This is a genomic window from Burkholderia anthinoferrum, from assembly GCF_002925705.1.
Taxonomy (GTDB): Bacteria; Pseudomonadota; Gammaproteobacteria; order Burkholderiales; family Burkholderiaceae; genus Burkholderia; species Burkholderia semiarida.
The window spans coordinates 1-56347 of the sequence record NZ_LFZP01000047.1 but is presented as its reverse complement, the minus strand read 5'-3'; the positions used below and the strand labels follow the sequence as shown (position 1 = coordinate 56347).

General features: G+C 67.7%; 53 protein-coding genes and 1 pseudogene (1 of these 54 cut by a window edge). 13 read left to right on the top strand and 41 right to left on the bottom strand.

What is annotated here, in order from left to right:
- The 7 genes from C5F75_RS18610 to C5F75_RS18580 form a co-directional block, all read right to left on the bottom strand.
- Positions 1-1097, bottom strand: partial view of a type VI secretion system Vgr family protein gene (locus tag C5F75_RS18610; RefSeq protein ID WP_104012565.1) — the 5' portion only. Its footprint begins 1024 nt before the window's first position; 1097 of the gene's 2121 nt are visible here — the first part of the coding sequence; its start codon is at positions 1095-1097; the stop codon falls past the left edge of the window.
- A gap of 133 nt (positions 1098-1230) precedes the next feature.
- Positions 1231-3111: a type VI secretion system baseplate subunit TssF gene (gene tssF / locus C5F75_RS18605; RefSeq protein ID WP_104012564.1), complete on the bottom strand. Its 1881-nt coding sequence runs from the start codon at positions 3109-3111 to the stop codon at positions 1231-1233.
- Positions 3112-3399: 288 nt separating this feature from the next.
- The gene (locus C5F75_RS18600) at positions 3400-3912 is read right to left on the bottom strand and encodes an OmpA family protein (RefSeq protein WP_059584428.1); all 513 of its coding nucleotides are present in this window, start codon (positions 3910-3912) and stop codon (positions 3400-3402) included.
- Positions 3913-3998: 86 nt separating this feature from the next.
- The gene (locus C5F75_RS18595) at positions 3999-5267 is read right to left on the bottom strand and encodes a diguanylate cyclase domain-containing protein (protein WP_059584426.1); all 1269 of its coding nucleotides are present in this window, start codon (positions 5265-5267) and stop codon (positions 3999-4001) included.
- On the bottom strand, positions 5264-5962 hold the full coding sequence (locus C5F75_RS18590; protein ID WP_104012568.1) for a YfiR family protein: 699 nt from the start codon (positions 5960-5962) through the stop codon (positions 5264-5266). Before C5F75_RS18590 ends, C5F75_RS18595 begins: the two co-directional genes overlap by 4 nt.
- Before the next feature lie 429 nt (positions 5963-6391).
- A complete protein-coding gene (locus C5F75_RS18585; RefSeq protein ID WP_059584425.1) occupies positions 6392-7117 on the bottom strand; it encodes an SMI1/KNR4 family protein in 726 nt (241 codons plus the stop codon).
- A gap of 6 nt (positions 7118-7123) precedes the next feature.
- The gene (locus C5F75_RS18580) at positions 7124-7402 is read right to left on the bottom strand and encodes a hypothetical protein (RefSeq protein WP_146075215.1); all 279 of its coding nucleotides are present in this window, start codon (positions 7400-7402) and stop codon (positions 7124-7126) included.
- A 718-nt stretch (positions 7403-8120) separates the two neighbouring features.
- Between C5F75_RS18580 and C5F75_RS18575 the strand changes: the two genes are divergently transcribed.
- Positions 8121-9362 carry an NAD(P)/FAD-dependent oxidoreductase gene (locus tag C5F75_RS18575; protein ID WP_104012562.1) on the top strand — a complete coding sequence of 414 codons (1242 nt, stop codon included), beginning with the start codon at positions 8121-8123 and terminating at the stop codon, positions 9360-9362.
- Positions 9363-9413: 51 nt separating this feature from the next.
- On the opposite strand, the gene C5F75_RS18570 is transcribed toward C5F75_RS18575, so the two are convergent.
- The 10 genes from C5F75_RS18570 to C5F75_RS18525 all read right to left on the bottom strand — a co-directional run bounded on the left by C5F75_RS18570 (position 9414) and on the right by C5F75_RS18525 (position 20053).
- Positions 9414-10559 carry an alpha-hydroxy acid oxidase gene (locus C5F75_RS18570; RefSeq protein WP_104012561.1) on the bottom strand — a complete coding sequence of 382 codons (1146 nt, stop codon included), beginning with the start codon at positions 10557-10559 and terminating at the stop codon, positions 9414-9416.
- 178 nt (positions 10560-10737) lie between these two features.
- Positions 10738-11505, bottom strand: a complete 768-nt coding sequence (locus tag C5F75_RS18565) for a FadR/GntR family transcriptional regulator (RefSeq protein ID WP_060314314.1) — start codon at positions 11503-11505, stop codon at positions 10738-10740.
- A gap of 68 nt (positions 11506-11573) precedes the next feature.
- Positions 11574-12464: an L-fucono-1,5-lactonase gene (locus C5F75_RS18560; RefSeq protein WP_104012567.1), complete on the bottom strand. Its 891-nt coding sequence runs from the start codon at positions 12462-12464 to the stop codon at positions 11574-11576.
- Between the two features lie 70 nt (positions 12465-12534).
- The gene (locus tag C5F75_RS18555) at positions 12535-13476 is read right to left on the bottom strand and encodes an ABC transporter substrate-binding protein (RefSeq protein WP_059502372.1); all 942 of its coding nucleotides are present in this window, start codon (positions 13474-13476) and stop codon (positions 12535-12537) included.
- A gap of 94 nt (positions 13477-13570) precedes the next feature.
- Entirely contained in the window at positions 13571-14608 is a 1038-nt protein-coding gene (locus C5F75_RS18550; RefSeq protein ID WP_006480700.1) for an ABC transporter permease, read from the bottom strand.
- 26 nt (positions 14609-14634) lie between these two features.
- A complete protein-coding gene (locus tag C5F75_RS18545; protein ID WP_059584414.1) occupies positions 14635-16173 on the bottom strand; it encodes a sugar ABC transporter ATP-binding protein in 1539 nt (512 codons plus the stop codon).
- Positions 16174-16185: 12 nt separating this feature from the next.
- Positions 16186-16962 (bottom strand): SDR family oxidoreductase, encoded by a 777-nt coding sequence (locus C5F75_RS18540; protein ID WP_104012560.1) that lies wholly within the window; start codon positions 16960-16962, stop codon positions 16186-16188.
- Between the two features lie 89 nt (positions 16963-17051).
- Positions 17052-18329 carry an L-fuconate dehydratase gene (locus C5F75_RS18535; RefSeq protein WP_089465730.1) on the bottom strand — a complete coding sequence of 426 codons (1278 nt, stop codon included), beginning with the start codon at positions 18327-18329 and terminating at the stop codon, positions 17052-17054.
- Between the two features lie 23 nt (positions 18330-18352).
- Positions 18353-19195: an ureidoglycolate lyase gene (locus C5F75_RS18530; RefSeq protein WP_060968457.1), complete on the bottom strand. Its 843-nt coding sequence runs from the start codon at positions 19193-19195 to the stop codon at positions 18353-18355.
- Between the two features lie 93 nt (positions 19196-19288).
- On the bottom strand, positions 19289-20053 hold the full coding sequence (locus C5F75_RS18525; protein ID WP_089465806.1) for an SDR family oxidoreductase: 765 nt from the start codon (positions 20051-20053) through the stop codon (positions 19289-19291).
- 664 nt (positions 20054-20717) lie between these two features.
- On the opposite strand from C5F75_RS18525, the gene C5F75_RS18520 reads away from it, so the two are divergent.
- The 3 genes from C5F75_RS18520 to C5F75_RS18510 all read left to right on the top strand — a co-directional run bounded on the left by C5F75_RS18520 (position 20718) and on the right by C5F75_RS18510 (position 22675).
- Complete coding sequence (locus tag C5F75_RS18520) at positions 20718-21008, top strand: DUF3331 domain-containing protein (protein ID WP_006484717.1); 291 nt, start codon at positions 20718-20720, stop codon at positions 21006-21008.
- A 166-nt stretch (positions 21009-21174) separates the two neighbouring features.
- Positions 21175-22161: an oxidoreductase gene (locus tag C5F75_RS18515; RefSeq protein WP_104012566.1), complete on the top strand. Its 987-nt coding sequence runs from the start codon at positions 21175-21177 to the stop codon at positions 22159-22161.
- A 214-nt stretch (positions 22162-22375) separates the two neighbouring features.
- A complete protein-coding gene (locus C5F75_RS18510; RefSeq protein ID WP_050012329.1) occupies positions 22376-22675 on the top strand; it encodes a DUF4148 domain-containing protein in 300 nt (99 codons plus the stop codon).
- A 193-nt stretch (positions 22676-22868) separates the two neighbouring features.
- Here the strand turns inward: C5F75_RS18510 and C5F75_RS18505 are convergent, their stop codons facing one another.
- From C5F75_RS18505 to C5F75_RS18480, 6 genes are all read right to left on the bottom strand, one after another.
- Complete coding sequence (locus tag C5F75_RS18505; RefSeq protein ID WP_104012559.1) at positions 22869-24062, bottom strand: TauD/TfdA family dioxygenase; 1194 nt, start codon at positions 24060-24062, stop codon at positions 22869-22871.
- Between the two features lie 23 nt (positions 24063-24085).
- On the bottom strand, positions 24086-25042 hold the full coding sequence (locus C5F75_RS18500) for an alpha/beta hydrolase (protein WP_104012558.1): 957 nt from the start codon (positions 25040-25042) through the stop codon (positions 24086-24088).
- Between the two features lie 56 nt (positions 25043-25098).
- Positions 25099-25587 (bottom strand): thioesterase family protein, encoded by a 489-nt coding sequence (locus C5F75_RS18495; protein ID WP_104012557.1) that lies wholly within the window; start codon positions 25585-25587, stop codon positions 25099-25101.
- 10 nt (positions 25588-25597) lie between these two features.
- Positions 25598-26563: an L-carnitine dehydrogenase gene (locus C5F75_RS18490; protein ID WP_059643173.1), complete on the bottom strand. Its 966-nt coding sequence runs from the start codon at positions 26561-26563 to the stop codon at positions 25598-25600.
- Between the two features lie 89 nt (positions 26564-26652).
- Positions 26653-27582: a BKACE family enzyme gene (locus C5F75_RS18485; protein WP_059584402.1), complete on the bottom strand. Its 930-nt coding sequence runs from the start codon at positions 27580-27582 to the stop codon at positions 26653-26655.
- A gap of 61 nt (positions 27583-27643) precedes the next feature.
- The gene (locus C5F75_RS18480; RefSeq protein ID WP_060968452.1) at positions 27644-28597 is read right to left on the bottom strand and encodes a choline ABC transporter substrate-binding protein; all 954 of its coding nucleotides are present in this window, start codon (positions 28595-28597) and stop codon (positions 27644-27646) included.
- Positions 28598-29042: 445 nt separating this feature from the next.
- Between C5F75_RS18480 and C5F75_RS36805 the strand changes: the two genes are divergently transcribed.
- Positions 29043-29210, top strand: coding sequence for a hypothetical protein (locus C5F75_RS36805; protein WP_155634553.1), 168 nt, complete (start codon positions 29043-29045; stop codon positions 29208-29210).
- Between the two features lie 146 nt (positions 29211-29356).
- On the opposite strand, the gene C5F75_RS18475 is transcribed toward C5F75_RS36805, so the two are convergent.
- Genes C5F75_RS18475 through C5F75_RS18445 form a run of 7 tightly spaced genes read right to left on the bottom strand, consistent with a single transcriptional unit; the run spans position 29357 to position 34856 of the window.
- The gene (locus tag C5F75_RS18475; protein ID WP_104012556.1) at positions 29357-30862 is read right to left on the bottom strand and encodes an aldehyde dehydrogenase family protein; all 1506 of its coding nucleotides are present in this window, start codon (positions 30860-30862) and stop codon (positions 29357-29359) included.
- Positions 30863-30895: 33 nt separating this feature from the next.
- Entirely contained in the window at positions 30896-31405 is a 510-nt protein-coding gene (locus C5F75_RS18470) for a c-type cytochrome (protein ID WP_258048568.1), read from the bottom strand.
- A gap of 17 nt (positions 31406-31422) precedes the next feature.
- Complete coding sequence (locus C5F75_RS18465) at positions 31423-31923, bottom strand: c-type cytochrome (RefSeq protein ID WP_104012554.1); 501 nt, start codon at positions 31921-31923, stop codon at positions 31423-31425.
- A complete protein-coding gene (locus tag C5F75_RS18460; protein WP_059643247.1) occupies positions 31920-32465 on the bottom strand; it encodes a methylamine dehydrogenase light chain in 546 nt (181 codons plus the stop codon). The genes C5F75_RS18465 and C5F75_RS18460 overlap by 4 nt, the downstream gene beginning before the upstream one ends.
- 39 nt (positions 32466-32504) lie before the next feature.
- Positions 32505-33140 carry a methylamine dehydrogenase accessory protein MauD gene (gene mauD / locus C5F75_RS18455; protein ID WP_104012553.1) on the bottom strand — a complete coding sequence of 212 codons (636 nt, stop codon included), beginning with the start codon at positions 33138-33140 and terminating at the stop codon, positions 32505-32507.
- The gene (locus C5F75_RS18450) at positions 33137-33691 is read right to left on the bottom strand and encodes a MauE/DoxX family redox-associated membrane protein (RefSeq protein WP_104012552.1); all 555 of its coding nucleotides are present in this window, start codon (positions 33689-33691) and stop codon (positions 33137-33139) included. Before C5F75_RS18450 ends, mauD begins: the two co-directional genes overlap by 4 nt.
- Positions 33692-33698: 7 nt before the next feature.
- Positions 33699-34856 (bottom strand): amine dehydrogenase large subunit, encoded by a 1158-nt coding sequence (locus C5F75_RS18445; RefSeq protein WP_104012551.1) that lies wholly within the window; start codon positions 34854-34856, stop codon positions 33699-33701.
- A gap of 241 nt (positions 34857-35097) precedes the next feature.
- Here C5F75_RS18445 and C5F75_RS18440 point away from each other — a divergent pair, with 241 nt between their 5' ends.
- From C5F75_RS18440 to C5F75_RS18420, 5 genes are all read left to right on the top strand, one after another.
- Positions 35098-36060 (top strand): helix-turn-helix domain-containing protein, encoded by a 963-nt coding sequence (locus C5F75_RS18440; RefSeq protein ID WP_060968446.1) that lies wholly within the window; start codon positions 35098-35100, stop codon positions 36058-36060.
- Between the two features lie 114 nt (positions 36061-36174).
- A complete protein-coding gene (locus tag C5F75_RS18435) occupies positions 36175-37119 on the top strand; it encodes a GlxA family transcriptional regulator (RefSeq protein ID WP_104012550.1) in 945 nt (314 codons plus the stop codon).
- Positions 37120-37599: 480 nt separating this feature from the next.
- Complete coding sequence (locus tag C5F75_RS18430) at positions 37600-39312, top strand: M36 family metallopeptidase (protein ID WP_104012549.1); 1713 nt, start codon at positions 37600-37602, stop codon at positions 39310-39312.
- 79 nt (positions 39313-39391) lie between these two features.
- Positions 39392-40645 (top strand): M20/M25/M40 family metallo-hydrolase, encoded by a 1254-nt coding sequence (locus C5F75_RS18425; protein WP_104012548.1) that lies wholly within the window; start codon positions 39392-39394, stop codon positions 40643-40645.
- Positions 40646-40777: 132 nt separating this feature from the next.
- Positions 40778-41140, top strand: a complete 363-nt coding sequence (locus C5F75_RS18420) for a YbjQ family protein (RefSeq protein WP_104012547.1) — start codon at positions 40778-40780, stop codon at positions 41138-41140.
- 19 nt (positions 41141-41159) lie between these two features.
- On the opposite strand, the gene C5F75_RS18415 is transcribed toward C5F75_RS18420, so the two are convergent.
- The 4 genes from C5F75_RS18415 to betC form a co-directional block, all read right to left on the bottom strand.
- Positions 41160-42410: an MFS transporter gene (locus C5F75_RS18415; protein ID WP_104012546.1), complete on the bottom strand. Its 1251-nt coding sequence runs from the start codon at positions 42408-42410 to the stop codon at positions 41160-41162.
- Between the two features lie 248 nt (positions 42411-42658).
- Complete coding sequence (locus C5F75_RS18410; protein ID WP_059584379.1) at positions 42659-43798, bottom strand: porin; 1140 nt, start codon at positions 43796-43798, stop codon at positions 42659-42661.
- A gap of 260 nt (positions 43799-44058) precedes the next feature.
- Positions 44059-45027, bottom strand: a complete 969-nt coding sequence (choX, locus tag C5F75_RS18405) for a choline ABC transporter substrate-binding protein (protein ID WP_059584378.1) — start codon at positions 45025-45027, stop codon at positions 44059-44061.
- A gap of 45 nt (positions 45028-45072) precedes the next feature.
- Positions 45073-46608 (bottom strand): choline-sulfatase, encoded by a 1536-nt coding sequence (betC, locus tag C5F75_RS18400; protein WP_059584376.1) that lies wholly within the window; start codon positions 46606-46608, stop codon positions 45073-45075.
- A gap of 240 nt (positions 46609-46848) precedes the next feature.
- Here betC and C5F75_RS18390 point away from each other — a divergent pair, with 240 nt between their 5' ends.
- Positions 46849-47754, top strand: coding sequence for a choline sulfate utilization transcriptional regulator (locus C5F75_RS18390; RefSeq protein WP_059584374.1), 906 nt, complete (start codon positions 46849-46851; stop codon positions 47752-47754).
- 180 nt (positions 47755-47934) lie between these two features.
- Positions 47935-48819, top strand: coding sequence for a formyltetrahydrofolate deformylase (purU, locus tag C5F75_RS18385; protein WP_059584373.1), 885 nt, complete (start codon positions 47935-47937; stop codon positions 48817-48819).
- 23 nt (positions 48820-48842) lie between these two features.
- Here the strand turns inward: purU and C5F75_RS36800 are convergent, their stop codons facing one another.
- The 6 genes from C5F75_RS36800 to C5F75_RS18355 all read right to left on the bottom strand — a co-directional run bounded on the left by C5F75_RS36800 (position 48843) and on the right by C5F75_RS18355 (position 54580).
- Positions 48843-48995: a hypothetical protein gene (locus C5F75_RS36800; protein WP_179231788.1), complete on the bottom strand. Its 153-nt coding sequence runs from the start codon at positions 48993-48995 to the stop codon at positions 48843-48845.
- The gene (locus C5F75_RS18375; RefSeq protein WP_059585084.1) at positions 48992-49885 is read right to left on the bottom strand and encodes a sugar phosphate isomerase/epimerase family protein; all 894 of its coding nucleotides are present in this window, start codon (positions 49883-49885) and stop codon (positions 48992-48994) included. Before C5F75_RS18375 ends, C5F75_RS36800 begins: the two co-directional genes overlap by 4 nt.
- Positions 49882-50940, bottom strand: a complete 1059-nt coding sequence (locus tag C5F75_RS18370) for an ABC transporter permease (protein WP_179231789.1) — start codon at positions 50938-50940, stop codon at positions 49882-49884. Before C5F75_RS18370 ends, C5F75_RS18375 begins: the two co-directional genes overlap by 4 nt.
- Before the next feature lie 2 nt (positions 50941-50942).
- The gene (locus C5F75_RS18365; RefSeq protein ID WP_059584371.1) at positions 50943-51950 is read right to left on the bottom strand and encodes an ABC transporter permease; all 1008 of its coding nucleotides are present in this window, start codon (positions 51948-51950) and stop codon (positions 50943-50945) included.
- Positions 51943-53502: a sugar ABC transporter ATP-binding protein gene (locus C5F75_RS18360; protein WP_059584370.1), complete on the bottom strand. Its 1560-nt coding sequence runs from the start codon at positions 53500-53502 to the stop codon at positions 51943-51945. The genes C5F75_RS18365 and C5F75_RS18360 overlap by 8 nt, the downstream gene beginning before the upstream one ends.
- Before the next feature lie 85 nt (positions 53503-53587).
- On the bottom strand, positions 53588-54580 hold the full coding sequence (locus C5F75_RS18355; protein ID WP_059584368.1) for a substrate-binding domain-containing protein: 993 nt from the start codon (positions 54578-54580) through the stop codon (positions 53588-53590).
- A gap of 212 nt (positions 54581-54792) precedes the next feature.
- Between C5F75_RS18355 and C5F75_RS18350 the strand changes: the two genes are divergently transcribed.
- Entirely contained in the window at positions 54793-55866 is a 1074-nt protein-coding gene (locus C5F75_RS18350) for a LacI family DNA-binding transcriptional regulator (protein WP_059584365.1), read from the top strand.
- 136 nt (positions 55867-56002) lie between these two features.
- Here the strand turns inward: C5F75_RS18350 and C5F75_RS18345 are convergent.
- Positions 56003-56347, bottom strand: a pseudogene (locus C5F75_RS18345) (amino acid permease); the annotation flags it as partial.

The following is a 56347-nucleotide window of genomic DNA, read 5'->3' as shown; positions in this document are numbered from 1 at the left end:
CCGTGGTCGTACAGCGACTGGTGCTCGAACCGCTCGGTCGCGTCGAGCCGTGCGTGCTTGAGGTTCTGCGGGCCCGCCTCCACCAGCATCAGCGGCGACGACGGATTCTGGTGATTGAAGTCGCGGAACGTGATCTTGCCGACGCCGAAACGCCGGCCTTCGTGCAATTGATCGATGCCGCTGTCCTCGCTCGCCTCGGTCGCCGCGAACGGCACGGTGGCGAGCCCGTCGATCGGGCGGAACAGCAGGTTCGTGTCGCCGATCACGAGAAAATGCTTGTCCTTCTCGTAGCGGTGCGTCCACACGAGCCCCTCTTGCTCCATCAGCCGCGCGCAGAAGTTGTAGTAGCTCTCCTGGTACATCACGACGTATTCGAGCGGCTTCTGGCTCGTCCGGATGTCGAACACGAAATCGGAAAAACCGTGTTCCTGGAAGATTTCGGTGAGGATGTCCTGCGCGGTCTTGTTCTGGAAGATCCGGCAGTCGGTGGAACGCGTGAGGAACCAGAACCACGGCACGGCCGTCAGGTGGTATTGCGTGACGTTCCCGGGGTTGCCGGCGCGGTCGAACGACGCGACGTAGCCGTCGAAGTAGCGGTCGTTGTCGCCGGTGCCCGACGCCACGACGCGTTCGAGGGTCGACAGGCGCGCCTGCTGGTCGAAGCGGATCTTGACCTGCTGGCCGATCAGATCGTCCGGGCGCAGGTCGTGGCGATGCGACAGCAGGTCGAGGTGGATCTCCGGCAACCGGTTCACATGCTCGTCGATGACAGCCGCGCTGACGAGCAGCACATCCGGGCCGAGCGGCGTATCGAGCGTCACGTAGCGGTTGAGCTGGGTCAGGCGCGCGGGGTTGGCGGCGCCGTTGATCGCCTCGGCAATCGCGCCGGGCGTCTTCTCCATCAGCGAGAAGCCGGTCTGTGCGAGTTGCAGCGCGCGCTGGACGGTGTCGACGTGCCCGGCCAGCCCTGCGAGCGGCCCGAGACTGCCGGCCACACTCGACGCGACCGGGCCGGCGAGGCCCCCGAGCGCGCTCAACGAGCCGAGCGCACCACCGCCCAATCCATTGGGAATACCCCCGTTCGGAGCGAAACTCATTGTTGTTCCTTGCGTGTGATCTCAGGTTCCGTTAGCCGGCTCGCCGGCCCGAAGCCTCGATAATGTAGGGTAAAACCCGGCGGCTTGAAAGACGTCCGCAAACGTTTTCGTTCGGGCCCTGAAAATCGGGAAACTAGACCAGTGGCTGGGTGCCCGGACGCGGCGCCCCACGCCGAAGCACCGCACCGGTAGCGGCCGAAAACAGCACGACCTGCACGAAGCTCGTGACCGGCACGTAGGGCGCGAAAAACCGGTCCATCACGTGCGCGAATCCGCTCAGGCTGAACGCGGCGAAACGCTGCTCGTCCACGACCAGCCGCACCTCCAGCCCGTGCACGAACGCCGATGCCGGCTTGCCGGGCAGCCAGCCCCGCACGCGCACGGTCGACAACGACACGATCGCATCGAAGCGCCGGCCGGCGTCCATCGAGTTCTCCGCCCAGCGCGCGCAAAGCCGCCTGAGCTGGGTCAGGCCGCCCTTGTCCAGCCGGACCGCCTGCGGCACGAGAAGCGACAGCAGATCCCACAGCTCCCCATGGCGGAAAGCGGTCGGCCGGCTCGCGGTCGGCCGGTTCAGCAACATGACCGTTCCCGCCGGATCGCCCGCGGGCAACGCCAGTTCGCGCTCGCGCATCGCGGACAGATCGCCCTGCGTGCAGGACAGCCGGATCTCCAGCTTGCGATGGCCGGGGTCGGCAGGTCGCCCGTCCTGGTCAACGAGTTCCAGTTCGACACCGCGGAGCGATTCGGCAGCGTCGGCCGGGGACGGCGCCGGGCGCGCGTCCGTCTCCTTGGCGCGCGGATCGGCGGGTTCCTTCGGTGCCCGCCTTGCCTCGTCGTGCAACACCGTCCAGAACAACCCGGCACGCCTGTCCGTGCCATGGCTTAGCGACCGAAACGGCGCCAGCGTCGACGTTCCCGAGTCGCAAACATGACGCACGGCATCGATCGACCAGATAGCGGTGCGCGGCGCGCCCGCCTGCGCGAGCGCCCTCACCGCATAGTGCGCGCAACCCGCGCGCGTCTCGATCGGCTGGGCCTCGTCCTGAAACAGGTTGACGATCGGCGTACAAAACAACCGGACGTGGTCGGCCGTGGCGGCGGCCAGGCGCCGGGCGCGGTGCGAATCCGGATGCACGCCCGCGATCGCGAGGTGAAGCGCGACGCGACGGCTGCCGCCGGCGATTCGCTTGATCTTCCGCATGTCCACGTCGACAAAGTCGAAACGCTCCGGCATCGCGCAATACGCCATCAGCAAATGGAGCGGCCAAAGCGCCTCGTCCGGCCGCACGTCGAGCAGCGCATCGGCAGGATCGAAGCCGGCGGCCGTGAACGTTGCCTCCGGCAGACGCTTCCAGCGCGTCGAATCGCCTGCTTCGGCAAAGCTTCGGCCAGCAAGGAGCAACGCGGCGTCGGTGAGCGCCGCGACGATTTCGCGCGCGCCGGTGAAATGCACGCGCACGGTGTCCGGCACGATGGCGAAGGTGGCGTTCGGCGTGGTGAGCTCGAACGTGAAAGTCAGCAAGCCGGTAGCTTCCGCAGGCCACGCGACGTCGCGTGGCGCGATCGACGATGTCGTGTAACGCACCGACGACACCGTGAGCGGCACGACCGCGACGTCGTCCGCGACGCGGAATACTTCCTTGCCGATGGGCGCGATCAGCTTGTCGCCGCGCGACACGACGCGCGGCGCAGTCAGGTCGCTGCTGCGGTCGCCCAGAAATTGCGCAATCGCGCATGAAGGAAACGGGCGCAGGAAAACACCGTGCAGCGTGTCGAGAAAACCGTGCGTAAACGCCGGCACGTCATCTTCGATGCGCATGTCGTGGCTCGCCGCCATCAATGCGAACGACTGCAACAGGCGTTCGACGTGCGGATCGTCCGAATGCTCGCCGTTGATCGCCAGCCGGGCGGCAATTTTGGGGAAGCGCTGGGCAAACGTCTGCACTGAACGGCGCAGCAGCGTCAGTTCACGCTCGAAGTGCGGCAGCAGATCCTTGGGTTCGATGGCCATCCTCGTTCCGTCCGTCGCCGCATGTGCGTATGACGATGCGGCGTTCAAAAAGGCGGAACGATTTTATTGGGACCACCTATTGTTTCATTCGCGACGCATCGACCGGGCGTCATTTCTGCGATGACGAATACTGCCGATGCCGCGCCTGAATGCCGCGAACATCAAGGCTCGCCGCTTGCAAACGGCCGCTCGGGCACTTTCGCGTCAATGGTGGCGAACCGTTACAGCGGACGGCACGGCGTGCGTGTCGGCGCGTCTACACACACCACCCATGCGCGGCGTGCCACCTCACCGCGGCGAGACCACAATCGCCGCCCGCCGATTCTGCGCGCGCCCTGCGGGCGTCCTGTTATCGCCCACCGGATCGCGCTTCCCTTTGCCGGCAATCGCGATCTGCTTCGCGTCGAGCCCGACGTCGACCAGTTCGATCGCCACCGCCTCCGCCCGCCGCCTCGACAATTCGATGTCGTACTTCTCCGTGCCCTCGTTATCCGAATACCCATAAACCCGCACGCCGTTGATGCCCGCCGACCGCAACGTTCGCCCGATCCGTTCGACGATCCGTCTGACATCCGGCTTGAGGTTGTATCGATCGAAATCGAACAGAATCGGCCCGGTCGAACCGAACTCGAACCCCTGCCCGGTCTCCTGGAACCCGGCCGACTTCAGCGCCGTCACCTGCGTCTGCGTCAGCCCCCGATGAAGCGGCGGCGGCGTGTTGCAGCCCCCCAGCAGCATGCACAGCAGCAGCGCACTCCCGACGCACATCCGCCCCGTGCTCACAGGAAACGAGTGGTTCATTTCGCATCCCCTTCCATCGCGCCCGCTCTGCAAGCGCTTCTTTTAACCGCCGCCGCGGCCTCGCCCGCGGCGCGAGTCGATCGACATCACACCGGCCCTGCCACGCTCTCCGCCAGTTGCCACGATCCCGGCCGCGCGCGCTTGGCGCGGTACATCGCGATATCCGCCGCGCGCAGCAGGCCGCTCGCGTCGGATGCGTGATCGGGAAACAGCGCAACGCCGGCACTCATCATGGTGGCCACCACGCGGCCGTCGGACAGCTCGATCGACGGCGCCATGCCGGACAGAATCTCGTCGGCGATCCGGCACACGCTGCCCGCTTCAGGCACCGCCGCCAGCATCACCGCAAATTCGTCGCCGCCCAGGCGCGCGACGAGATCGGCCTCGCGCACCCGCGTGCGCAGCCGCGACGCGATGCCGATCAGCACCGCGTCGCCCGCATCGTGACCGAGACCATCGTTGATCTCCTTGAAGCGGTCGCAGTCGAGATAGAGAACCGCGACCCGCTGCCCCGTCAACGTGGCGTCGCACAGCGCCAGCGCGAGACGCGATTCGAACTGCACGCGGTTGGGCAACCCGGTGAGCGCATCGTGCGTCGCCTTGTGTTCGAGCGACGCGTTCTCGTCGCGCAGCGTGTTCTGCCAGTCTTCGAATTCGTCGAGCAATGCGTTGAAGTCGTCGCCGAGCTGGTTCAGTTCGGCGATCGCCGCCGGCTCGACGCGCCGCGCGAACGCACGCTCGCGCCGCACCGCGTGCGCGACGCCCGCCAGCGCGCGCAGCGGCGAAACGATGTTGCGCAGCAGGCGCTTCGAACTGACGTACGCACCGAACACGCTGACGGCCAGGCAGCCGAGAATGCCGCCGACGCCGCCGAGCAGGAAGCCGAAGAACTGGTGCCCGCGGCCGCGCACGACGACGTGGCCGACGATGATGCCGTCGTGCATCACCGGGACGGTCACCGGCCCGGGCAGCGCCACGTCGGCGACCGCGCGCTCGAGCCGCGCGATCCCGCTTCCGGCCGGCAGCTGCCACGTGGCGAACAGTTGCCCGTTGCTGTCGGTGACGACCACCTGCGCGACGTCCTCGTCGCCGGCGATCATGCCGATCGCCTCGTTCGCCGCGACGCGATCGCCGAACACGAGCGCCGCCTCGACCGTGTAACCGAGCGAGCGCGCGAGCAGGTTCAGGTTGTTGCCGGCATACGCGCGCAACGCGATCACGGCGACGACGATCAACGACACGGCGGCCATCGTCACGGCGACGAACGCGAGCCGCAAGTGTGCGCGACGCAGCACGCTTTGCAACGTCGGACGCGGCACGGGCGAAGCGGGAACGGGAAGCGAGGGCCGTGTCATGGCGTCACCGGCCGTCGTGCGAGATTGAGGACGTTCGGATGCACGCGCACGCCGCTGCGCGCGACGGCATCGAGGTTGATGTCGAACGACACGCGATCGCCGTCGACGTCGAGGCAGAACATGCCGCCCGCGGTGCAGGACGGATCGCGTTCCGCGATCGTCAGCACCGGATGGCCGGCCAATGCGGCTCTCACCCGCGCGCGCTCGTCGTTGTTCAAGGCGCCGAGATAGACGACGTCGCATGCGATGCCGAGCGACGGATCGTCGAAGCGGACGCGTTGCACGTCGAGCAGCGTCGAGCCGGCCTGCAGCGTGTCGGTCAGGCCGCGCGCGTAGTCGGGGCGCCCGGTGATGCACAGATGCAGGCGCACGGGCGTCGTCGGCCAGCGCGTGAAGCTGATGATGCCGAGTACGACGTGGCGCACGGCCGCGTCATGTGACGAAATGGCGGGATCGGCCGGGCTCGCGGCGGCGGCGGCGATGAGCCCATTGTCGGCCGGGCCGTCCGTATCGGCGAACGCTCCGGCGAGCACGGCAGGCGCGGCGCCCAACACGCAAACGATTGCGAACAACGCGTGGCGCAGCGAAGTGATCCGGCCGGGCCGGCGCGTCGTCCGTGCGGCGCCCTGCGCCGCGCCCGTCGGCGTCGCTGCCGTCGCAAGACAGGCAGCAGCCGCACACACTTTCGCTTCCATGATCGCAACATCCGCCGGCATCGCTCTGGCGCTGCCTCCTGCCTCCCTCCATGCGCGCAAGCACCGAACGACGCGCACGATTTCTTCATCTTAGGTAAAAATTCGGATCACCAAGCAGTGGGAAACACCCGCGAAAAACACCCTGAATGGTATGGATCCGGTGCCGCGGCACGACGAGGCTGGCAATCGCGTCGACCGAAGCCGATCGGGTGTCGACGCGTGCAGATTGATCAGTGGATTGGACGCCCGTGCGCGGAAAACCTCATACGTTCCCACGCGTCAGGTGAGCGCCGGCAAATCGAATGACATCTCGCAACGGCTTTCGGGTCGGCCGGAACACTGCATTCGCAACCGGAGAAGTCGCGCGTGCGGCACGCGGCATGGACCTACGGTTGTATGCGCACCGGCCCGAAACGACGCACCAGGTCGTCATCGCTTGTCGGCTTCCTCGACGAAAATCTCGAACCACGCGTTCATCACGGCCCAGAAATCCACCGGTTCGAGTTCGGTCGGGTTCTCGTGCCACCAGATCCGCCCTGCGTCGCTCCCGTCGCCGGCGCTGTTGCGCAGGTCGAGGCACAGATAGTCGCCGCCGCCATTCTGGAACACCGTCCACACGAGATCGGGATTCACGCCGAGCTGGCGCGTCTCGTCGGGCGTCAGGTCGAGCTTGTCGGTCAACGCGGTCTGGTCGCCAATCGGCAACGGGCCCATCGAGTTGGCCGGGAAGAACGTCCAGCCGTTGTGCGTGAACTGGTAGAAGCTGCGCAGATCGTCGGGTAACGCGCGCCACAGCGGCATGTCGTCCGATACGAGCTCGCCGAGCGGCGGATGGCCGATGAAGAAGTTCAGGTCGTCCTGTTCGACCGTGTACGGATACAGCAGGCACAGATCGCCGCTCTCCTTCTGGAACACGGCGGGGCGCCGCAGCTTCTCCGCGAAGAACTGCTCGACCGCCGGCAGGCGGCCGGCGACGCCCGCCCACATCTTCGCGAGCCAGTTGCCGAGCGCGGCGTCGGGCGTATCCAGCAGCACGCGCCACGCGGTCGGCACCTGCACGTCGGCGGGAATCTCGTTCGCTGCAAGCCAGACCTGGCCGCGCAGCTTGAAGCGCTTCAGTTCGGTCGTGTAAGTCGTTGCGGAAAGCTCGATCATTGCCACTCACACCGCCGTCTTCGCCGTGTGCTGGATGTGTTCGTCCTGCGACTGCACCGAAATCGCCTTGCGCACGATGCTCGCGTGCTGGCCCTGCGTGACGATGTTCGTCTGGTTCGGGCCGTTCACGACCGTCACATGATTGTTCTGGACCGTCGGTGCGATCTTGCCGACGGCGGGATTCGCCGCCGCGGCCAATTGCATCGCGCCCGACTGCAGCGCGCCGGCAAGCGGGGACGATCCCGCGGACTCGACCAATCCGGCGATTCCTGGCAACTCTTTCATGGGCCCTCTCGCTTTCTTTTTCGATTGCCGCGGCGCATGCGACGCGGCATTACTACATGTCGGTGTCCGAAATATTAATTTCGGAATGCGTCTCCGACGAAACGCGATTCGCGGCTTTCAGGCCATCAACGCAATCGCATTCGCCAGCAGACGGACATTCGAGAAAATCGCCATCTTCTCCCACGTTTATGTCTTTTTCTTGGCGCGGTCGGCTGTCTCTCAGGGCAAGCGGCGCCATCATAACGGCCCGCCTCGGGCGAGTCCATACCTTTCAATTAAGCAGTCCCTCGAATTACGCCGGTAAGCCGGCGGTGCAGGGGGACCTGGATCTTCCGGAATGACGCAACGGGTAAATTTGGCAATTCCGCGATGCAGCATCGTACGATTTACCGATACCCCGGATCAAATGATCAACACGATCGGCGGCTTATGACAGGGTGTCGACACGTGGTGTGCAACGCATCGAGAATCGCGGGCGCCGGCGCGCGCATGCCGTCGCCATCGACGAATGTCAGTCCCGCCCGCGCCTGGCGCCCGGTTAGAATCCGGAATATCGCGAATCGTAAGTACGCATCCGGCAAGCCGAATCGGTTTTTGCGAATCGCATGACATCGCGGGTATCCTGACGGCAAGCTGTCCGTCGGCAGCCCTCCTCCGGAATTCGCCCCGACTGCAACGTCGGTTTCCAACCTGTCTCGACCGTTGTTCATTCATACCGATGGATTTCGACGTCATCGTTCTCGGCGCCGGCATCGTCGGCGTCTGCGCCGCGCTGCACCTGCAGGATCGCGGCCGCAAGGTCGCCCTCGTCGATCGCGGCGCGCCCGGCGAAGGCACGAGCTTCGGCAATGCCGGGCTGATCGAGCGCTCGTCGGTCGAACCGTACCCGTTCCCGCGCAGCCCGTTCACGCTGATGCGCTATGCGCTGAACCGCTCGACCGACCTCTACTGGCACAGCGCGTCGCTGCCCGCGTTCGCACCGTGGCTCGCGCGGTTCTGGTGGGAATCGGCGCCGCTGCGTCACGCGGCGGCCTCGCGCGACATGCTGCCGCTGATCGAGCGCTGCATCGTCGAACACGACGCGCTGATCGCGCGGGCCGGCGCCGGTGAACTGGTCCGCGCCAGCGGCTGGCTGGAAGCGTTCCGCACGCCGGCCGCATTCGAGCGCGGCGTGGCCGACGCCGGCCTCACCGCGCGCCGCCACGGGCTCGGCATCGCGCCGCTCGACGCGGCCGCGCTGCGCGCGCACGAACCGAGCCTCGCACCGGGCTTCTGCGGCGCGCTGCACTGGCTCGACCCGAAAAGCGTCGTCGATCCGGCCGCGCTCGTCAAAGCGTATGCGCAACTGTTCGTGCAGGGCGGCGGCACGCTGCTGACCGGCGACGCCGCGAGCCTCGACGCGCTGTCGCCCGGCTGGCAGGTCCGGACCGACGACGGCCCCGCGGCCGCGCCGGCCGTCGTCGTCGCGCTCGGCCCGTGGTCCGACACGGTGTTCGGCAAGTTCGGCTACAAGATCCCGCTGCGCGAGAAACGCGGCTATCACATGCACTATGCGCCGTCCGCGCGCGGCGTGCCGTCGGCGCCGATCGTCGATCGCGAATACGGCTACGTGATCGCGCCGATGCGGCGCGGGTTGCGGCTGACGACCGGCGTCGAGATCGCGCGGCGCCGCGTGCCGCCCACCGGCGTGCAGCTCGAACGCGCGGAACGCGTCGCGCGGCCGGTGTTCGGTTTCGGCGAGCGGCTCGACCCGCATCCGTGGCTCGGCTTCCGGCCGTGCACGCCCGACATGCGCCCGGTGATCGGCCCCGCGCCCGCGCATCGCGGGCTGTGGTTCGCGTTCGGGCACAACCATCACGGGCTGACGCTCGGCCCCGTCACCGGCCGCCTGCTCGCCGAGATGATGACCGGGGAAGCGCCGTTCACCGATCCGGCGCCGTATCGCGCGGATCGCTTCTGAGCGCGCGATGCCGGCCGGCGCGCAGGCCTGACGGCGTCGTGCCCGCCGCCGTCAGCGAAAACGAAGCTGGCCCCGCCCGAGCTGAGAAACGGACGCGCAGCCCATCAGCCGCATGTCCCGCTCGATCTCCGTGCGCATCAGTTGCAACGCGCGCTCGACGCCGGGCTGCCCGGCGGCGGCGAGCGGGAACAGGTAATAGCGCCCCAGCCCGACGGCCTTCGCACCGAGCGCCAGCGCCTTGAGCACGTGCGAACCCCGTTGCACGCCGCCGTCCATCATCACGTCGATCCGGTCGCCCACCGCATCGACCACCTCGGCAAGCTGGTCGAACGCGGCGCGCGAGCCATCCAGTTGCCGTCCGCCGTGGTTCGACAACACGATGCCGGTGCAGCCGATGTCCACCGCCCTGCGCGCGTCGTCGACCGACATCACGCCTTTCAGGCAAAACTGCCCGTTCCATTCCCGCACCATCGCGGCGACGTCGTCCCACGACATCGACGGATCGAGCATGTCCGTGAAGTAGCGGCTGATCGACATCGCGCCGCCGCCCATGTCGACATGCCGGTCGAGTTGCGGCAAACGGAATCGCTCGTGGGTCAGGTAGTTGATCGCCCAGGCCGGCTTCAACGCGAATTCGGTGAGCCCCGCGAGCGTCAGCCGGAACGGAATCGAGAAGCCGGTGCGCTTGTCGCGCTCGCGGTTGCCGCCGGTGATGCTGTCCACCGTCAGCATCATCACGTTCACGCCGGCTTGCCTGGAACGGTTCATCATCTCGCGGTTGAGGCCGCGGTCCTTGTGAAAATAGAACTGGTAGACCTGCGGGCCCGGGCTGATCGCACGGGCTTCTTCCAGGCTCACGGTGCCGAGCGACGACACGCCGAACATCGTGTCGAATTTCGCGGCGGCGGCGGCGACCGCGCGCTCGCCGTCATGGTGAAACAGGCGTTGCAGCGCGGTCGGCGAACAGTACACCGGCATGCCGAGCTTTTGCCCCATCACCGTCACCGACAGATCGACGTCGCGCACGCCGCGCAACACGTTCGGCACGAGATCGCAGCTTTCGAACGCGCTCGTGTTGCGTCGATACGTGGTTTCATCGTCGGCCGCGCCGTCGATGTAATTGAAGATCGGCCCCGGCAACCGTCGCCTGGCCAGCTCGCGGAAGTCGTGGAAATTGTGGCAATCGTTCACGCGCATTCGTCACACTCCATTCGGCGCGCGAGCGGCATGCCGATCGACCGGCGCGCATCGCTCGCATCGCAGCGTTCGTTCTGTCCCGGCGGCCGATACCCTCGTGCGATGCGCACGCCGCATCGGCACGCGAAAATCCGCATCGCGTCGGCCGCGGCCGACCATGCGGCGAATCGGCTCGCGCTCAGTCGAGCGCACGGCCAAAGATGCGGATCACTTCATCGAGATGCTCGGCCATCGCGCGACGCGCGGCGTCGGGGTCGCGCGCGCGGATCGCGTCGAGGATCGCGCGGTGTTCCAGCTCCGAGCGGTGCGGCATGTCGTTCGGCATGTACAGCGACTGCAGCCGCTGGAACATCGGGTCGTACTTGTGCGCCAGCAGTTGCTTGATCATCAGCGCATACGCGGCGTTGTCGCTCGCTTCCGCGATGCGGATATGGAACAGCCGGTCGCCCGGGTGCGTGAGCGAGCCGCTGCGGTTGTCGTCCTGGTTGCGCAGGAACGCTTCGTGGATACCTTCGATCTGCGCGTCCGAGCCGTGCCGCGCGGCCAGCGAAGCGGCTTCCGGCTCGATCAGCCGGCGCGCCTGCAGCAGCGCGAACGGCGGGATTTCGGTATCGAGATCGAGTGCGATGCCGAGCTCCGGATCGATCTCGACGATCGAGAACGGCGCGACCGTCCCGACCGGTGCCGGCGCGGGTTCGGGCGCGGCCGCCGTTTCAGGAAGGCGCACCTTCACGCCGTCGCCGACGCGCACGCTGACGAGCCCGCTCACCTCGAGCGCGATCAGCGCCTCGCGCACCGACGTGCGCGACACGCCGAACTGTTCGGCGAGCTCGCGCTCGGGCGGCAGATAGCTGCCCGGCGGGAAATCGCCCGACTCGATCATCGCGCTGAGCTTGTCGGCGATCTGCTGGTAGAGGCGGCGGTTCTGAATCGGCTGGATGGACATACGTTGACGCTGGTAATCGGTTTCGTTGCGGACGGCCCGACGCATCGCACAGACCGCTCGCGCCTATTCTATATGCCGCGCTTCACATCGCCCGGCACCGCGTAGCAACGCGCGGCCGTGCCGCCCCACAACGCGCCGCGCTCGGCCGCCGACAGCCGCGATTCGGCCCAGCGCTCGACGAGCGACGCCACCTCGTCATACGACGCCGCGAGCAGGCACACGGGCCAGTCCGATCCGAACATCAGCCGCTGCGGGCCGAATGCGTCGAGCGCCGCGTCGAGGCACTGCTCGATATGCCGGATGTCCTGCGCGCGCAGGCCGCGCCGCCAGTCGGCCTCGGTCACGAGCCCCGACAGCTTGCATGCGACGTGCGGCAGCGCGCCGAGCTCGCGCAGCGACGCGCGCCAGCGTGCGAACGCCGTGTCGTCGCGCCCGAACTCGGCGAGCGCCGGCTTGCCGCAATGATCGAGCACGAGCCAGTGCACATCGTGCCGCGCGCAGAACGCACGGACCGCCGGCAACTGGCGTTCGAACACGAGCACGTCGTACACGTAGCCGTTCGCCTGCAGCCACGCCACACCGCGGTTGAAGCCGGGATCGGCGACGAACGCGCCGACGTCGGCTTCGTCCTGCACCTGATGACGAAAGCCGCGCAGCTTCGGGCTGCGCCACTCGGCGACGCGGTCGGCCAGCGCGGGCGCACCGAGATCCTCCCAGCCGACCACCGCCGCGATGCGCGCGTCGTCGCGCGCGAGGTCGAGCAGGAACGCCGTCTCGTCGCGCCCGGCGCGCGCCTGCACCGCGATCGACGCGCCGAGCGCCTGCGCATGCAGTTGCGGCCAGAGCATATCGGGCAGGTAGTCGCGCGCGAGCACGCCCATGCCGGGGCCGATCCACGGATAGTCGGCCGCGCGATAACGCCAGAAGTGCTGATGCGAATCGATACGCACTGCGCCCATGATCCCCTCGTGTTCAATCGACTCGGCGGCGGCGGCGCGCATCGTCGCGATCGCCGCCGGCACGCCACGGTCAGTCGTACAACACCGCCGCGATCTTCGGATCGTCGATATTGGTCTTGTCGTACCAGTAGAAGCCGGTATCGATGACCTTCGGCAGCTTCTCGCCCTTGATCGCCTTCACGGCCGCCTCGACCGTCTTGTAGCCGATCCCGATCGGGTTCTGCGTGATCGCGCCGGCCATCAGCCCGCTGCGGATTGCATCCTTCTGCTGCTTGCCGGAGTCGTAGCCGACGATCACGACCTTGCGCTTCATCTCGCGCACGCCGTTGACCACGCCGATCGCCGAGCCCTCGTTGGTGCCGAACAGCCCCTTGAGCTTCGGATACGCCTGCAGGATCGACTTCGTTACTTCGGTCGATTTCAGCTGATCGCCTTCGCCGTACTGCACGGTCACGACCTGCACCTTCGGGTGCGCGGATTTCATCCGTTCGAGGAAGCCGTCGCGGCGGTCGATGCCGGTGCGGCTCGTCTGGTCGTGCGCGACCACGGCCACCTGCCCTTCGTCGCCGATCAGCGCGGCGAGCTTGTCGGCGGCGAGCGCGGCGGCCGCCTTGTTGTTGGTCGCGGCCGTCGTCACCGGAATGTCGCTGTCCACGCCCGAATCGAACGCGATCACCGGGATCTTCTCGGCCTGCGCCTTCTTCAGCAACGGCAGCGCGGCCTTGCTGTCGAGCGCCGCGAAGCCGAGCGCGGCCGGCTTCTTCGCAATCGCGGCCGACAGCATGTCGATCTGCTTGTCGACCATCGCCTCGGTTTCCGGCCCTTCGAACGTCACCTTCACCTTGTAGTCCTTCGCGGCCTGCGTCGCGCCCGATTTCACGGCCTGCCAGAACTGATGCTGGAAGCCTTTCGAGATCAGCGGGATGTACGTCTCCTGCGCCTGCGCGCCGGCCGTGACGCCGACGGCGAACGTCAGCCCGACGATCGCGTTCAACACCTTGCTCCTGATCACTTCGCGTCTCCTTGGTTGGTATCGACTGAAATGCCGGCCCGGCCGGCGGTGCAGCGCCTGGGTGCCCGTGTTCGTTTCTTCCTGCGCGCGTGCATCAGCGGCGGCGCCGGCGCAGAATGTCCACATAGACGGCGAGGATGATGATCACGCCCGTCACGACCGTCTGCCATTCCTGCGCGACCGACATGATGCGCAACCCGTTGGTCAGCACGCTCATGATGAACGCGCCGATGATGGTGCCGACGATGCTGCCCGCACCGCCCGACAGCGACGTGCCGCCGATCACGACGGCCGCGATCGCATCGAGCTCGTAGCCCTGCCCGAGCGCCGGCTGCGCGGAATTGAGCCGCGACGCGATCAGCAGGCCGGCGATCCCGCACACCGCGCCGCTGAACGTGTACACGGCGATCTTCCACGCGTCGACGTTCACGCCGGACAACCGCAGCGCTTCCTCGTTGCTGCCGAGCGCGAACGTGTAGCGGCCGAAGATCGTCCGATTCAGCACGATCGATGCGCCGATCGCGACGAGGAACAGGATCAGCACCGCGTTCGGGATCGGCAGCGCGGGGATCAGGTTGCCGATCAGCGAATCCTGCGCGATCGACGTGAAGCCCGGCGTATCGTTGAAGTAGATCGGCCGCGTGCCCGAGATCACGAGCGACAGCCCCTTGAGCAGCATCATCATGCCGAGCGTCGCGATGAACGGCGGCACCTTCATCTTCGCGATCACGAAGCCCGACACGCACCCCGACAGCGCGCCGAAGCACAGCGCGGCCAGGATCCCGAGCGGCAGCGGCATCCCCCACTTCGTCAACACGACGCCGGCCATCACCGCGCAGAACGTCATCAGCGTGCCGACCGACAGGTCGATGCCGGACGTGATGATCACGTACGTACACGCGACGGCCAGCACGCCGTTCACGGCGGTGGCCTGCAGGATCGACACGAGGTTGTCGACTTCGAGGAAGTTCGACGACGCGAAGCTGAAGAACACGATCAGCAGCACGAGGCTCGCGAACGCGAGCAGCTTCTGCCGCGCGGCCGGGTTGAAGAAGCGCGACTTCAGGCTCGATGCGGCGGCCGGCGTGTCGCCGGTGGCCAGGGGCGGAACGGGATGCGTATCGTTGGACATGATCGTTAGGCGTCTGAGCGTCTGATTCAGGACAACACGGTCGACTCGCGCTGCGTCGCGAGCTGCATGATCTTTTCCTGCGTGGCGTCGGCCGCGCGCAATTCGCCGGTCACGCGGCCTTCGCACATCACGAGAATCCGGTGGCTCATGCGCAGCACCTCGGGCAACTCCGACGAGATCATCACGATCGCCTTGCCGTCGGCGGCCAGCGCGTCGAGCAGCTTGTAGATCTCGCTTTTCGCGCCGACGTCGATGCCGCGCGTCGGCTCGTCGAAGAACAGGATGTCGCAGTCGCGCAGCAGCCACTTCGCGATCACGATCTTCTGCTGGTTGCCGCCCGACAGCAGTCGCGCGGGCTGCGCGACCGACGGCGTGCGGATTGCGAGCCGCCGTACGTACGACTGCGCGGCGTCGCGCATCGCGCGCGCATCGAGGAACAGGCCGCGGCGCACGAAGCGGCGCATGCTCGACAGCGCGATGTTGTTCTGCACGTCCATCCCGACCGCGAGCCCGAAGTGCTTGCGATCCTCGGACAGGTAGCCGATGCCATATTTCACCGCATCGGCGGGCGTGCGGATCGTCACGGCCCGGCCGTGCACGCGGATCTCGCCCGCGTCCACCGGATCCGCGCCGAACACCGCGCGCGCGACCTCGGTGCGGCCCGCGCCCATCAGCCCGGCGAAGCCGAGGATCTCGCCGCGCCGCAGCGTGAAGCCGACGTCGCGGATCGCGCGGCCGCGCGACAGCCCGCGCACCTCGAGCGCAATCTCGTTCGCGGACGTATCGGGCGGCGTGCGGCTTTCCGTATCGAGCTGGCGGCCGACCATCATCGAGATGATCGATTCCATCGACGTGCCCGCCATCGGCACGGTCGCGACATACTTGCCGTCGCGCATCACGGTCACGCGATCGGCGATCTGGCGCAGCTCGTCCATCTTGTGCGAGATGTACACGATGCCGACCCCGTTCGCGCGCAGGTCGCGGATGATGCGGAACAGTTCGGCGATCTCCGCGTTGTTCAGCGCGGCGGTCGGCTCGTCCATGATCAGCGCGCGCGAGTCGAACGACAGCGCCTTCGCGATCTCGACCATCTGCTGCTTCGCGACCGTCAGCCGGCCGACCGGCGTGCGCGGGTCGAGATCGAGCCGCATCCGCCGGAAGATCGCGGCCGCGTCGCGGTTGAGTTTCTCTTCGTCGACGAACACGCCGAAGCGGCCGCGCGGCTCGCGGCCGATGAAGATGTTCTGCGCGACGCTCAGGTGATTCATCAGGTTCAGCTCCTGATGGATGATGCCGATGCCGAGCGCCTGGGCGGTGCGCGGATCGGCGATCTCCACCGGGCGGCCGTCCATCCGGATCTCGCCTTCGTCCTTCTGGTACACGCCCGCGAGAATCTTCATCAGCGTCGACTTGCCGGCGCCGTTCTCGCCCATCAGCGCATGCACTTCGCCGGCACGCAAATCGAAACGGCAATCGTCGAGCGCCTGCACGCCCGGAAAGCGCTTGCCGATGCCGGTCAGCGCGATCAGCGGCGGGGCGGTGTTCGGGTTCAGGTCGGGTTGCATCGCGCGCGGCCCTCAGCTGATCGCACGATCGAGATGCGTATAGCCGCCATCGACGAACAGCCACTGGCCCGTCGTGTGCGATGCGCGCTCCGACAGCAGGAACACCGCCGTGTCGGCAATTTCGTCGGCCGTCGTGAAACGCCGGCCGAGCGGCACCTTGCCGGCAATCTCCGCGACCTTCGCTTGCGGGTCGTCGAAGCCGGCGATCCAGTTCTGGTAGAGCGGCGTCATCACTTCGGCCGGGATCACCGCGTTCACGCGCACGCCGTCGTCGCGCAACGCGACCGCCCATTCGCGCGTCAGCGCGAGCTGCGCGCCCTTCGACGCGCAATAGCCGCTCGTGTTGCCCTGCCCGGTCACGGCCGTCTTCGACGAGATGTTGACGATCGCGCCGCGCGCCGCCTTCAGATGCGGCACGCAGTAATGCGCCATCACGTAGTAGTGGATCAGGTTGCGTTCGAGCGATGCGACGAACGCGTCGCGCCCGGCGTCGAGCCCGATGCTGTCGTTGATGCCCGCGTTGTTGACGAGCCCGTCGATGCGGCCGAAGCGCGCGATGGTTTGCGCGACGCCGTCGCGGCACTGCGCGTCGTCCTGCAGTTCGACCGTGACGCACGCGGCGCGCGGCTGTTTCCGCGTGAGTTCGCGCCAGAAGCCGTCGTCCGGTGCGTGGCGCGCGAACACCACCGGTATCGCGCCTTCGCCTGCCAGCCGCATCGAGATCGCGGCGCCGATGCCCGACGCGCCGCCGGTCACGATCACGACCTTGTCTTGCAGATTCAAATCCACTTCGCGTCTCCGTCGTTCATGTTGTCGCCGTGCACGGCGCGCGGGGTGCGCCCGACGCGCACAGCGCGCGCCGTCGTGCGTCGCCCGCGTCAGCCGCGGAACCGGTACTGCTCCAGCGATTCGGGCTTCATCTCGATCGAGAAACCGGGCGCGGTCGGCGGCATGTATGCCGCGTTGCGCACCACGCACGGCTCGACGAAATGCTCGTGCAGGTGATCGACGTACTCGGTCACGCGCCCTTCCTTCGTGCCGGAGATGCACACGTAATCGATCATCGACAGATGCTGCACGTATTCGCACAGCCCGACGCCGCCCGCATGCGGGCACACCGGCAGCCCGTATTTCGCGGCCATCAGCATCACCGCGAGAATCTCGTTCACGCCGCCGAGCCGGCACGCATCGATCTGCACGACGTCGATCGCGCCGCGCGCGATGAACTGCTTGAACAGCACGCGGTTCTGGCACATCTCGCCGGTCGCGACCTGCACCGGCGCGATCGCCTCGCGGATCTTGCGATGCCCTTCGACGTCGTCGGGGCTCGTCGGCTCCTCGATGAACCACGGCCGCGCGAACGCGAGCTCGCGCACCCAGTCGATCGCCGCGTCCACTTCCCACACCTGGTTCGCGTCGATCATCAGCTTGCGCTCGGGGCCGATCACCTCGCGCGCGATCGTCACGCGGCGAATGTCGTCCTCGAGGTTCGCGCCGACTTTCAGCTTCACGTAGTCGAAACCCTCGTCCACCGCCTCGCGGCACAGCCGGCGCAGCTTGTCGTCGCTGTAGCCGAGCCAGCCGGCCGACGTCGTGTAGCACGGGTAGCCGTCGCGCTCCAGCGCGGCGATCCGCGCGGCCTTGCCGGGCGCCTGCCGGCGCAGCAGGTCGAGCGCTTCGTCCGGGCGCAGGCAGTCGGTCAGGTAGCGGAAGTCGATCGCCCGCACCAGCTCCTCCGGGCTCATGTCGGCGACGAGCCGCCACAGCGGCTTGCCGGCGGCCTTCGCCCACAAATCCCATACCGCATTGACGACGGCGCCCGTCGCCAGATGGATCGCGCCCTTGTCGGGGCCGATCCAGCGCAACTGGCTGTCCGACGTGACGTGCCGCCAGAAGCGGCCCATGTCCTCGCGAATCCAGTCGAGGTCGAGGCCGACGACGAGGTGACGCATCGCATCGATCGCCGCGCAGCAGATTTCGTTGCCGCGGCCGATGGTGAACGTGAGCCCGTGACCTTCGAGCCCGCCGCGGTCGGTTTCGAGCACGACGTAGGCCGCCGAATAATCGGGGTCCGGATTCATCGCGTCGGACCCGTCGAGCTGGCGCGAGGTCGGAAAGCGCACGTCGAGGACGCGCATCGATCGAATGATAGGCATGACGAACCGTCCGTTGAAGGGAATCAGGCCTGCACGGTGCGCTGGCGTTGCTCGCCGAGCCCGTCGATGCCGAGCGTGATCACCTGTCCGGCGCGCAGGTAGACGGGCGGCTTCTGCCCGAGGCCGACGCCCGGCGGCGTGCCGGTCGAGATCACGTCGCCCGGCTGCAGGCTCATGAAGCGGCTCAGGTAGCTGATCAGGTACGGCACGCGGAACACCATCGTCGCGGTCGTGCCGTTCTGGTAGCGGTGGCCGTCCACCTCCAGCCACAATCGCAACGCGTGCGGATCGGGCACTTCGTCGGCCGTCACGAGCCACGGGCCGATGGGGCCGAACGTGTCGTTGCCCTTGCCCTTGTCCCACGTGCCGCCGCGCTCGAGCTGGTATTCGCGCTCCGACACGTCGTTGACGACGCAGTAGCCGGCGACGTGCGACAGCGCATCGGCTTCGTCGATATAGCGGCCGCCCTGGCCGATCACCACGCCGAGCTCGACTTCCCAGTCGGTTTTCTCCGAGCCGCGCGGGATCTCGACGTCGTCGTTCGGGCCCGAGATCGCGCTCGTCCACTTGCCGAACACGACGGGCTCCTTCGGCACCTCCATCCCCGATTCGGCCGCGTGATCCGAGTAGTTGAGCCCGATGCAGATGAACTTGCCGACGCGGCCGACGCACGCGCCGAGCCGCGGCGTGCCGTCGACGCGCGGCAGCGTCGACGGGTCGAGATCGCGCAGCCGCGCGAGCGACGCGGGGGTCAGCGCGTCGCCGGCGATATCGTCGATCACGCCGGACAGGTCGCGAATGTGGCCCTGCGCATCCAGCAGGCCCGGCTTTTCATGGTGTTTGTCGCCAAATCTCAGCAGTTTCATGTCGTTGTCTGAACGGAAAGTGAATGGGAAGGCGTGGTCGGCTAGACGCGGTCGGCTAGACGCGGTCGGCCAGACGCGGTCGGCCAGACGCGGTCAGTTCGACCAACCGCCGTCGATCAGGTGAATCGTGCCGGTGGTGAACGACGCTTCGTCGGACGCCAGATACAGCGCGAGCGCGGCCACTTCGTCCGCGGTGCCGATGCGGCCGATCGGCTGGCGCGCAACGAATGCCTGGCGTACCTCGTCGGCGGACACGTGGCGCGTGCGCGCCTGGTCGGCGATGCGCTGCTCGAGCGACGGAGATTCGATCGTGCCCGGGCAGATCGCGTTGCAGCGGATGCCGCGCTCGACGAAATCGGCGGCCACCGCCTTGGTCAGCCCGATCACGGCCGCCTTGGTGGTGCCGTACACGAAGCGGTTCGGCACGCCCTTCACGCTCGACGCGGCCGACGCCATGTTGACGATCGACGCGCCGCCGGCTTCGAGCATCGCGGGCAACAGCGCGCGGATCAGCCGGTACATCGACGTGACGTTCAGGTTCAGCGAGAACGCCCACGCGTCTTCGTCGCACTCGAGGATCGAGCCGTGGTGCACGTAGCCCGCGCAGTTGAACAGCACGTCGAACACGCGTTCGCTCGCGGCGAGCGCGGTGATGTCGCCCGCGTCGGTGACGTCGAGCCGCCGCGTGACCAGCCGGCCGCCCGCACGCTCGGCGTCGGCCTCGAGCCGCACCAGCGCGGCTTCGTTGACGTCCGTCGCCAGCACGTCGGCGCCCTCGCTCGCGAACCGCAGCGCGGTCGCGCGGCCAATGCCCTGCCCGGCCGCCGTCACCAGCGCGCGTTTGCCCTGCAATCTCATGAGCATGTCTCCGAAAAAGCCGGCCGCCAGTCGGCCGATTGGCACAAAGGACTAAAGGTCCAACCAATCATAGGAAGGGACGGCGTGTTTGTCACGAACTTGGGATTCAGTATTTACCCAGGGCTGCTCAATCCGTCGGGCGCAGGAATTCGGCGGGCGAGCGGCGTTGAAGCACCACCCCGCGGTCCGCTCAAACCCAATACCAGCGGGCCTTCCAGCCGCACACCGGGCAACGCCCGGCGCGGCGGACAACGTAAACTGACAAAAAAGTCATGTTCGCGTCAGGGTGTCAACGGGTGGCGCACGTCATCATGGTGCTGCCGGACCGCGCTTCCGGTACATCGCCCCCCTGCCCGCGCCGGATCCCTGCGGGCACCTCCGTCCCCCGGCGATGTATCCCGTGACTGGGCGAGCAGACACGGCGCGCGGCCCGATTTTCCGCCCCGGACTTTCCGTCCGGGGCTTTTTGTTCATGGTTTTTCACGAAAATAAGCGCGGATTGTTTCTAAATCGGCAAAAGGTAATTCGAGCCGGACAGGATGTTTTTTCCGGTCACAGACGCTTACATTTAGCGCACCACTCATGGAAACCGCTACGGATTCGCCATCGGGTAGTGACATCCACTGCCACGGCCGAAACCGCACGAGCTTTAGGAAACGGCAAAATGAAGGCCTCCAAATCCCTGCCTGCGCTCGATCCCGCCGACGTCCACGTCGAAATTCTGGAACGTTCCGATACGCTGCTCGTCGTGCGCTGGGTCGAACCCGGCCGCTGTCACTACGGCGAACAACGCTGGCGCCGCCGCTTCGCGCAGCGCACCGGTACCTGCGCGCTGTCGCGCCAGGTCATCCACCGCGGCGACGAAGTGTTCCGCCCGGCCGAGCGCCCGGCCCCCGCGAACGCCGCCGCCATGATCTCCGCCGCCGAGGTGCTCGCGCTGGCCGGCAGCAGGTAACGCCTGCCGGCCGTGCGCCGGGCTGGCGATGCCACGCCATATGCCAGCCCTAGAAGCGCCGGTCTAATTCTCCTGCTTGTCTGCGACGTCCGTCCGCACTATCGTTACATCAATCGATGTAACGATTACGTGTCGCGGCCGGCCGGCCGCGCCGATGGAGGCAGACATGCATGCATGGAGCGCGCGCCACGTGCCGGCGCAAGGCGGCAAGGTCGCGGTCGTGACGGGCGCCAACAGCGGCCTCGGCTGGCAGCTCGCGGAGACGCTGGCCGCGAAAGGCGCGACGGTCGTGATGGGCTGCCGCGACGCCGCACGCGGCGCGCAGGCGGCCGACGCGATCCGCCGGCTTCATCCTCATGCACGCGTCGAAGTCGATCCGCTCGACCTCGCCGATCTCGCGTCGATCGCGCGCTTCGCGGCCGACGTCGGCGAACGCCACGGCCGCGTCGACATCCTGTGCAACAACGCCGGCGTGATGTTCCTGCCGCTGCGGCACACGCGCGACGGCTTCGAGATGCAGTTCGGCACCAACCACCTCGGCCATTTCGCGCTGACCGGTCATTTGCTGCCGGCGCTGGGCGCCGCGCGCCGGCCGCGCGTCGTCACGATGTCGAGCGGCTTCAACCGCGGCGGCCGGATTCGCGTGGACGACCTGCGCGCCGCGCAGCGCTACAACCGTTATCTCGCTTACTGCGACAGCAAGCTCGCGAACCTCGTGTTCGCGATCGAGTTGCAGCGCCGCTTCGAACGCGCGGCGTTCGCCGGCATCAGCGTGGCCGCGCACCCCGGCTACGCGGCAACCAATCTGCAGTTCGCCGGCCCGTCAATGGACCGCTCGCCCGCTCGCGCCGCGCTGATGCGTGCCGCGAACCGTTATCTCGCCCAGCCGGCCGACCAGGGCGCGCTGCCGGCGATTCATGCGGCGACGTCGCCCGTTCTGGCCGGCGGCGCGTACATCGGTCCGTCCGGCTGGTTCGAATCGCGCGGGCTGCCGGCGCCGGCGAGCGTGCCGCGCGCGGCGCGCAATGCGGCCTCCGCGGCGTTGCTGTGGGAAGCATCGGAAGCCGCGACGGGTGTGCGCTTTCTCAGCGCCGACGCGCCCGCCGGACGCTCGCAGCGCCGGCCGTTCGACACGGCGGCCGAGGCACGCTGAACCGCGCACCGCCCGCCGCAACATTCTTCATACTTATTACGCCCACCGAAAAGAAAGCCCGTTGAAAGACTGATTCGACGCCGCACTGTTACCAGCCAGGAAACAATTTATCGTCAAAATCAGCGTTTACCCTGAACACGCCGGTGACTAAGATTTGATCAATCGCTCAAGACATGGTGTCGGGAGCGAACTCAATAAAACACCGGAGGTCACCATGAAATCGCTCGTTTCCGCAGTCGTTGCCGCTGCCGCCCTGTCCGCTTCGTTCGGCGCGTTTGCCCAAAGCACCGTGACGCGCGCTCAAGTGCGCAACGAACTCGTCCAGCTCGAACAAGCCGGCTACAAGCCGGGCGTGTCGAGCCCGTACTACCCGAACGACATCCAGAGCGCCGAAGCGCGCGTGCATGGCGCCGACACCAGCGGCTACGGCGCGCAACCGGCGCCGCTCGTCCACTCGGGCGCACCGGCTGCCGCTTCGTCGAACGCACGCGACTCGATCTTCTTCGGCCAGTAAGCCGAGGCGCCCCGGCGGGCGCCGCGCGTCGCGCGATGAAGTCACGCAGTCCTGACGAGCCCCGTTCGCGGGGCTCGTGTTCTTTGTGAAACGCATACCTCCGCCGCCCGGCAGCGGGTGGCTTCGCCCGGACGCCTCGCGTCCGGGTGCTTTTTCCCCGAAAAGGCGTGCGTGAATGCGCCGTGTGCGCGGGTCAGCGCACCGCGGCCGGCACCGACCGCGACAGCACCCGCCACCGCGACAGCAACTCGTCGCGATCGACGTAGCAGCCCTGCAAGTGCCGGCGGCCCGTCGACGGCTCGAACGCCGTGCGCGCATGCAGCACGCGCCGGTTGTCGAACGCCCACATGTCGCCCGCCCGCAGCCGGCGCTGCACGCGAAAGCGCGGTTCGCGCGCCAGCGCGAGGAACCGCCGGTACGCACGATAGACGGCCGCCACCGAGCCGGCCGGCGCATCGAGCGGCCCGCGCAGGAAGTTCGCGACACGCACTTCCGTCACGTTGCCGCGCGCATCGCGCCCGATCACCGGCGCCGAACAGCGGTAGTCGCTGTTCGCGCTCTTGTTCCAGAACTCGAACGGCGTCGACGCGAGCCGCTCGAAATCGTCCGGATGTTCGCGCCGCAGCGCATCCGCGAGCGCGAAGCCGTCGAGGAAGATGCTGTCGCCGCCCGTCGCATCGTTCGCAAGGCAATGCAGGAACTGCACGCCCGGCTGCAATTCGCGCGTGGGCAGGTCGGTGTGCGGCGGCAGATTCAGCGACGTATACGCATTGCTGTCCGGGCGCGGCTTCGATTCGACGTCGAACAGCACGCCGAAATTGCTTTCGCGGATCAGGCCGACGCGGCGCGCGATCTCGTCCACGCGGCCGCGCTCGGCCGGCACGCCCTCGACGAGCGTGAGCCCCGTGCGCTGCAATGCGCCGAGCCATGCGAACAACGCGCGGTCGTCCTCCATCACGTCGCGCCACGCGAACACACCGATCGCCGTTGCATCGTCGCCGGTCCATACGTGCCGCCCGTGCGCGGCTAGGCGCTCCGCGCGCGACGCGTCGTCGTACGCATGCGCACGCAACCATCCCGGCGACCACGCGCTGCGGTGCCCGTCGTTCCATTCCACATGCAGCGCGCCGTCGGTTTCGACGTGCACGGTGAGCGCGGACAGATCGTCGCGCGCATCGGCGATCTCGAACACCTGTTCGCGCGTGATCGCATGCACGCACGCCGAACACGCGCAGTTGTCGCGCAGCCAGTCGAAATGAAATGGCGATCGTCGCGCGTCGCTCCACTCGACGTGCACCGCGCCATCGCCGATCGTCGCCGCCGCGATGGCCGCGTCGGCCGAAAACGTCCGCCAGTCCTCGATACGGTGTTGCGCTGCTGCCTGCATCGTTGCCTCCCGGAAAACGCCCGCTACGCGTATGGTGCGAGCAAGAACCCGCCGACCGTCCGGTGCATCCGTGCGGCCTGCGGGCTCGTCCCGAGCGCGCGCCAGCAGCCGTGCACCAGCCCCTCTCCCATCCAGTAGTGCGCGACGCCGCCGGCCGCGCGAATCCGCTCGACGTACACGCGCGCATCGTCGCGCAGCGGATCATGCTCCGCGCCGATCGCCAGCACCGGCGGCAGCCCGTCGAAGCGAGTGGCTTCGAGCGGCACCGACGCACGCAGCAGCGGATCGCCGTCGCGCAGCACGTCGCGAAGGCTGCCGCTCCAGTACAGCTCACGATAGCGGTGCACGTCGTCGAGCGTCAGCATCGGCGCGTGCGCTTCGGCTTCGCGCGCGGGCGATTGCGGTTCGAAGCCGAGCATCGGATAGACGAGCGCGATGCCGTCCACGCCGCTTTCGCCCGCATCGCGCAGCGCGGTCGCGACCGCCGCCGCGAGCATCCCGCCCGCGCTGTCGCCCGCGAGCGTCAGCGGATGCGCGCAGCGCCCGAACGGCCAGCACGCATCGCGTGCGGCACGCGTGACGGCCAGGCAATCTTCAAGCGCGGCCGGCGCACGGTGTTCGGGCGCCAGCCGATAGTCGACCGCGATCACGTCGAGGCCGGTATCGGCCGCCAGTTGCGCGGTGATCAACGCATGGCTGTCGAGCGAGCCGACGACGAAACCGCCGCCATGAAAAAACAACACCGTGCCGCGCGGCGCGCCGTGCACGGACGTATAGCGCCGCAGCGCGATCGTGCGGCCGTCCGGCGCGTGCCACTCGGCGTTCTGCTGCACGATGCCGGCGGGCAGCGCGGCCGGCGTCCATTCGGCCGCGAAGCGGTCGTAGAGGCGGCGCTGCTCGCCGGGCGGGCGCGCCGCCGCATCGGCCGGATACCACGCGTCGACGGCCGCGACGAACGCCGCGATTTCCGGTTCGAGCATCGTGTGCGCTCCGCGGTGGAAGTGGAAGGTCGAAGATCGAACGGTGAAGCGCGCCGCTAGCGGCGCGGCGGCAGCGCGATCACGCGGCCGGCGTAAGCAGGCGCCGCGCGATCGCGCTGCAACGCATGCAGTTCCGCCACGCGCGCGGCCACGTCGTCGTCGAACGGCGCCGATTTCGCGCCGTCGCGCGTATCGACGTGCAGCAGCATCTGCTCGCTCGCCGATACCGCGTCGTCATGCCCTTGCGCGAACAGTTCGAGATACAGGTGCAGCCGCTTCGCGTCGTGCGCGAGCACGCGCGCATCGACACGCACCGGCGTGCCTTCCTTGATCTCGTGCAGGTAGTTCACGTGCGCTTCGAGCGTGTAGACCGAGCGGCCCCGCGCGCGACGCGCGGCGTCGTCGAGGCCGATGCGATCCAGCAACGCATCGGTCGCGAAGCTGAAGATCAGCAGGTAGAACGCATCGCGCAGGTGGCCGTTGTAGTCGACCCATTCGGGCCGCACCACGTCGCGGTAAATCGTCAGCGGGGTATCGCCCGTCATCGCCAGTCCTTTATTCCTCGAATCGCATCCCGTGCCGCGCCTTCACCGCGGCGATCGCCTTCAGCACCTCGGTGATGCACTCGTCGCGATAGCGTTCGAGTTCCTTGATGCTGCGCGCGCCCTGCTGTTCGGTCGTGCCTTCGACGACGCTGTCGATCAGCGCGTCGGTGAGCTTCGGCGCGACCAGCTTCGTCCATGGCAGTTCGAGCGCGGGGCCGAACTGCTGCATGAAGTGTCGCATGCCCGCGTCGCCGCCGGCGAGCGTATAGGTCAGGAACGTGCCCATGAACGACCAGCGGATACCCGCGCCGAAACGGATTGCGTCGTCGATCTCGCCGGTCGTCGCGACGCCTTCGTTGACGAGATGCAGCGCCTCGCGCCACAACGCTTCGAGCAAACGATCCGCGATGAAGCCCGGCACTTCCTTGCGCACGTGCAGCGGCCGCATGCCGAGCTTGCGGTAGATCTCCATCGCGGCTTCGACCGCTTCCGGCGACGTGCGCGCGCCGCCGAGCACCTCGACGAGCGGCAGCAGGTAGACCGGATTGAACGGGTGGCCGACCACGCAGCGCTCCGGATGCGTCGCACGCGCATAGAAGTCGGTCGGCAGCAGCCCCGACGTCGACGACGCGATGATCGCGTCCGGCTTCGCCGCGCGGCTGATCTGCTCGTGCAGTTCGAGCTTCAGCGCCTCGCGCTCGGGCGCGCTTTCCTGGATGAAATCCGCATCGGCGACGCACGCTTCGATCGTCGACACGAACCGCAGCCGCGCCGGATCGGCGCCCGGCGCGAGGCCGACGCGCTCCAGCGCGGGCCACGCGTTCGCGACGTTCGCGCGCAGCCGTGCTTCGGCGCCGGGCGCCGGGTCCCACACGACCACGTCGAGACCGTGCGCGAGCGCACGGCAAATCCATCCGCTGCCGATGACGCCGGTGCCGATCGCGGCGAACGTCTTGATGTCGGTCTTCACAGCCATGTCAACGCATCCTTCGAATCAGGGGAAATCGATGGCGGCCGCGCGTGGACGCACGCCGCCGTGTCATGCCGGTCAGTGGGTGAAAACGCTCACGCGAATTCGGCGATCGCGCGGCGTTCGAGCGGACGCTCGCCGCGCGCCGGCAAGCCGAGCTTGCGGCGGCCTTCGGCCGGCGTCAGCACGCGGCCGCCGAGCCGTTCGATGATTTCGCGCGCGCGCTCGACGAGCGTGCCGTTGGTCGCATGCACGCCGCGGTCGAGCCAGATGTTGTCTTCGAGTCCCACGCGTACGTGACCGCCGAGCAGCATCGCCTGCGCGACCATCGGCATCTGCATGCGGCCGATTCCGAAGCCGGCCCAGTGCGCGCCCGGCGGCAGGTTGTCGACCATCGCCTTCATCGTGCCGGTGTCGGCCGGCGCGCCCCACGGAATGCCGAGGCACAACTGGAACAGCGGCGGATCGTCGAGCAGCCCTTCCTTCAGCAACTGCTTCGCGAACCACAGATGGCCCGTATCGAAGATTTCCAGCTCAGGCTTCACGCCGAGCTCCTGGATGCGCTTCGCGCCGGCGCGCAACTGCGCGGGCGTCGACACGTAGATGTAATCGCCGTCGCCGAAATTCAGCGTGCCGCAGTCGAGCGTGCAGATCTCGGGCAACAGTTCCTCGACGTGCGCGAGACGCGTGAGGCCGCCGACGAGATCGGTGCCCTTGCCGAAGCGCATCGGGTCCTCGCCGGGGCCGATCTCGAGATCGCCGCCCATGCCAGCTGTCAGGTTGATGATCACGTCGACGTCGGCCGAGCGGATGCGGTCGACCACCTCGCGATACAGGTTCGGGTCGCGGCTGCCGCGCCCCGTTAGCGGATCGCGCACGTGGCAGTGGGCGACCGTCGCGCCGGCCTTCGCGGCTTCGATCGCGGCGGCCGCGATCTCCTTCGGCGTGACGGGAATGGCCGGATGCTTGCCGACCGTATCGCCCGCGCCGGTGACGGCGCAGGTGATGATGACTTCGTGATTCATGCTGGATGCCTCGCTTGATTCGGGTTGTGTCGCATTGCGGGTAGCGCGCGGGCGCCGGCCATCACAGGCCGAGATACGCCTTCACGGCTGGCAGGCCGTCCTTGCCGTCGAACGTCTTGACGCCCGCGAGCCACGGATCGAGCACCTGCGGGTTCTTCTTCAGGTACGCCTTCGCGGCCTCGGCCGGCTTGGTCTTGTTCATCACCGACTGCATCAGCTGGTTCTCGAGCTGCGTCGAGAAGCGCAGGTTCGTCACGAGCTTGCCCGCGTTCGGGCAGCGCGCGATGAAGTCGGGCGCGGTGAGCGTGTACACGCGCGCCTCGCCGTAGTTCGGCCCGAACGCCGCGTCGCCGCCCGACAGGTAATTCATGCTGAGCTGGATGTTCATCGGGTGCGGCTCCCAGCCGAGGAACACGACCCACTTCTTCTCGCGAATCGCGCGCTCGACCGTCACGAGCATCCCGGCCTCGCTCGATTCGACGAGCTTGAAGCCGCCGAGCCCGTACTGATTCGTGTCGATCATCTTCTGGATCGTCGCGTTCGCGCTGCTGCCCGGCTCGATCCCGTAGATCTTGCCGTCGAGTTCCGCGCGGTGTTTCGCGATGTCGTCGAAGGTCTTCAGGCCGGCCTGGTACACGTAGCTCGGCACCGCGAGCGTCGCCTTCGCGCCGGACAGGTTCGGCGGCTCGACGACGTTGATCGATTTGCTGTCGAGGAACGGTTGCAACTGCTTCTGCTGCACGGGCCACCAATAGCCGAGCGACACGTCGAGCTGCTTGCTCTTGAGGCCGGCGAACGAGATCGGCACCGATGCGATCGTCGTGGTCGGCTTGTAGCCGAGCGCCTCGAACACGGTCGACGCGAGCGCGGTGGTCGACGTGATGTCGGTCCAGCCGATATCCGCGAAACGCACGGTGCGGCAGGTCGCGGCCTCCGTCTCGGCCAGCGCGGCCTGCGTGAACGCGCCCGTCGCCAGCACGGCCGCGGCAAGCGCGGCGATCTTCGTCGACTTCATGGTTCGATTCCTCCCGGTTGGTCTCGCGGCAGCCGGTGCGCGAAGTGTGCGCCGGCCTGCATCGTGGGAGTAAAAGTAACGAGCCATATTCGCCGCGAGAAGACCGGCGGCGACCTGTTCTTGCCTGTTTGCGACTATGAGTGGAAACCACTAGGTTTCGTCCGAGGCTTGACGGACGGGGGTTTGGGGTTTTTATGGAGATCCGCCGGATTGCCCGGATGCGGCGCACACCTTTCGATTCCGTCACGGTGTTGCTGACGGATTTCCGACGCGTTGCCGGATGCCGTGGGCCGGCCCTATGCTGGCAGTCGCCGGGCGTTCGCGCGCGGCTCGCCCCGTTGCCGTGCCGCACCGGGCCCGGACGTCGCGCGTCGCCGGAACGAATGCAGACGGACACGGCCGCCCGTCGCGACGTCAGTCTTCGATCTTTCCGCCAAGGAACACCATGATGCTTGCCGCTTTCTTCGTCGTCGCCCTTGTCGCCCTCATCGCGCCCATGTACCGCGGCGTGATGCACGGCGCGGATGCGAAGCTTCGCGCGCGATTCGATGAGGAGGCCCCGCGCGGCGATGCGGCACGCCAGTTGATGCGCGACGCGGGATACAACGTCTGATCGGCATACCTGGCATCGCGCGGCATTCGGCGAGCACGATCCGCGTCGCCGGCGCGGCGTGCGTCATCGTCGGGGGGGCTGATCCGCGCGTGACGGCCGCGCTTGCGTTTCCGATGCGCCGGAAACGCACGCATTCGCCGCGACGCTCACGCGTAGTTCATCATCACCGACTTGCTTTCCGTGTACTGATCGATCACCGCGCGGCCGAGTTCGCGGCCGAAGCCCGACTGCTTCATCCCGCCGAACGGCAACGCGTTGTCGAGCAGCGAGTGGCAGTTGACCCACACGGTGCCGGCCGCAATACGCGGAATCAGCTTGTGGATCGCCGCAAGATCGTTCGACCAGATGCTCGCGCCGAGGCCATACGGGGTGTCGTTCGCGAGCCGTACGGCCGTGTCGGCGTCGTCGAACGGCATCGCGACGAGCACCGGCCCGAAAATCTCCTCGCGCACCACGCGCATCGCATGCGTCGTATCGACCAGCACCGTCGGTTCGACGAAGAAGCCGGGGCCGTCGATCGCGCGGCCGCCCGCCGCCGCGCGCGCACCGTCGCCGAACCCCGAGTCGATGTAACCGCATACGCGCTCGCGCTGCTTCGCCGACACGAGCGGGCCGACCTGCGTGGCCGGGTCCATCCCCGGGCCGATCTTCAGGCTCGCGGCGATCTTCGCGACGCGCTCGATCACGCCGTCGAACACCTTCGAGTGGATGTACGCGCGCGACCCGGCCGTGCACACCTGCCCCTGATTGAAGAAGATCGCGTTCGCGACGCCCCGCGCGGCCTTGTCGAGATCGACGTCGGGCAGCACGATCACCGGCGACTTGCCGCCGAGTTCCAGCGACATCCGCGTCATGTTGTCGAGCGCCGCGTGGCCGATCGTCTTGCCCGTCTGCGTCGATCCGGTGAACGCGATCTTGTCGATGCGCGGATCGCGCGACAGCGCCGCGCCGGCCGTGTGACCGTAGCCGGTGACGATATTGACGACGCCGTCCGGGACTCCGGCCGCCTGGATCAGCTCGCCCAGCCGCAATGCGCTCAGCGGCGTATCCTCGGCGGGCTTCAGCACGACGGTGCAGCCGGTCGCCAGCGCCGGCGCGATTTTCCATGCGGCCATCAGCAGCGGGAAATTCCACGGAATGATCGCGCCGACCACGCCGACGGGCTCCTTGCGCGTATAGGCGAAGATCTCGCTGTCCGGCAGGTACGGCATGCCGGCATCGATCACGCTGCCTTCGATCTTCGTCGCCCAGCCGGCCATGTAGCGGAAGCACTGCGCGGCCATCGCGACGTCGAGCCCCTGCGCGACCATCACCGGCTTGCCGTTGTCGAGCGATTCGATCTCGGCAAGCTCGCGCGCGTGGGTTTCGATCAGGTCGGCGAGCACGAGCATCAGGCGCTCGCGGTCGGTGGTCTTCGCGCTGCGCCACGGGCCCGCATCGAAGGCGCGGCGCGCGGCATCGACCGCCTGCTGCACGTCGCGCTCGTCGGCTTCGGGCACCCGTGCGATCACGGTGCCGTCGGCCGGGTTCACCACATCGAGTTCGCGACCCGACGCGGCATCGCACCATTCGGCACCGATCAGCATCTTCTTCGGCTTCGCGAGAAACGCGCGCGTTGCGTCGAGCAGCGCCAAGGTTTCGTTCGTCTTCATGTTCACGTTTCCTTGATTCGTTGAATGAGTCGGTCAATAGCGATCCGTGACGCCGTCGATCCCGCGCGCCTGCAACGCGCGGACGAGGCCGGCGCGCACGGTCGCGACGTCGGACAATGCGGGACGGCGGTGCGCGGCGACTTCGGCGGCCGTATACGGCTTGAAGTCGCGCGGCAGCGCTTCGCGGTTCATCGTCGTCAGCACCCAGTTGAGCACGTCGGCCAGCTCCCGATCCGACAGCGCCGAGTTCGACGCGCCGGGCACGCGCATCACGTACTCGCGCCCGGCCGGCAGGTGCGTGAAATAGCCGAGCGAATTCGCGAGCGGCGGCACCTTGCCGGGAATGCCGCCGCCCGTCGCCGTGTGGCAACCCATGCAGTTCAGCACCCAGTGCTGCCGCGCGAGCGCGGCATCGGCCGCGCCGTCGGCCCGTGCGGGCGTGGCGAACGCGCAAGCCGCCGCGCCCGCCAGCAGCAGCCGGGACGGCAGGCGATGCACCACGCCGCAGGACCGCGACGACGGCGCGCACCGCGTGCCCTGCATGGACGCGCGAACGCCGTTCACAGGCCGAGCCCCTTGATCACCGCCGCGCGCTGCGCATGCACGGCCGCGCCGTCCATCGGCTTCGCGCGCGCCGCGCGGATATCGGCGGCCGTGAACGGCTTCGCGTCGCCGTGCTGCGCGTTGAGGTCGAACACGACGTAGTTGAGCACGTGCGCGATGTCGTCGTCGCTCGCGCTCGCGAACGACGGCATCTTGAAGTTGTAGCGCTTGCCATGCACGTCGATCTCGCCAAACATCCCGTGCAGCAGCGTCGCGATCAGTTGCGCTCGCCCCGCTTCCGCCGCCGCGTATTTGCCCGGATACTCGGTCAGCGGCGGCGCGAGGCCGTCCTGCCCTTTCCCGCCCGCCTGGTGACACACCACGCACTGTGCGTCGAACAGGCTTTTCCCGGCCGGGTAATGGACGGTTGCCTGTGCGCCCGCCGCGGCGGGCCACGCGAAGGCCGCCGCGGCCGTCATGCACGCCACGACGATCTTTCCTGCCTGCGTCATTTTCATTGTTTTGCCGCTCCCAGCAGAACCGAAACCGAACAGTGGTAATTCGAATTACCGTTCGCCATGCACCAGTTGATGTCGTTGTTCAGCGACAGCTTGTACAGCGGCTTCTCGCGCTCGTTGCGGTTGCAGAAGCATTTGCCGCACGAGGTCTTGCCGCAGCAGTCGTTGTACGACACGATGTAGTCCGAACCGTCGTGCGGATTGCGGCAGGTGCCGATCCACGTGATCGGGGAAGGCGTCGTGCCCGGCGGACAACTGCTCGACGTGCCGCCGCAGCAGCTGCAGAGCCAGCCGTCGATCGCGCAGTATTTCCAGTAGTCGCAGCTCGTCGGGTCGTCGCTCGCGCCCGCCGCGGCGGCACCGGATGCGCCTGACGCCCCCGACACCGCCTCGGCCGCATACGCGGTACGGTCGACGGGCAGCAGCGGCAAAAGCGCCGACCCCACCAGCACCTTGCCGAGCTTCGCCATCGCGCCGCGCCGCGAGCTGTGCTGCGCGACGCCGCGCGCCGACCGCTCGAACCATGAATCAAACACGCCCATGTCGTCGTTCTCCAATGACGTTGAAAAAGGTTCGGCCGGTCATGCGTGCCGCGCGTGCGCGTCGTGGGCATCGTGGCCGCGATCGCCGTGCACGAACTGCTGCAACGACGCGACGCCGCGCTCCTTCGCCTCGAACAGGCTCTCGAGATGCTCGCGCGTGTTGACGAGCCCCTTCGCGCGCACGGTGCCCGTTTCGTCGAGCAGGACCGCATACGGCAGCTTGCCGATCTGATAAGCGAGGCCGAGCTCCCGCGACAGCACGTACGGGAAGCGCCCGAGGTCGTGCTTTCGCGCGAAGCGCGTGTGTTCGTCGGCATCGCCGTCGCTTGCGAGCACGATGTTCACCGGCGTCGCCTTGCTGGCCTGCAGCGACGGCAGCAGCGGCAGCAGCTTCTTGCAGACCGGGCACGTCGGCGACAGGAAGAACAGCAGCGTGGCCTTGCCCGCCGCATCGATGCCGCCGACCTTCACGTGCGACCCGCGGATGTCGGTCAGTTCGAACGTCGGCGCGATCGCGCCGACCGCCGGCCCCTTGTCGATCATCAGCGCGCCGGCCGGCATGATGCGTTCGTACAGGATGCCGATCTGGCGCACCAGCGCGAGGCAGATCGCGCCGAGCGCGAGGACGGCCACCCACAACAGGGCGGTGGAAACGGTGAGAGCGGTTTGCATCATGAATTCCTCAGATGAGAAAGGCGCGGGACGTTGGCGAGCAGCACGTCGACGGTGAGCAGCGCGCAGACGATCAGCAGCACGGAGAAGAACAGCGTCAGGTAGTCGAGCCACACGATGGCGCGCACGCCCGGCTCGACGAAGGCGGTCGCCGCCAGCGCGACGAGCAGCAGCACGCGGCCGACATGCAGCCAGCCGATGCCGCGCGGTGCGTCCGCACGCGCGGCCGTGAAGCCGGAACAGCCGCAGTCGATGTCGGTGCGGCCGCGCAGCAGATTGATCGCGAGCCCGGCGGCAAACGCCGCGAGCAGCGCGATCAGGCCGCTCGCGCCGGCCGCGCGTGTGTCGGGAAACAGCAGCGCCACGGCGGCGACCACTTCCGCGAGCGGAATCGCGAATGCGACGGGCCTGGTCAGCGCATCGGGCAGCAGCCGGTAGCCGGCAAGCGCCTGGCGGAACGCGGCGGGCCAGCGCATCTTCGCGAAGGCGCCGAGCAGCACGACGGCGACCGCGCCGGCCTGCGCGCTGGTGGCGAGTACGGGATCGAGTGTCATCGCGGCCTCACGGGTTGACGAGCAGCGACGACGTATTGCCGACCTGCTTCTCGACGTGCCGCAGCGCGCCGGTGCGCGCGTCCATCACGACGAGGTCGGAGGTCGCCGTCAGCCCGTAGAAGAGCGGCTTGTCGTCTTCGCTGACCTGAATCGACACGATCGGCTCGACCTTCATCTGCGCGAGATCCCAGCGCGCGACGCGCTGTTTCGTCTTCAGGTCGTATACCCACACCTGCGTGCCGGGATCCTTGTGCGAACCGTCGGCGCCCTTGTGCATCAGCACGTAGTAACGGTGCTGCTTCGCGTGCACGGCCGTCTGCTGCAGGCCGCCCGGGCGCCAGCCCTCGGCGCGCTCGGCGTCCGTCAGCAGCGGCCACGGCTTGCCGAACGCCGGCTTGTCGCCGCTGAAATCGGCGCTGCGCACGTTGCCGCCGTAGGTGGTGAACAGATAGCCGCCGTCGTACCGCGACGCGTTCACGAACGCCGGATCCCTGTCGACGTCGATAAACGCGTCCGACATCGTGCGCTTCGCCTCCTTGCCGTCCGCGTCGAGCGTGACGGTCAGCGCCTTGCCGCTTTCGCACAGCGCGGTGAAGCGGTCGTTACCCGACGGATAGGCGAGCACGCACGCGGCCATGTCGATCTCCGACAGCACCTGCTTCGAGACGGCATCGATCACCGTCACGGACGCGGCCGGCGTGATGTTCGCGACGTACAGCCGCTTGCCGTCCGCGCTGAACGCGGTGTTGTACGGCGACGGCACGTGTTGCGCGTGCTTTGCCGGAATCACGATCTCGCCCGCGTGATCGAGCGTCGTGTTGTCGATCATCTCGACGACGTCGGTGCGCGTGCCGTGCGAGCCGCGCGAGAAGTAAGTCGTCGCGACGAAGCTCGTCTTGCGGTCCGGCGAGATCGCGAAGCCGGGGGCGAAGCCGCCGTCGATCTGGCCGAGCAGCTTCTTCGCATCGGCGTCGTACACGTGGATGCGCCCGTCGGTCATCGACGGCATCGAGATGTCGACGACATAGACCTCGTGCGGATGCCACGGCGGCATCTTCCGCACGACCAGCTCTTCGGGTTTTTCCGTCGCGTTCGCGCTGCCGGCCCATGCCGCCGCCAACGCCAGCGTCGCCGCGAGCGCCGCGGTTCGTCGCCTTGTCCTCATGCCGCCTCCAGTGGGGAATTCACGTTGTGTGAGGCGACTGTAGTTCGACAATAAATGCGTCCAGCACCCGGACCGGCAACGCGTACGTGCCGATTCGGGATATCGGAAATGTGCGTGAAAGCCTCGCGGCGGCATGCGTTGCGCCCCTCTGAAGCACGCGCACGGAATAGCGCTGGCCCGTATTGCGTCGACCGCCCGGTCGGTTTAATCTTGCGCGGTCCGAACGATCGCCGGAGGTGCCGTGCTCGCGTTTCATCAGAGGTTCGACGACGCAGACCGGCATGCGGAGGCGCTGCGCGGCTGGAATCAGCGTTACGACCAGATCGGCTCCGGCGCGTATCGCAGCGCGGTCAAATACGCGGTGCTCGATGGCGTCCAGCTCTTCCAGGAAGCGGCGAACGTGCGCATCATCCAGCGCGGATGTTTGCCGCACGGCCATACGGTGTTCGGCATGCCTCTGACCGGCTCGGGCACCTTCGCGTTCGGCGACGCGCGCCTCGAACGCGGCACGATCGTGATGGCGCGCGGCGGCATACCGTTCGAACTTCATTCACCCGACGACATGTCGCTGATCGGCGTGGTCATCGAACCCGAATTGATGCAGCAGATCGAAGATGCCGCCGACGTCCGGCTGGATGCACGCGCGCTGCGGCGCGGCGTCGTCGAGGTGCCGGTCGCCGCACGCGAACGCGCGAGCGTGCAGCTCGCGACGCTGCTCGAACGTGTGCTGTCGGCGCCCGACACGTTCGATTCGGCCCGCGCGCAGTGCGCGATGCGCGCCGACGTCGGCAACGTGCTCGTCGATCTCCTCACGTACCGGATGCCCGAGCCGTCGAACCGGCTCACGCACGCCTGCCACGCCGACATCGTGCGCCGCGTGCACGACTACGTGATCGAGCACCCGGAAGCGCCGGTCGACATCCTGAGCCTCTGCACGCAATTGCGCGTGAGCCGGCGCACGATGCAGAACAGCTTTCAGTCGGTCGTCCAGACGAGCCCGCTCAACTACACGCGCTCGCTGCGCCTCGCGCAGGTCCGGCGCCTGCTGCTCGACACGCGGCAATCCGACCTGCCGATCAGCGAGGCGGCCGCGCGCTGGGGCTTCATGCATCTCGGGCATTTCGCGAACGCGTACAAGGCCCAGTTCGGCGAATTGCCGTCGACGACCGTGCGCCGGACGGCACATCGTGCGAAAACGCGCTGAGCGCCGGCAAAACCCGCGATAATCGGGCTTGAACGTCCGGCGAGCGCGCCGGGCGCGGCCCGCTCGCCGCGTCGCGCGGTGCGCGACGACCACCCCGCTTCCACCCACGCTCCGATGCCTGAGGATTTCCACTTCCTGCTGCTGCCCGGCTTCTCCGCGCTCGGCTTCATGTCCGCGGTCGAGCCGCTGCGCGTCGCGAACCGCTTTCGCACCGAGCTCTATCGCTGGCACGTGATCAGCGCGGACGGCGCGCCGGTCGCCGCGAGCAACGGCATTCCGGTCGCCGCCGAAGCCGCGTGCGCGGACGTCCCGCGGGTCGATACGGTGTTCGTCGTCGCGGGCTTCGATCCGCTCGTGTGCTACACGCGTACGCTCGGCGACTGGCTGCGCCGCCAGCACCGGCATGGCGCCACGCTCGGCGGCATCGATACGGGCAGCTTCGTGCTCGCGGAAGCCGGGCTGTTCGACGCGTCGCAATCGCTCACGCTGCACTGGGAAGCGCTCGCCGCGTTCCGCGAGCGCTACCCGGGCCTGAACGCGACGCAGGAGCTGTTCGAGATCGACGACCGGCGCATCACTTGCGCGGGCGGCACCGCGTCGATCGACATGATGCTCGACCTGATCGGCCGCCGGCACGGCGCCGACCTCGCGGCGGCGATATCCGAGCAGTTCGTCGTCAGCCGCATCCGGCAGCGCTCGGACAGCCAGCGGCTCGAGATCGCCGCGCGCTACGGCGTGCACAACCGCAAGCTGATCCAGGTGATCGGCACGATGCAGCGACACATGGAGAACCCGCTCGGCTCCGACGCGCTCGCGCGGGAGGTGTCGATCACGCGGCGTCAGCTCGAACGGCTGTTCAGCGCGACGCTGAACGACACGCCGACGCGCTTCTACTTGAACCTGCGCCTCGATCGCGCGCGCGAGCTGCTGCAACAGACCGACATGAGCATCACGTCGGTCTGCGTCGCGTGCGGCTTCGAATCGCCGTCGCATTTCTCGCGCACCTATCGCGCGCGATTCGGGATGAGCCCGCGCAGCGACCGGCGGGCAACGCGCTGATCGTCGCGGCTTTTGACTACAATCCGGCGCGGTATTGCGGGTTCCGACAGCGTTTCCCGCCGTTCGCTCAACAATGCCGGCGATTGAACGGCCAACCGAAGCGGTCGTCGAAAATAATCTGGAATGTCGTTGAAAATATTCTGTAACATACCAAACAAAGTTAGATAGGGAGCCTAACGACACGCTTGCGTCATCTCCACGCGCGTCGGGTCGTGCAGGCTGCCAACCGATATCCGATATCGATCCGAGGGGTATGACATGACGATGCTCGATTCGCCGTCGCCGCACCTGCCTGCCGTTCGCTTCTCCTCCGCTTCGCCTGCCCGCTTATTTTCGACCTGACAGTTAGGTTTCCTTAGTCAGTCGAGACTCCCAGCACCGCTTCGCCGCACCGGTTCCATCGAACCGGCGCGCGGGCCGTGTCGTGCCTGCTCGCCACGAGCGCGCGGGCGTGTCCAACCGTTGAGATGAGGATCACGTATGCAGACATCACGCAAAGCATTGCCGCTCGCCCTGGGTCTCGCGCTCGGTTTCGGCATCGTCGGCGGCACCCTGGCCGATACGAAAGTGTCGAATCCGCAGGCCGCGAGCCTGCGCGAAAGCCTGACGCGCGGCGTCGCGCCGCCGCCCGCGAAGGCCGATACGGCCACCGGGCAATTCCGCGCGGACGGCGTCGCCGTCACGCTGTACAACCCGGCCTATCGCGCCAGGAAGGCCGCCGCGACGCCCGCCGCCACCGCGCGCGACTTCATCGCGTCGCAGGCGGCGCAACTCGGGCTCGACGCCACCGCGCTCGCGAGCCTCGTCGTCACGTCGGAACGCGACGACGCCGACTTCACCGTCGTGCGCCTGCAGCAGCAGGCCGCCGGATTGCCCGTGTACGGCAGCGACATCGCGGTGACCGTCGCGAAGGACGGCCGCATCCTGTACGTCGCGAGCAACACGATCAACGGCGTGGTCGCGACGACGCGCAAGTCGCAGGCCGTCGACCAGCAGCAGGCGCTCGAGCGCGCCCGCGCGTATCTCGGCGTGAGTGGCTTCACGCATCTGGATGCGCAGCTCGTCGCGTTCGTCGACAAGGCCGGCACGCATACGGCATGGAAGGTGCGCGGCCGCCCGCAGGACGGCCCGAAGGGCGACTGGGAGCTGCTGATCGACGCGGGCAGCGGCGAAGTGCTGCGCGCCGAGGACAAGGCGTTCTACGCGACCGACGGCACCGGCTTCGTGTTCCGCCCCGATCCGCTGTCGCCGACGAAGAGCAGCTACGGCAGCACGGGCTACAAGGACGGCAACGACGCCGATTCGACGCAGCTCACGGCCGCGCGCGTGCGCGTGACGCTGAAGGATGTCGCGCAGTCGGGCACGCGCTACACGCTGACGGGCCCCTACGCGGCATGCGTCGATTTCGACGCGCCGCTCGACAAGGCCTGCCCGTCGCAGTCCACGCCCGCGTTCGAATTCACGCGCGGCAACCTGTATTTCGAGGCGGTGAACGTGTACTACCACATCGACACGTTCCTGCGTTACGTGAACCAGACGCTCGGCATCAAGGCGCTGCCGTACCAATACACGGGCGGCGTGCAGTACGACCCGCACGGCGAATCGGGCGACGACAACTCGTCGTACTCGTCGAGCAGCGGCCGACTGACCTTCGGGCAGGGCGGCGTCGACGACGCGGAAGACGCGGACGTCGTGATCCACGAGCTCGGCCACGGCATCCACGACTGGGTCACCAACGGCGGCCTGTCGCAACAGGAAGGCTTGTCCGAAGGCACCGGCGACTATCTCGCCGCCGCGTACAGCCGCGACTTCAACCAGTGGAGCCCGTCGGACGCGCAGTATCACTGGGTCTACAACTGGGACGGCCACAACGAGTTCTGGGCCGGCCGCGTGACCAACTGGAACGTCGGGCGCACCTATGCGCAGGCGCGCGGCGCGGAGATCCACACGGCCGGCCAGTACTGGGCGTCGTGCAACCTCGTCGCGCGCGACGCGATCGGCGCGCAGGCGATGGACAAGGCGTTCCTGAAGGGGCTGTCGATGACCAACAGCTCGACCAACCAGAAGGCCGCCGCGCAGGCCGTGCTGACCGCCGCATCCGCGCTCGGCTACAGCAACGCGCAGCTCACCGCGATCGGGAACGCGTACAACAAGAGCTGCACGTACGGCGTGACCGTCCCGCAGAAGTCGTAATCCCGCAGCAGGCGGGAGCGCATCGCACGACCTGCGGCGCGCTCCCTTCATCGACATCGCCATCCTCACGAGATCGAACATGCCTACTCTGACACCGACCCGCCTCAGCGCCGCGCTGGGCGGCATGCTGCTGACCGCCGTCGCGCACGCGACACCCGTCTGGATCACGCTCGGCGACACCGCGTTCCGCCAGCTTCAACGCGTCGATGCGTCCGCAACCGCGCAATACAGCGCGAGCGTCGACGCCGGCAAGGCAGCCGACGGCGCCGCGCGCCGCGAAACCGTTCACGTCGTCGAGATCGACGATGCCCGGCTCGGCGAGCTGACCCACGCCGTCCACCACACGCGCGGCCACGGGCCCGGCTACGTCGTCCACGATTCGTTCGACGACGCGCGGCAGGCGCTGCAGCCGCTGCCGGCGACGCTCGCGAAACAGGCCGCCGCCCCCGCTTACACTGTGTCGAACGTGCCGCAGATCGGCACGTGGATCCAGCAACTGCAGGCGAGCAACATCGTCGGCACGATCACGTCGCTGTCCGGCTTCACGAACCGCTACTACACGACGTCGCACGGCGTCGCGGCGTCCGACTGGCTCGCGCTGCAGTGGAAGCAGCTGGCCGGCTCGCGCGCCGACATCACCGTCGAACAGTTCGCGCATACCGGTTTTCCGCAGAAATCCGTGATCCTGACGATCCGCGGCAGCGATCCGGCCGCGGGCACCGTCGTGCTCGGCGGCCATCTCGATTCGACCGTCGGCCGCACGACGGAGAACACGCGCTCGCCCGGCGCCGACGACGATGCGTCGGGCATCGCCAGCCTGACCGAGGCGCTACGCGTGCTGCTCGCGAACAACTACCGGCCGAAACGGACGATCAAGTTCGTCGGGTACGCGGCCGAGGAAGCCGGCCTGCTCGGCTCGAAGGCGATCGCGAAGCAGTTCCGCACGCAGAATGCGAACGTGGTCGGCGTGCTGCAGCTCGACATGACGAACTACAAGGGCGATCCGAAGGATATCTACCTGATCACCGACTACACGAACGCGGCGCAGAACACCTACGTGAAGAACCTGGCGGCGACCTACCTGCCCGAGCTCGCGATCGGCACGTCGCAATGCGGCTATGCGTGCTCGGATCACGCGTCGTGGAATGCGCAGGGGTATCCGGCATCGTTCCCGTTCGAGGCCGACCAGAACGACAGCCCGTACATTCACACGGTGAACGACACGCTGGAAAACTCGGATCGACAGGCGAACCATGCGCTGAAATTCGGCAAGCTGGCGCTGGCCTATGCGGTCGATCTCGGCGGCATGGCGGGCGCGACGATCAAGCGCTGAGCATTCGTCGTCGAGCGGCTTTCTCGTTCGGCAACGAAACGGGCGTTCACCCGCGCGGGTGCGCCCGTTCGCATGCCTTTGCTCCGTCCGGCTAGAATCGTCGTTCGACCACTCGCTACACGCTCGCCCACCATGACCGAATCCACCCGCTCCATCGACGACCTGTCGCCCGATCGCGTCACGACCGCGTTCGACCTGCCCGGCCATACGACCGTCCGCTCGCTCGGCGTCGCGCAGGGTATCGTCGTGCGCTCGCGCTCGATCGTCGGCTCGTTCGGCGCGTCGCTGCAGACGATCTTCGGCGGCAACATCACGCTCTATACGTCGCTGTGCGAGAAGGCGCGCGAACAGGCGTTCGACAAGATGCTCGCCGATGCGCGCAAGCTCGGTGCGAATGCGATCGTCGCGATGCGCTACGACTCGACCGAGATCGGCGCGGGCGTCACGGAAGTCATCTGCTACGGCACGGCCGTGCGCGTGACGCAGGACGCGTGACGGGATCGCGCATCACGCGTCACGCATCGCGTTCGAGCGACTTCATGTTCGTGAGCTGCGGAAACAGCCGCATCCACGCCAACGCGACGGCGATCGTCGCCACGCCGCCGACGACGATCGCGGCCGGCGCGCCCCACCATGCCGCCGTCACGCCCGATTCGAATTCGCCGAGCTGGTTCGACGTGCCGATGAACAGCGAATTGACCGCGCTCACGCGACCGAGCATGTCGTCGGGCGTGCGCAGTTGCACGAGCGACAGCCGCACGACGACGCTCACGACATCCGATGCACCAAGTGCCGCCAGCGCGACGAGCGACAGCACGAAATGCCTCGACAGCCCGAACACGATCGTCGCGATGCCGAACGCGATCACGCCGCCGAACATCGCCCGGCCCGGCCGCCCCTTCAACGGGAAGCGCGTGAGCCACAGCGTGCCCGCGAGCGCGCCGACCGCCGGCGCCGCGCGCAATGCGCCGAGCCCCCACGGGCCGACCTGCAGGATGTCGCGCGCATAGATCGGCAGCAGCGCGGTTGCGCCGCCGAACAGCACGGCGAACAGGTCGAGCGACAGCGCGCCGAGAATCGCCGGTTCGCGCCGGATGAACGCGATGCCCGAAAACACCGAGCGCAGCGTGACCGGCTCGCGGGCGGGCGGCGCGCCGCGCAGCGGAATCGTGCCGCTCAGCACCGCCGCGATCGCGAAGGCCGCGACGCTCGTGCCGAACGCGACGGGTGCGCCGACACCGTAGAGCAACCCGCCGCACGCGGGCCCGAGGATCTGCGCGGCCTGGTTCGCGGACGTCGACAGCGCGGTCGCGCGCGGCAGGTCGGTGCGCGGCACGACGGCCGGCAGCAGCGACGACACCGACGGCGACTCGAACGCGCGGGCCGTGCCGACGACCGCCGCGAGCGCGTACACGGCCGGCGCGGCCAGCCACCCTTGCAGCGCGCCGAGCAGGAACACGCCGGCGGCCAGTGCCTCGACGCTCTGGCAGATCGTCGCGATGCGCCGGCGGTCGTAGCGGTCGGCCACCTGTCCGACGACGAGCGTCAGCGCGAACATCGGCACGAACTGCGCGAGGCCGACGAGGCCGAGCGCGAACGCGCTGTGCGTGAGCGCGTACACGTACCAGCCGATCGCGACCGACAGGATCTGGAAGGCCAGCGACGACATCACGCGCGTGCCCCAGAAGCGCTGGAACGGTGCGTGGCGGAACAGGTTGGCGGGTAACGGGGATAAAGGACTGGAATCGGGCACGGGGGTGGTCATCGGGATCTCGGCGGTTGGCGGTGCACACCGCAGCCGTTCGGGAAACGACGACACACGCGAATGCGTGCGCGCGGCAACGGTGCAGGCGCGGCCAAACCGCGTTGATATGCCAACCGCCGAAAACCGGCCGGCCGCCGGCCACGCGCCCCGTCGAGCCGCGGCATCGCACAAAAAAAAGCGCGAACCACGGTTCGCGCCAAAGAGAGACCTCGCTGAAGACGTCACATCACTACACTGCACCTACCCGCTCAGAACGAATGCCGCATCCCGATCCGCACGTCGGCCTGCGTCTGCGTCGTCGACGGCGTGAAGCTGTAGCCGATCACCGCATCGACGCCCTGGGACGCGCGCAGGTAGTCGCCGGAGATGTACACGTCCGTGCGCTTCGACAGCAGGTAATGCAGGCCCGCCGTGCCCTGGTTCCAGTGATGGCCTTCGAAGCGCGTGTGCTGGTAGCCGGCGATGAAGCTCAGCGCCGGCGTGAACTGGTACAGGCCGCCGCCTTCGTACACCTGCATGTGCGACGACTGGCCGAAGCCCTTGATCGTCGTGTACGAGTAGTTGGCATCGAGCGTCAGCTTGCCGATCGTGTAGCTCGTGCCGATGCCGAACGTGCCCTGGCTGTCGACACCCATCGGCGTGTTCGCGAACAGGTCGGTACGTGCGCCGGTCGCCGGATCGACGGTGACGGTCTGCTGGCCGAGGAACGTGTGCGTGCCGATCATCGCGTACGGGTCGAACGCGTAGATGCCGTTCGGGTTGTTCAGGCGCGTGTACGCGGCGCCGATCGAGAAGTCGCCCTTCGTGAAGCTCGCGCCCGCGCTCCATGCGCTGTTGCGGTGGAAGTTGCCCGCGACGTTGCCGAACGAGTACATCGCGCCGAACTTGAAGCCGCTCATGTCGTTCGACAGGAACTTCACCGAATTCGGCAGGCGGTCGCCGTTGAAGCGGTCGAAGTCGCCCTGGTGGATGGCGTAACCGCTGCCCCAGGCCGAGATGTTGTAGATCGACACGAGTTCGTTCGTGATGTCGAGCTGGTTGCCGAACGACAACGTGCCCCAGTCGTTCTGCAGGCCCACATACGCCTGCCGGCCGAATTCCGCGCCGCCGAAGCCGAGTTGCCCGTTGCCGAGACGGAAGCCGCTCTCGAGCACGAACACCGCCTTCAGGCCGCCGCCCAGGTCTTCGGTGCCCTTGAGGCCGAAGCGGTTTCCGTACGCGACGCCGTCGTCGAACTTGACCACGTGCGAGCCGCCCGTGTTGTTCACGTACGTGATACCGGCGTCGAGAATCCCGTACAGCGTCACGCTGCTTTGCGCGTGTCCGATGGCGGGAATACAGGCCGCGCATGCAAGCGCGGCGGCTACGGCAACTTTCGTGTGCTTCATTGTCGACCACCCTCCCTGAACCATTCGATGGATAGAATCTCGTCCCGGCGCGTGCCGCGATGCGCCGGTGGATTCGAATTCAGACCGCCCCGCTGGCTTCGGTATTTCGTTTTCCGCAATAACGCAGCCATTGGCGAAAAATACAAACCCATATTTCGGGTCACCCGTCTGAAGGCGACACTAAATGGTCACGATGCGACGGGTCGGGAAAACACGTAGACAGGCGGCACGGCGAAAACCGGCCGCCCGGAGGGAGGCGATCAGCGGCCGTCAAGGGCCGCGCGCACCGCCGGCAGGCCCGGCGCGCCGGCCGCGGTCGTCACGCCGTCGAGCCAGCCGGCGACCAGCGCGGGCTCGGCTTTCAGCGCATGCTGCGCCGCGAGCGCGGGCGGCGTCTTGTTGTCGAGCATGTCGGCGATCATCCGGTTCTCGACGTCGACGGAGAACGTCATCTGCCGGAACAGCCGCGCGAGGTTCGCGCACTGGCCGGCGAACCCGGCACGCGCGACCGTGTTGACCGTCGCACCGCCGTAGTTCGGGCCGAAATACGCGTCGCCGCCCGACAGATACGTCAGATGAAACTTCGTGTTCATCAGATGCGGCTCCCACGCGAGAAACACGATCCAGCGCTTGTCGCGCACCGCGCGCTCGACCTGCGTGAGCATGCCCGTCTCGCTCGATTCGACGAGCGACCAGTTCGCGGACCCGAGCGCGTGGTCGGACAGCATCCGCTTGATGTTCTGGTTCGCGGGCGCACCGGGCTCGATCCCGTAGATCTTGCCGTCGAAGCGGTCCGCGTAGCGCGCGAGATCGGCGAACGTACGCACGCCGGCGGCGGCCACATAGTCGGGCACCGCGAGCGTGAATTTCGCGCCGCTCAGGTTCGCATGCAGCACGTCGATCGATTTCTCGTCGACGAACGGCTTCACGAGCGGCGCCTGCGCGGGCATCCAGTTGCCGAGGAACACGTCGACCTGGCCTTTCTTCAAACCCTGGTACGTAATCGGCACCGACAGGTTCGCCACCGCCTGCCGGTAGCCGAGCGCCTTCAGCACGACGCCCGCCATCGCGTTCGTCGCATCGATGTCGGTCCAGCCGGGCGCCGCCATCTTCACGTCGCCGCACGTGCCCGGATCGGCGGCAGTCGCAGGCTGCGTCGCCGCCACGCACGCGGCGGCGGCGAGCGCCGCGCCGATCCTTCGGATTGCTGCATTGCATTGCCGTTTCATCGTCCGCTTCCTCCGTCGTTCGTCAATGTTCGCACTGCCGGACGTTCAGCGCCCGACGCGCGGAAAACGCGCCATCGCCTCGAGCGTGTCGAGTTCGATGTGATTGCGCATGTAGCGCTGGCTCGCGTCGGTAAACGGCTGCCAGTCCCACGCGTGGATGCGGCCCTGCGTCGTCGCCGCGTAATGGAAGCGCCGGCGCCGCTGGCTCGCGCGCACCTGCCGGTCCAGCTCGGGCAGGTTCCAGCGCTGCCCGGCCTCCGCACGGAACGCGGCGAGCACGTCGGCGGCTTCCGGCCGACCGGCCAGATTCGTGAGCTCGCGCGGGTCGTCCGACAGGTTGTAGAGCTGGTCCGGATCGGCCGGGCAATGCACGTATTTCCAGTCGCCGCGGCGGATCATCACGATCGGCGCGAGCGCCCCTTCCGCGAGGTATTCGCCGAACGCGACGTCGTGCGCGGGCGTGCCGTGCAGATGCGGCACGAGGCTCGCGCCGTCGACCGGGTCCGGCCAGCCGCCGGCGGGCGCCGCGCCGGCCAGATCGACGAGCGTCGGCAGCAAATCGACGTGCGACACGGGCCCGCGCACGCGCGCGGCGCCGAAGCGGCCCGGCGCATGCACGATCAGCGGCACGCGGCAGCCGCCCTCGAAGAACGTCATCTTGTACCAGAGCCCGCGCTCGCCGAGCATGTCGCCGTGGTCGGACGTGACGATCACGATCGTGTCGTCGGCGAACCCGCATTGCTCGAGCGCGGCCAGCACGCTGCCGAACTGCGTGTCGACATAGGACGTCGCGCCGTAATACGCGCGGCGTGCGGCGCGGATCTGCGCGTCCGTCGGCGGCGTGCGGTCGTTCTCGCAGACGAAGCGCAGCCGCTGCGAATGCGGATCGCTTTCGGCCGCATCGAGCCGCACGGCCGGCATGTCGATCTCGTCATCGTCGTAGCGATCCCAGTATTCGCGCGTGATCGCATACGGGTCGTGCGGATGGGTGAGCGACACGACCATGCAGAACGGCCGCGCATCGTGTCCGGCCGCACGCTCGCGCGCGACGTCGTATAGCTTCTGCTTCGCGGCGAACGTCACTTCGTCGTCGAAGTCGAGCTGGTTCGTGCGCACGCACGGGCCGGCGTCGAGCACCGAGCTCATGTTGTGATACCAGCTCGGCCGCTCGGTCGGGCTGTCCCAGTCGGGCACCCAGCCGAAATCGGCAGGATAGATGTCGGTCGTGAGGCGCTCCTCGAAGCCGTGCAACTGGTCGGGCCCGCAGAAGTGCATCTTGCCGGACAGCATCGTCCGGTAGCCGCCCGCGCGCAGGTAGTGCGCGAACGTCAGCGTTTGCGCGGGCAATTCGGCGGCGTTATCGTAGGCGCCGATGCCCGACGGCAGCTTGCCGGTCAGCAGCGAGAAGCGCGACGGCGCGCACAGCGGGCTCGCGCAGTACGCGGCGTCGAACACCACGCCTTCGGCCGCAAGCCGGTCGAGCGTCGGCGTGCGGGCGACGCGGTTGCCGTACGCGGGCAGCGCGAACGGCGTGAGCTGGTCGGCCATCAGGATCAGGATGTTGGGTGTCGGGTTCGTCATCGGCGATCGTGGGAAAAGCGGTGTTCGAATGGAACGGCTCGCCGCTCGGGCAGCGGGACGTCCGGCATGACGGAGGCGGCCCGCGGAAACTGCCGCGCGCCGGGGCCGCGCTGGCTAGAATCGCGGAATCCGTTGCCGCCGGCGCGTGAAGCGCACGTGCCGTACCGTCTGCCGGCACTATCGCCCGCCCGAATTCGTGCGGGTAGGCGTCCGGCCCTTATGGGGCCATTAGAGGGACTTATGTCGAAACCCGAACCGTTACCGTCGATGCAGGCGCTGCGCGCGTTCGAATCGGCCGCCCGGCTCGCGAGCTTCACGGCCGCCGCGCGCGAGCTCGGCTCGACGCAGCCGGCCGTGAGCCAGCAGGTGTTCCAGCTCGAAGCCGAACTCGGCGTGCCGCTGTTCGAACGCAGCCCGCGCGGCGTCACGCTGACGGCCGACGGCGAGTGCCTGTACGAAGCCGTGCGGCTGAGCCTCGACACGCTGCGCGGCGCGACCGCGACGCTGCGCGCACGCCGCGAGCACGGCGCGCTCACGATCGTCACCGACTTCGGCTTCGCGACCTACTGGCTGATGCCGCGCCTGGCCGGGCTCAAGCGCGTGATGCCGGACGTCGACGTGCGCGTCGTCACGTCACAGGATTACGACGCGCAACGCGACCACGGCGACATCGCGATCCTGTTCGGCGACGGCCACTGGCCGTCATGCACGGCCGCGCGGCTGTTTCCGGAATCCGTCACGCCCGTGTGCTCGCCCGCGTTTCGCGACGCGCACCGGGGCGTCGCGCGGGCCGACCACCTGCTCGCGCTGCCGCTGCTGCACGTGCAGCCGACGCACCCCGAGCGCTGGCTGTCGTGGGCGGGCTGGTTCGACGCGCACGGGCTCGAATCGCCGGCCGCCGCCCGCGGCGTGACCTTCAACAGCTATGCGCTCGTGATCCACGCGGCGCTGCTCGGCGAAGGCGTCGCGCTCGGCTGGTCGCCGCTCGTCGACGAACTCGTCGCGAGCGGCCAGCTCGTGAAGCTCGTCGATGCGCCCGTCGTCACGTCGCGCGGCTACTTCCTGGTGCGGCCGCCGCAGCGGCCGGAGCCGGACGCGACCCACGTGTTCCGGCGCTGGCTGCTCGACGCGTGCGCGGGGGCCTGACACGGCTCGCACCCTGCGGCCCTCGCCCGCCCGCTGGCGCACCGATACCAGCCACACGGCGCGTTGGTTCTATCCGCCGCGAAATCGTCCTGATTTACTTGAGCCTCCCGCTACCCGCGCGGCGCGGCGCTGTCGTGCGCCGCCGCGCGGCCGTACGCCCCCTGCCATCCGAGGAGTCTCATGACCGCCGAGCACCGCCCCGATCAATTCGTCCTGACACTGTCGTGCCCGAGCGCGGCCGGTCAGGTCGCCGCCGTCGTCGGCTTTCTCGATCGCCATCGCTGCTATGTCGATGCGCTGAACGTGTTCGACGACGATCTCAGCAACCGCTTCTTCGTGCGCTGCGTCTTTCATCCGACGGATGAGACGTTGCAGATCGACGCGCTGCGCCAGGAATTCGCGCCGATCGCGGCCGGACTCGCCGGCCACGATGGCGGCATCCAGTGGGCGATCCACGATGTCAACGCGCGGCCGAAGGTGCTGATCATGGTGTCGAAGCTCGAGCACTGCCTCGCGGATCTGCTGTTCCGCTGGCGCATGGGCGAGCTGAAAATGGACATCGTCGGCATCGTGTCGAACCACCCCGACTTCGAGCCGCTTGCCGCGCAGCATGGGTTGCCGTTCCGGCACTTCCCGATCACGGCGGAGACCAAGGCGCAGCAGGAAGCGCAATGGCTCGACTTCTTCGAATCGAGCGGCGCCGAACTCGTGATCCTCGCGCGCTACATGCAGGTGCTGTCGCAGGAAACGAGCGCGAAACTCGCGAACCGCGCGATCAACATCCATCACTCGTTCCTGCCCGGCTTCAAGGGCGCGAAGCCGTATCACCAGGCGCATGCGCGCGGCGTGAAGCTGATCGGCGCGACCGCGCACTTCGTGACCGACGATCTCGACGAAGGCCCGATCATCGAGCAGGTCGTCGAGCGTGTCGATCATGCGCTGCGGCCGGAGCAACTGCTTGCGGTGGGACGCGATGTCGAATCGCTGACGCTCGCGCGTGCGGTGAAGGCGTTCATCGAGCGGCGGGTGTTTCTGAACGGCGACCGGACGGTGGTGTTTTCGTAAACCGGGCGCCGCGCCGGCCTCTATCAGGCGTTGCCCGCCAGGAAATCGGCGGGAAGGCTGTGCGCCAGCACCCTGTCGACATTGATCAGATCGTTGCCGTCCAGCTTCGCGCGCAGCAGGTGTGCGGCCAACGCCTCGCGGTCGATGTGTCGCGCGCCCGTCGACGCGCCGCTCATGGCAGACGGCTCCGCTCGGCCTGCTTCAGTGCCTCGCGCGCGGACTTGAGCTGCACGCGCGTGAAGGCCAGCGCGTGCGCGGCGAGATCGTGGCTGTCTTCCCACAGGTTGCGCCAGATCGCGAGGATGCCTTCGAGCGGCTGGCCGACGACGCGCGACGAAAAACTCTCGAACGTGATCGGCCCCGTGTAGCCGCTGAACACCAGCGCGCGGAACACCGCGGTGAAATCGACGTTGCCCGATCCGAGATACCCGCGATGCGAATCGCCGACATGCACGTAGCCGAGATGCTCGCCCGTATCGCGGATCGCCGACGTCACGTCCGACTCCTCGATATGCATGTGATACGTATCGAGATGCACCTTCACGTTCGGCCGCGCGATGCGTCGGCACAGCTCGACACCCTGCGACGCGGTGTTGAGCACGTTCGACTCGTAGCGATTGACGACCTCGAGCCCGAGCGTGATGCCGCTTTGCGCGGCCATGTCGGCCACCTGCGCGAGGATGTCCGCGGACATCGCGACGCCGGCAGCCGTCGTCGGCGTGACATTCTTCTGGAACGCCGAATACAGGATCCCGCATACGTGCGTCGCGCCGCAATCGCGCGCGACACGCAGCGCGGCCTCGAGTTTTTGCTTGCCGCGCGCGGCCTTCTGCACGTCGCCGCTCGAAATGTCGGATTCCGCGTCTAGCCCGAGCGAGAACGTGATGCCGAGGCCGGATCGTTCGAGTTCGCGCCGCGTGAACTCGGCATCGATCGAATCGGGATCGAGCGCGGGCACCTCAATGAAATCGAAGCCCGTCTCGGCCGTGTTCGCGATCGCGCGCACGCACGCGTCGCGGCTCCAGCCGGCTTCCCACACCAGCGCATGTACGCCAAGCTTGTTCATTTCGTCTCCTTCCGTTGAGGGGGTTCGAGGGCGCCGAGCGCAGGCGCCGCACTTGAACTGGGCCTGCGCGGCCGCGACGCATGCCGGGCCCATGCCCAGCGCACCAGCATCACTGCGAGCAGGAACGCGCCCCACAGCGCGGTCGCGAGATGCTGGCTCGCACCGAGCAGGTTGAGGCCCGATGCGATCACCTGCAGGATCACGAGCGCGATCACGACCGGCGCGACGCGACCGAAGCCGCCGAACGGATCGACACGCCCGAGAAAGCAGGCAAGCACCGAGATCAACAGGAACGCCTCGCCGTGGCCGACACGCACCGAGTTGAAGCGCGACAGCATCACGACGCCGGCCACGCCGCACATCAGCCCCGACAGCATGTAGATGCGCGTGATCGCGCGCGTGGTCGAGATGCCCGAGTAGCGCGTCGCCTCCGCGTTCGAGCCGATCATCCGCGTGACGAAGCCGAGCCGCGAATACGTCATCACGACGTGCCACAGCAGCGCGCAGCCCGCGAAGATCCACAGCGGCACCGGCACGCCGAGCCACAGCCCGTTGCCCATCGCACGCACGACCGGCGGGAACCCGGAAATGTCGCCGCCGCGCGTCAGGAATTCGCCAAGGCCGCGCAGGAAGATCATCGCCGACAGCGACACGAGGATCGGGCTCGCGCCCGTCCAGGCGATCACCGCGCCGATCAGCCAGCCAGCCGCGGCGCCCGTCGCGAGCGCCGCCGCGATGCCGAGCGCGACCGCTGCGATGCCGGCCTCCGGGCCGCCGTGCGACTGGATCACCCACGCCATCGCGAGCCCCGCGATGTTCGCGGTGAACGTAACGGCGAGATTGAAGCCGCCGGACACCAGCGGCATCAGCATCGCGAGCGTGAACAGCCCGAGCTCGGGAAGCTGGAACGCGATCGACACGAAGGTTCCGTCCGTGAGGAAGCGATCCGATGCCAGGCTCATCGCCACGACGACGCAGGCAAGGAAGCCGAGCAGGCCGGCCACGTCGGCCGGCACGGACAGCACTGCCAGGCGCCGGGATTGTCCATGTTTCATGATCATGCCCTCGCACGCGGCGACAGGAAGCGCGAGCCGGCCAGCCGGGCGACGCCGTCGCTCGACACGGTGATCGCAATCAGGATGACGGCGCCGACGATCATCTTGAACGCATACGGCGACACGCCGAGCAGGTTGAGCCCGTTCGCGGTAATCGATACGAGCAGGATGCCGAGGATTGCGCCGAGCACGGAGCCACGCCCGCCGCCGAGCCGCGCGCCGCCCAGCACGACGGCCGCGAGCACGTCCAGTTCGCGGCCGTGCAGCGCATTCGGCACGACCTCCTGCACGTAGTGCGCCTGCATCAGCCCGGCGACGCCCGCCATCATCCCGAGCCAGCCGTATGCGACGTAATGCATCGTCGCGACATCGATGCCGACGCGCCGTGCGGCTTCCGGGTTGTCGCCCGTTGCGTAGAGCTGGCGACCGAGCGTCGTGCGGCGCAACAGGAACCACGTCGCGACGACGGCGATGGCCATCACCGCGACCGGCAGCCCGAGCGACGCGACGCCTCCCGTCGTTTCGACCTGCACGATCGCGATGCGATTCATCCACCAGTCCGGCAGGTCGTAGATCGACACGCCGCCCGTCACGAACATCAGCCCGCCGAAGAAGATATTGAAGGTCGCGATCGTCGCGACGATCGACACGACGCGGAACCGGTAAATGATCGTCGCATTCACCGCGCCGAGCAGGATGCCGAAGCCGGCAGCGAACGCGAAGCCGAGCGCCCAGTTGCCGCCGCCGAGCCGCATCAGCGACAGCGCGGCGAGGTATTGCACCACCGACGCGCCGACCGCGAACGAGATGTCGATGCCGCCCGCGATCAGCACGATCAGCAGCCCGACCGCGAAGATGATGTTGACCGCGCTCTGGTTGAGCAGGTCGAACAGGTTGGACAGCGTCAGGAAGGTCGGCGTCGCGAAGCCGAGGCCGACCGCCATCGCGACGATCACGGCGAGCAGCCACGCTTCGGTCGCGCCGATGCCGAAGGGTTGCAGGTTACGCATGAACGTCTCGCTCGATGTGGTCGATCGGCTCGCGGCCCGGCACGTACTCGGCGACGATCCGGCCGTCGCGCATGTGCAGGATACGGTCCGCGTTGAAGTAAACCTCGGGAATCTCGTCGGAAATCAGCACGATCGCCATCCCTTCCGACGCGAGCCGGTGAACGATCGCGAAGATGCCGGCGCGCGCGCCGACGTCGACGCCGACCGTCGGCGAATCGAGGATCAGCAGCTTCGGCTTCGTCGCGAGCCATTTCGCGAGCACGATGCGCTGCTGGTTGCCGCCCGACAGCGTCGATACCGCGTCGTCGGGACCGCCGATCTTCACCGCGAGCCGCGCGACCCAGTCGCGAATCAGCGCGTCGCGCCGCCGCGGCGAAATCAGACCCGCCGCGCCAAGCAAGCTGTCGAGTACCGCGATCGCGGTGTTGTCGCCGATCGATTGCGGCTGCACCAGCCCCAGTTGCAGGCGGTCCTCCGACACATAGGCGATGCCGGCGCGAATCGCGTCGCGGTTGGAGCGCAGCGACAGCGGCCGACCGTCGAGCGTGATCGTGCCGGCATCCGGTCGCGTCATTCCGAACAGCGACAGCGCCAACTCGGTGCGCCCGGCGCCGAGCCGCCCCGTCAGGCCGAGGATTTCGCCGCGCCTCACCTCGAACGACACCGCATCGTATTCGCCGCGCCGCGACAGTCCGTCGACACGCAGCATGGCCGGTGCGGTCGACAGGTCGGTCGTGCGCACCGCGTAGTCGAAGGTGCGTCCCGTCATCAGTTCGGTGAGCCGCGTCTGCGTCATCCCGGCCGTCGGAAACGTGCCGACATGACGACCGTCGCGTATCACCGTCACGCGCGCGCAGACGTCGAGCACTTCCGCGAGCCGATGACTGACGAACACCACCGCGATGCCGTCGGCCGACAGGCGGCGCACGATCGCAAGCAGCGCCTGCGTCTCGGCGTGACTGAGCGACGCGGTAGGTTCGTCCATGAACACGAGGCGCGCCTGCGCCACGAGCGCGCGTGCGATCGCGACGACCTGCCGCTGCGCGATCGTGAGCGTGCGCACCGGCCTGTCGAGATTGAGCTCGACGCCGAGCCGCGCGAGAATCTGCCGCGCGGCCGTCTTCATCCGCCCGTAGTGAACCAGCCGCGGACGCGCGCCGAGGTTCTGCTCGAACGCGATGTTCTCGGCGACCGTCATCTCGGGAAACAGCGCGAGGTCCTGCCAGATCACCTGGATGCCGAGCGCGCGCGCCCGCATGGGATCGAGATCGACCGCCGGTTTGCCGTCGAAGCGGATCACCGCGCCGGGTTCCGGACGATGGACACCACTCACGATCTTGATCAGCGTGCTCTTGCCACAGCCGTTCTCGCCGGCCAGGCACAGCACTTCGCCCGGCATCACGTCGAAACGCACCTGCTGCAGCGCCTGCACGCCGCCGAACGTCTTCGACACGTTGTCGAGCTCGAGCAGCGGCGCGCCGGCCGCGCACGCGGCCGATGGCCTGACCGACCGGCCGGACGCCGCGGCTTCGCGGGAATGGGCAGACATCATCGCTATGCTCCGTTACGGCCTGCAATCGAACATCGGGCGAGTGGAACGACCGCGTCACATGACGCGTCGCGCCGGGGTGCGTCGCTCACAGCCCCTGCTTCGCGAGATCGTCGACGGTCTTCGCGTTCAGCTCGACGAGCTGGTTCACGATCAGGTTGTGGCCGTCCGGATGCACGACGCCGAGCCCCGGAATCGTCGTGCCGTCCTTGACCGGCTGCCCCTTCGCGAGCATCGTGCCGAGCGTGACGAACACCTCGCCGGCCTGCGCCGGATTCCACATGTAGCCGCCGCTCAGCACGCCGTCGTGCACGAGGCGCCTGCCTTGCCCCGGGGAAAACGGCCCGAGCACGATCACCTTGCCCTTCGCCTGCCGCTCGGCAACCGCGCGCGCGGCGCCGATCGGCCCCTGACTGCCGAACGCGAGGATCGCCTTCAGGTCCGGATGCGCGCGCATCAGGTCGAGCGCGGTCTTGCGCGAAGCGTCCACATCCTCGGCCACGCCGTAGCGGTCGCCCACGAGCTTCATGCCCGGATAGTTGGCCTTCAGGTAAGCGATCGCGGCATCGGCCCATGCGTTGTGCAGCGGTACCGTCAACGAGCCGACGAATACCGCGTATTCGCCCTTGCCGCCTACCGCGGCGGCGAGATTCTTCGCATACGCTTCGCCGAACCCCTTCGCGGACGCCAGCTCGAAATTCCAGTCCGTATTCTTTTGCTTCGGCGATTCGTGCGTGATGACCTTGATGCCAGCGGCCCGCGCGCGTTGCAGCACCGGATCGAGCACCTCGGCATCGTTCGGCACCACGCCGATCACGTCGACCTTCTGCGCGATCAGGTCCTCGATCGCGCGCACCTGCAGCGCCGGATCCGCGCTGGTCGGCCCGACCATGAACGCCTTCACGCCGAGTTGCTCGGCGCGCTTCCGGATGCCCGCATCCATCGCGTTGAACCATGGAATGCCGCCGATCTTCACGACGACGCCGATCACCGGCTTGTCGGGCGACGCCGACGCGATACCGGTTGCGAGCGCGAACGCAGCCACGCCCGCGCATACCGTGCGCAAGAAGTTCACAGACATGTCTCCTCCATCCGAAGGCGACCGTCGCCGGGCTCTCGAGCCGCGACATGGCGGTCAGTTGCTAAATCCATTCAGCAAACTGTTTCATGTATGCTGAATCCATTTAGCTCCGACGGGAAGCATGGGAAAACCCTGATAGGGAATCGCGTCCCGAAACGCATACCGTCGGCATCATCAGGACCAGAACGCACTCGAGGGGAGCAACGACGCAGATGGCCCGCACGACTACCGGACGCAAGTCCACGATCTACGACATCGCGAAGGCGACCGGCGCATCCACGTCCACGGTCAGCATGGTGCTGAACGGTAACTGGGCGCGCTACCGGATCAGCGAGGAGACGGCCGCCCGCGTTCTCGACAGCGCCAAGACGCTCGGCTACAACGTCAACCTGAGCGCGCGCGGCCTGCGCCTGTCGCGTTCGGGGCTGGCGGGTATGGTCATCCCGCACTACCGCAACCGATTCTTCGCGGGGCTCGCGGAAACCTTCGAGGACGAGGCGCGCCGGCGCGGCCTGTGCCCGATCGTCGTCGGCACGCAGCGCGACCGGGACGTCGAACTGAACGTTACACAGACGCTGCTCGCGCAGCGCGTCGAGTTGCTGTTCATCGCTGGCGTACGCAATCCGGCTCCGCTCAACGCGCTGTGCGACGCGGCCGGCATACCGTCGATCAACGTCGACCTGCCGGGAGAAGGCGCGCCGTCGGTCGTGTCGGACAACCGCGCGGGCGCGCGGGCGCTGACCGACGTGCTGATCGACAAGATGATTGCGCGCGGCAATTCGGCAAACGAACTGATGCTGCTCGGCGGCATCGCCGGCGAATACGCGACGGAGATGCGCATCGCGGGCTTTCACGACGCGTTCGCCGCGCGCGGCCTGCCGCCGCCGCCGCACGACGCGATCGAGCGTTGCGGCTACGCGCCCGCCGCCGCGCGCGAGGCGCTCGCGCGACGCTACGAGACGCTCGGCCGGCTGCCTGCCGGCATGCTGACGAACTCGATCACGTCGTTCGAAGGGCTCGTCCGTTTCGCGTCGGAGTTGCCGTGGGATATCTGGCAGCGCACGGCCGTCGGCTGCTTCGACTGGGATCCGTTCGCCGCGCGCCTGCCGTTCGACGTCACGATGCTGCGGCAGGACGTGCAGCGGCTGATTGCCGAAGCATTCGCACTGCTCGATACCAATGACGCCGAGAGCAGCGCGCCACATCCGGTCGTGATGGTGCCGACGCGTTTCATGCGCACGCTCGACGACGACATGCGCGCGAGCGACGAAGAGCCGGCCGGCTGACCACGCGCACGCGGCATGAAAAAAAACGCCCGACCGGCCTTGCGGCCAGCCGGGCGTTCTTCATTCAGGTCGCGCGACATCGCGACGCCGCGCCGAAACCGTGTGCGTGCGCTCCGGGCGAGCGAGTCTCAGGCGCTCACTTCACCCAAGCAAAGTAGTACGACAACCAGATCGTGAGCGCCGCGCCGATCAGCGCCGCATACGGCATCAGGCTCAGCCACGGCGCGCGCTTCGGCACTTCGAGCTCCATGTCGCGCTGCATCTGCGCCGGGAATCGGCCGCGATCCTGCCAGTAGTGGCGATACAGGAACACCGGCACGATCAGCAGCATCGCGATCAGCCCGTTGCGCAGCGTGCCCTCGCCCTGCAGGTTCGCGCCCGCGCCAACATAGACGAGGTTCGCATAGCCGCAGATCGAGCCCGCGACGAGCAGCCACGTCGGGCAGCGGAACGGCCGATCCCAGTTGCCGCGATCCATCCG

Excerpts from the sequence above, each read along its gene's own strand:
- tssF (WP_104012564.1), bottom strand. The coding sequence starts at position 3,111 with ATGGCCATCGAACCCAAGGATCTGCTGCCGCACTTCGAGCGTGAACTG.
- C5F75_RS18600 (WP_059584428.1), bottom strand. The coding sequence starts at position 3,912 with ATGAACCACTCGTTTCCTGTGAGCACGGGGCGGATGTGCGTCGGGAGT.
- C5F75_RS18595 (WP_059584426.1), bottom strand. The coding sequence starts at position 5,267 with ATGACACGGCCCTCGCTTCCCGTTCCCGCTTCGCCCGTGCCGCGTCCG.
- C5F75_RS18590 (WP_104012568.1), bottom strand. The coding sequence starts at position 5,962 with ATGGAAGCGAAAGTGTGTGCGGCTGCTGCCTGTCTTGCGACGGCAGCG.
- C5F75_RS18585 (WP_059584425.1), bottom strand. The coding sequence starts at position 7,117 with ATGATCGAGCTTTCCGCAACGACTTACACGACCGAACTGAAGCGCTTC.
- C5F75_RS18580 (WP_146075215.1), bottom strand. The coding sequence starts at position 7,402 with ATGAAAGAGTTGCCAGGAATCGCCGGATTGGTCGAGTCCGCGGGATCG.
- C5F75_RS18575 (WP_104012562.1), top strand. The coding sequence starts at position 8,121 with ATGGATTTCGACGTCATCGTTCTCGGCGCCGGCATCGTCGGCGTCTGC.
- C5F75_RS18570 (WP_104012561.1), bottom strand. The coding sequence starts at position 10,559 with ATGCGCGTGAACGATTGCCACAATTTCCACGACTTCCGCGAGCTGGCC.
- C5F75_RS18565 (WP_060314314.1), bottom strand. The coding sequence starts at position 11,505 with ATGTCCATCCAGCCGATTCAGAACCGCCGCCTCTACCAGCAGATCGCC.
- C5F75_RS18560 (WP_104012567.1), bottom strand. The coding sequence starts at position 12,464 with ATGGGCGCAGTGCGTATCGATTCGCATCAGCACTTCTGGCGTTATCGC.
- C5F75_RS18550 (WP_006480700.1), bottom strand. The coding sequence starts at position 14,608 with ATGTCCAACGATACGCATCCCGTTCCGCCCCTGGCCACCGGCGACACG.
- C5F75_RS18545 (WP_059584414.1), bottom strand. The coding sequence starts at position 16,173 with ATGCAACCCGACCTGAACCCGAACACCGCCCCGCCGCTGATCGCGCTG.
- C5F75_RS18535 (WP_089465730.1), bottom strand. The coding sequence starts at position 18,329 with ATGCCTATCATTCGATCGATGCGCGTCCTCGACGTGCGCTTTCCGACC.
- C5F75_RS18530 (WP_060968457.1), bottom strand. The coding sequence starts at position 19,195 with ATGAAACTGCTGAGATTTGGCGACAAACACCATGAAAAGCCGGGCCTG.
- C5F75_RS18525 (WP_089465806.1), bottom strand. The coding sequence starts at position 20,053 with ATGAGATTGCAGGGCAAACGCGCGCTGGTGACGGCGGCCGGGCAGGGC.
- C5F75_RS18520 (WP_006484717.1), top strand. The coding sequence starts at position 20,718 with ATGAAGGCCTCCAAATCCCTGCCTGCGCTCGATCCCGCCGACGTCCAC.
- C5F75_RS18515 (WP_104012566.1), top strand. The coding sequence starts at position 21,175 with ATGCATGCATGGAGCGCGCGCCACGTGCCGGCGCAAGGCGGCAAGGTC.
- C5F75_RS18510 (WP_050012329.1), top strand. The coding sequence starts at position 22,376 with ATGAAATCGCTCGTTTCCGCAGTCGTTGCCGCTGCCGCCCTGTCCGCT.
- C5F75_RS18505 (WP_104012559.1), bottom strand. The coding sequence starts at position 24,062 with ATGCAGGCAGCAGCGCAACACCGTATCGAGGACTGGCGGACGTTTTCG.
- C5F75_RS18500 (WP_104012558.1), bottom strand. The coding sequence starts at position 25,042 with ATGCTCGAACCGGAAATCGCGGCGTTCGTCGCGGCCGTCGACGCGTGG.
- C5F75_RS18495 (WP_104012557.1), bottom strand. The coding sequence starts at position 25,587 with ATGACGGGCGATACCCCGCTGACGATTTACCGCGACGTGGTGCGGCCC.
- C5F75_RS18490 (WP_059643173.1), bottom strand. The coding sequence starts at position 26,563 with ATGGCTGTGAAGACCGACATCAAGACGTTCGCCGCGATCGGCACCGGC.
- C5F75_RS18485 (WP_059584402.1), bottom strand. The coding sequence starts at position 27,582 with ATGAATCACGAAGTCATCATCACCTGCGCCGTCACCGGCGCGGGCGAT.
- C5F75_RS18480 (WP_060968452.1), bottom strand. The coding sequence starts at position 28,597 with ATGAAGTCGACGAAGATCGCCGCGCTTGCCGCGGCCGTGCTGGCGACG.
- C5F75_RS36805 (WP_155634553.1), top strand. The coding sequence starts at position 29,043 with ATGATGCTTGCCGCTTTCTTCGTCGTCGCCCTTGTCGCCCTCATCGCG.
- C5F75_RS18475 (WP_104012556.1), bottom strand. The coding sequence starts at position 30,862 with ATGAAGACGAACGAAACCTTGGCGCTGCTCGACGCAACGCGCGCGTTT.
- C5F75_RS18470 (WP_258048568.1), bottom strand. The coding sequence starts at position 31,405 with ATGCAGGGCACGCGGTGCGCGCCGTCGTCGCGGTCCTGCGGCGTGGTG.
- C5F75_RS18465 (WP_104012554.1), bottom strand. The coding sequence starts at position 31,923 with ATGAAAATGACGCAGGCAGGAAAGATCGTCGTGGCGTGCATGACGGCC.
- C5F75_RS18460 (WP_059643247.1), bottom strand. The coding sequence starts at position 32,465 with ATGGGCGTGTTTGATTCATGGTTCGAGCGGTCGGCGCGCGGCGTCGCG.
- mauD (WP_104012553.1), bottom strand. The coding sequence starts at position 33,140 with ATGATGCAAACCGCTCTCACCGTTTCCACCGCCCTGTTGTGGGTGGCC.
- C5F75_RS18450 (WP_104012552.1), bottom strand. The coding sequence starts at position 33,691 with ATGACACTCGATCCCGTACTCGCCACCAGCGCGCAGGCCGGCGCGGTC.
- C5F75_RS18445 (WP_104012551.1), bottom strand. The coding sequence starts at position 34,856 with ATGAGGACAAGGCGACGAACCGCGGCGCTCGCGGCGACGCTGGCGTTG.
- C5F75_RS18435 (WP_104012550.1), top strand. The coding sequence starts at position 36,175 with ATGCCTGAGGATTTCCACTTCCTGCTGCTGCCCGGCTTCTCCGCGCTC.
- C5F75_RS18430 (WP_104012549.1), top strand. The coding sequence starts at position 37,600 with ATGCAGACATCACGCAAAGCATTGCCGCTCGCCCTGGGTCTCGCGCTC.
- C5F75_RS18425 (WP_104012548.1), top strand. The coding sequence starts at position 39,392 with ATGCCTACTCTGACACCGACCCGCCTCAGCGCCGCGCTGGGCGGCATG.
- C5F75_RS18420 (WP_104012547.1), top strand. The coding sequence starts at position 40,778 with ATGACCGAATCCACCCGCTCCATCGACGACCTGTCGCCCGATCGCGTC.
- C5F75_RS18415 (WP_104012546.1), bottom strand. The coding sequence starts at position 42,410 with ATGACCACCCCCGTGCCCGATTCCAGTCCTTTATCCCCGTTACCCGCC.
- C5F75_RS18410 (WP_059584379.1), bottom strand. The coding sequence starts at position 43,798 with ATGAAGCACACGAAAGTTGCCGTAGCCGCCGCGCTTGCATGCGCGGCC.
- choX (WP_059584378.1), bottom strand. The coding sequence starts at position 45,027 with ATGAAACGGCAATGCAATGCAGCAATCCGAAGGATCGGCGCGGCGCTC.
- betC (WP_059584376.1), bottom strand. The coding sequence starts at position 46,608 with ATGACGAACCCGACACCCAACATCCTGATCCTGATGGCCGACCAGCTC.
- C5F75_RS18390 (WP_059584374.1), top strand. The coding sequence starts at position 46,849 with ATGTCGAAACCCGAACCGTTACCGTCGATGCAGGCGCTGCGCGCGTTC.
- purU (WP_059584373.1), top strand. The coding sequence starts at position 47,935 with ATGACCGCCGAGCACCGCCCCGATCAATTCGTCCTGACACTGTCGTGC.
- C5F75_RS36800 (WP_179231788.1), bottom strand. The coding sequence starts at position 48,995 with ATGAGCGGCGCGTCGACGGGCGCGCGACACATCGACCGCGAGGCGTTG.
- C5F75_RS18375 (WP_059585084.1), bottom strand. The coding sequence starts at position 49,885 with ATGAACAAGCTTGGCGTACATGCGCTGGTGTGGGAAGCCGGCTGGAGC.
- C5F75_RS18370 (WP_179231789.1), bottom strand. The coding sequence starts at position 50,940 with ATGAAACATGGACAATCCCGGCGCCTGGCAGTGCTGTCCGTGCCGGCC.
- C5F75_RS18365 (WP_059584371.1), bottom strand. The coding sequence starts at position 51,950 with ATGCGTAACCTGCAACCCTTCGGCATCGGCGCGACCGAAGCGTGGCTG.
- C5F75_RS18360 (WP_059584370.1), bottom strand. The coding sequence starts at position 53,502 with ATGATGTCTGCCCATTCCCGCGAAGCCGCGGCGTCCGGCCGGTCGGTC.
- C5F75_RS18355 (WP_059584368.1), bottom strand. The coding sequence starts at position 54,580 with ATGTCTGTGAACTTCTTGCGCACGGTATGCGCGGGCGTGGCTGCGTTC.
- C5F75_RS18350 (WP_059584365.1), top strand. The coding sequence starts at position 54,793 with ATGGCCCGCACGACTACCGGACGCAAGTCCACGATCTACGACATCGCG.